Raw genomic sequence first — 57,671 nt, 5'->3', positions numbered from 1 at the left:
GTCTAACGTTAGCGCTGCACCTTTGAGTGCTTTAGCTACTTTTTCATCACCGATAATCGTTGATCCTTGAGACTCACTAGGCTCAATACCCCATCTTTCAGTGAATGCTTTGCGACACATACCATTAAAATTAATTGGTTTCTTCGTCTTCTTAAGATAGTCACTATAGCTGCTAATTTTCTCAAGAATAACTTCAAAATTTCTCTTGGATAAAGCATCTATATTGGAATTCGGTAAAATGTTTTTAACCAACATTTTGCGGTAATCGTAATCAAAGTTTGTGTCTAGAATTTTTGACCATTGGATTGCTTCTTCTTTATTGTTCGACTTTTTAACTACTTTCGTAATAACAATAAACTCAATTTTTTGTCTAGCACCACGAATAAATTCATAATCGATCGAATATGACATTACATCATTGTTATTAAAGCTTTTTATCGCGGGTTTAATTGAATCTCGCAGTAAGTATCTATCTTCAAGTTCTGAATCAGCAAATCCTAAATAGGCTTTAAATAGTGACCATTCAATCTTCACTTCTTCTTCAAAAGTATCTAGTAAACAATAGAATAAATTCTCAAGTCTATTTCCTCTTTTACCACCGGAATTAGATAATGAAGTTAGCTTTGTCCATGAAAATAGATGTGTAAGTTCTTCAATTGATAAACTTTCTAAAATGATACTTGTAAAGAACTTAGGTAACGTATATACAATACTTACATTTTCATAATTTCTTCTTATTCTTGAATCTTTTTCCAGATCAGCATCGGTATCAAGAACATCATTATTAGTCACAATTGAAAAGTCACTAATAAAATTAAAATGAGACGTTAATGATTTTAGACCTTGTTTATTAAACAAGTCGATTTGAATATCTACTGTTTTTAAAGTCTTTAGCTGTTCAATAATAAATTTTAGTCTGTTCTTAGAATTAACTTTATATATTAAAACATCAAGTGGAATTGAAAACACTAGATTAGTTTCATTTAAATTATTTGATTTTTTTAATTGTTTAATAATATCAATAGCATGACTCAATAAGCATAGCCAGATCTTATGTTCAAAAAGCGTAATTGAATTGGTGACATGAATCAGGGATACAGGCAAAGTAAATTCATTTGAAATTTTAAAATTCAATAAATCATGATGATCTGTCGCATTGATCGGATCACAAATGTCAATATTACTAGCAGATACATACTCTGTTAGGTTCTCTGCTAAACCTGAGTGATTCATCATTAACTCTTAATTTTGATGATTTATATTGTTTATATCATAAACTGTGAGAAAAAACATAATTTACTCACATAAAAAAAGGAGGAACATAAATTCCTCCCTAAATTGATTGAAATATAAACTATGACACTAACTTTTTTTGAAAATACATTTCAAAGTAAGGGGCGTAATTAAAACTATAGTAAATTGTTTCATCAACTTTAAAGCTCACATATTCTGACAATAAATTTGTTGAAAACAATCGATCTAGCCTGAAATGTTGATTTCCAGTTTTCGGATTGAGAATTACTTTATCTTGTTGTACAGACAATGAAACTCCTGCCAATCTTTTCATGTTCTTTTCAAATTGATCAATAGAAACATTCAATACCTCACATAATTCTGAAGCATTTACAGTATGATCTAAAAGCTCATCAAATGAAGGAAGATTGATTCGATTGCTGTGCAAACCTTGCAGATAATTTATGATTAAATCAAAAAACTCTTTATCTTGTTTCTTAGCATTAAAATCAATGGTAAATCGACAATGATTTTCTTCAAAAATAAGCTTTGAATTATCATTTTCATTCAACCAATTTAAGATTTTCAATTTGTGTGTTGATGGTTTAGTGACTACCTCATTAACTGGCTGAAATAAAGATAATTGCTCTTGAAAATTATCGTTATTATCTCCCCATGCTAAGGACGGAATAGCGTTAGCAATCATATTAGCCATATTATCACTCCTTTAGTATGGTAGCAGTTAATGTTAACCTAAATATTTAGACCTAATCTATTTTCAAATATACCATAATTCCTTATTACCAGACAAATATTAAGTATCTGATTGGTTAAGAAATTCATTAATTTTTTAGTAAAACTCCCTAAAAGTTTTAACCGCTTGAAATTAAACCTCACATTAAGAATTTAAGTACATGTAAATTCTAGAAATAATGAATATAATAATATGTTATTTCAAATTTCAGCCAATTTTTATGTATTGAAACTTTCTAATTTTTAGGCAAAATCCAGAAGATACCTGCCATTACTAGATATATAAATTAAAAATAAATATATAATTATAAATAAAATATTTTATAAATCTTAATAAATTTATTTTACCACAACCAGCTTATCCACAGGCTATGAATTTAAACCTCACAGTTAAGTCATAGACTTTGAAATTAAATATCACACTACGAACCTAACAAAATGATTTATATAAATATAATTAATTAGCATACCATTGAAATAAAACCTCACATATAAGTTATTTAATCTCACACATTTGAAATTCAACCTCACAGTGAATCTAACATACTGTTATTAAACACGAAATTCAACCTCACATAATGGAAATTCAACCTCACATAATGGAAATTCAACCTCACAGTTAAAATTATAATATTGAAATTAAATAAAAAAATAAATAAAAAGCTCTCTATTCTTTATTAATTTATTCTTTTAATATTAAATATATAAATATAAAGATCTCTTTTAACCAAAACAGTAGTGATCCTATATTAAAATAATAAACATTATATCCCAACAATATATGTTATTATCTTTTAATTTTTAGTAGTATCTTTTTTTTAAAAAATTGATTTATTTTTTTTTTAATATACAATCAACAAAATAAAGACTCTTTGTTTTATTAGCTTTCACCCATACAACAGGGGAATTTCAATGAGCAATTATTACTCCAACGACAACACTTTAAGTAGACTTAAGGGGTTAAGTAAAAATATATCCATACCTAAAGAGCAATCAAACAAAGTATTTCCTCAACGCAAATTTATATTTGTGGATGGAGTTGGAACATTGAATGACAACCAAGAATATATTTTTGGTACTGATATATTAAGTAATGAAAAAGTAAAAGTACGACTAAACTCAAAAGAAGAACGTATCCAAGATATGCTAATGACTGGTCGTGTAAAAAGCAAAGATCAAGCTGAACAAATTGTCAGTGGACAATATGAAAATTCTTCAAATCCTAGAAAATCACTTTCTGAAAGGCTAAAAAATAATTCAGTAGTTTTTAGTTTTGATCAAACATTTGAAACTCAAAGTACAGATAATTATCGAACTTATAGATCTCATTGGGCTGAAAGCGTCACAACAAATCCATCTGCTCAAATCGTTATCGCACCAGTACATTTAAAATTCGTTAATAATCAAAACCCTTTTGGATTGGTTGAAATTATTGAGGATAATTTTCAATTAGATATCAACAGTGGTTTAAATCAAGTACGAAATGTATTTAGACAAGCTTTAAGCCATAAAGATGAATATAATGCTGAACGTTCTGGAAGTCTAAATTATATTCTTCGCTCTAAAAAAGATGATCATGATATTTATAACGGTTTAATTAATACCCATTTAACCTCTATTCAAGCAGGAGGAAGAATAATAAGAGTACCTGCACACATAAATACAACATTAGATCAATTAATGGCAAAACCATTGATTACAGATCAATATAAACCACATGAAAATGAGATATTTAACCAAGATCTTAATCGTATAATTGTCAACAAATTACTAAATATTGATTTTAATCAAAAATTAGAAACAACTAATCCCGAATATCAAACATATCTTAAAGAAATATCAAAGCAACTCAAAAATGGAGAAATTTACTTAGACATTTATGCGAGCCGACATATTTTTTTAGGTAAAGAGTCTGTGAATACATATAGAGCAAAGGCTTCTAGATCTGTAAGTCCTATCAAAATTTACAACATTAACGAAAATGATGTGAATGGTTATCAGGTTACAACTAAGGGTTATTTAAACTCAGTTGTCTGTATTGATCGTCATCGAGATAGCCTCTCCCCTTTCATTAATTTCACATCTACAATAGATCCTTTAGCGCAAGCTCAAAAACTTGAAAATCTAGAGATTAAACAATCAAAAATAAGTGATACCTTATTATTAGATGAAAAATTTAAAAAAGATCCTTTACCTAAAAATATCAGTAACTCACAGGATAATTATAGAAACCAGATTAAGGAATCAAAGAAAAAACAGGAGTCTACTGGTTCTGATTACGGATTTTTCTAAAAAGGAATAATAATAAAATGGCACAGAATAATATAACTTGGGTAAATTTAGAAAGCTTGAATCTTCATACTAGACCTGCCAAAAGAAAACTAGATGGTAATGACATTATCGGGATAGAAATCTTTGATCTCAACAATTATCTATCTAAAGATATCTTTCAAAACGCAGGATACTCGCTTCATAAAGTGAATAAAACCAATGTGTTCAATATATATTTCACAGAAATGCCAATCAATCAATTTGTGAAAGCTATTGATCCTGATCATAGGTTTGTCTCCTTTTATCAAACAGATATACAAACATTAAATACAAGTTATCTTAATGAAATCAATCGTATTAGTAGAGATAGATTTCATTTAGCTATTCAAAACTCAACATTAATAGGAATGAATGCAGATAATCATTTTGTATTTGCTACTCCTTATTCACGTTTTTTTTCAGACAATCCAAATAAGGAAAACTTATCGGATCTTAATTTTGAAAGTAATTTATCAAATAGTGAGCTATGGAAAATACTAAAGGTTGGTGAGGAAAACTTTCATAAAAGAAAGAATATGGCTTTATGTGCTAAGGGATTAGCAAACTATATTTTACATTCAAAAAAACAATTTAATAATCAAGATATTGAGCATTTTATCAAAGTCATTTTGAATGATAATTCAGACCGAAAATATGATGCACTAATCAATGCTTTACAAAAACAATATTTTTATGAACAACTTGAAGTTAGTTTTAATAACTTAGCTAGAGTTTTTGACCATACAAATCATGGTGAGTACATGCGCATCTCAGAACTGCATCATTTACAGCCTTATGAGCCATTATTTAATGTGTCAGAGTTGCATTTACAACAGTTTTCAACACCAATCACAATTGCTGCAATTGCACAGAAATTATTAATTGATGATATTCATATAAATAAGTCCATATTAGAGCCGACTATTGGAAATGGGGCGTTAATTAATCAATTTGTAGATGTGCCTAACTTGCATGTGGTTGGTACAGAAATTGACGGTAATCGTGTTAAAAACATTAAAATTTTTTTCAATGTCAATACGCCTACTAGTAATATCAATGTTATTGAAGGTGATTTTTTTAAAATTTCAATCTTATCAATTATCGAGGAAGATCGTTTTGATTATGTAATTGCTAATCCTCCATTTGGATGTATTGATAAAACACAAGTAACATTAACCGACGCAGATGGAAAACAATATAATTTTTTTACGCAAAGATTAGATCACAAGATTTTGCTTGAAACTTTAAAGTTACGTTCTAATCATGGACGAAGTGTTTTTATTATTGGTTCAGATAGTTTTTATGAAAAAGGTGTTATTCAATCTGAAAGTAAAAAATTACTCACTTTCATACATGATAATTACAATGTGGAAGGTATGGCTGAACTTGATGGTTCTTTATATAAAAAGCAAGGTACTAAAGTTAATGTACGTTTGATCAGTATTGGTAATAAATTAGAACAGACTAGAGAGTTTGATTTACCAGAAACTTTACTTATAATTTCTAATGAACTTGATCTTTGGCGTTGGTCAGAAGGGATTATTAATCAGCGCAGCAATCAACAACAGCAAAATATTAATGACCTCGAAAGCCCAATTGATTTGCCAGAGATCAATAATAGTGATGATAATGTTGATTCTTTTTTCAATGATTTTGTGAAAGAAAATGAGCATGTACTTACAAGAAATAAGCCACAACAAGATCCACCTAGTACAGAAGGTGTTAAAGAATCAGAACAGAATCAAATAGCAAAATCTAGAGATGATTATTCACAACAAGAAAGCCAAGATAAGAATGACAATAAACTTGTAGAAGTCAGTGAAGTAGAGAATACAAAGGAAACTTTTGAATTAAAACTACTTCAAGTTCCATATATTCCTGTTTCTGAAGTATCCCCTTCTAATACAATGATCCCAAGTGATCAATCTGAATTGATTAAATTGGCTCAAGATAAGCAATTGGATCATATTCATCGTGAATCCATTTATAACGACCAACTTAAGGCTGCAATTGAACAATGTAATGGTAATCCTTTTGATGGGTATATCATGCATAAACTTAAATACGACTCTCAGCAAGCATTAGCTCAAGCATTTAGTTCAGAACAAATTGATGCTCTCACTGGTGCAATCCTTACATTCCAAACTGGACGATCTTATATACTTGGGGATCAAACAGGTATTGGTAAAGGTAGAACACTTGCAGGTATCCTTAGATATTCGTTATTAAATAATGAAAGACCAGTATTTTTTACTCGCAATGCTCAGTTATTTAGTGATCTTTGGCGAGATCTCGAAGCTACGGATACTGCTAAATTAATTAAAAATCCGTTCATTTTTAATGCTGATGGAGCAATTTCACATAATAATGAAATACTTTTTCAACCCATTAATAGCAATGATTTAAAATCTTTAGATAAGATTAGTAATGAATATGATGTAATTTTTACAACCTATTCTCAATTTTCTGGAAGAAGTAAGAATAAAGAACAATTATTACTAAGTAGTTGTGATTCAAATACTCGCTTATTGTTAGATGAATCACATGTTGCAGCAAGTGGTGAGTCAAACATAAGCTTTTTTATAAATGTGTTAAAACAAAATACTGGTGAAACGTATTACTCATCAGCAACCAGTCTTAAAAAGTCGAGCAACTTTAATTTTTATATTGATATTTTTCCGAAAAATTTCTATGGACAGTTGAAAAGCATTTTAGAAAATAAACCAACAAATGAAGTGCTTGAAGCCATTTCAATGAGTTTAGCTAAAGATGGTGTTTTTCTAAGACGAGAACATGATTTTTCAAAATTAGAGTTTAGAAATTATGAAGCTCCGTCAAATTACCAAGTTGCAGCACGTGAACTATCAGACCAATTAGCAAAAGTCTTATCTAAAATGGCTTATTTATCTGGTGATATAAGCAAGAAAGTTGCTCAGATGAATACAGAAATAAAAAATAACCTTGATAATGTAAACAATACTGGTTGGCAAGAGAATCGAATGAATGTCGAGTCAATGAATTTTGCCTCTGGAATGCATAATTTAAGCCGACAAATCATCTTAGCTGTAACTACACCAGTGGTCATCGACCAAGCTATAGAGTCGCTTAAAGAAAACCGTAAACCTGTAATTGGGTTAGAAAATACGGGTGAATCATTACTGAATATGTTGTTAGCGAAAGACGATAAAACAACTCAACTTATCGAACAGATTAATGATTTAAAATCATCAAGTGATTTCAATCGCCTAATGAATGAATTATCGGAAGGTTCAATAACGTACAGTGAGTATCAAAAAGAAAATATTGTTAAAGAAATTGAAAATCTAGAAAAAATATTAACTGAATCAAATAATTTTGACAAAATTCTAGATAAACAACCGAATGTTGGAGATCTCCTTGATTTAATGTTAGATCGTTTAGATACCATACAGATACGTGATAGGTATGGATCTGTTCGATTAGAAAAGATTGAAGATCCAATCTATTACGATTTAAAAGAAGAAATTAAAGAGGAAATTAAATTACTACCAGAAATTCCTTTATGCCCACTAGATATGATAACCAATGCATTAGAAGAAAAAGGGTATAAAGTAGGAGAGATTTCAGGTAGACAATTACAGCTTAAGCAAGTTGAGACAACAGATGGTATAGGCTATCAAGTTGTAAAAAGAAATGGAAATACACCAGTAGAAAAAACAAATGCGTGTAATGCGTTTCAAGCAGGTGATTTAGATGTAATGATTTTAACCAGATCTGGTTCAACAGGCTTATCACTTCATGCCATTCCAACCAATACAGGCAAGTCGGATCATTTAAGACAACGTGAATTTTTAACTGCTCAAGCTCCACAAGCAATAGATGAATTTTTACAATTAATTGGACGAGTAAACCGTAAAGGTCAAATCAGTTCGCCAATTATTTCGCAATTTGATATAGGATTACCAATTCAGCGTAAATTGTTGATGATGCATAATGCTAAGTTATCTGAGCTAAGTATCAATATTACAAGTAACCGTGAGAATGTGAGTAAACAAGTGACGGATGTGGACTTGTTAAATCAATATGGTGATGATGTAGCTTATAACTATTTGAAAATTAATAAGCAAATTCAAGATATGCTTGTTTTAGAGATTTCTGAGCGAAAAGATAAAGCAGATACTACAGGATTGATCAAAAAAGTATTTAATCGACTCAACTTTGTATCTATCAATACTCAAGAAAAAATCATTGAAGACCTAACGCTATTGTATAACGAAAAGATTCAAAAGATGAATGAATTGGATATTAATCCATATGTTGTGAAGGTGTGCGATTGGAAAGCAAAAACGATTGATCAATTAGAATTAAAAACAGGTTTAGGAATAAAAAATGACGGCCAAAGAAGTACATTTTTTGAACCTGCATATTTTAAAACAGTTGAATACGAAAGTGTGAATACCCCTTATACCTCTCAACAGGTCATTCATTTGATAGAAAAAGGTCAAGAACTTATGACTAATCAACTACGAAATGTATTAAGCAATTATTATGATAATAATAGGGTGAATTCAAAAGATAATTTACGAGAACAAAGCCTTCCAACATTGATAAAATTATACGGTCATGCACAGCAAAAGATTTTAGAGATAGAGTTAAAAGAATCTATAGAGCATTCATCTACACAAGCTTTTGTTAAAGCTAAACTGACTTTGGATGAATACACAGCTATTAAAGATTTAGTAAAAAAAGCTGAAAACTTAAATGACTTGAAGAAAATCGTTTCAGAAAGTCCTAATCTATTTAAACATGTTGAGCAACAGTTATTGAAATCTGAAATCGCTGTAGGATTTGTCAGAAATCTTGATATTTTGGCTTCAAAATATGAATCGATAAATATTAACTTTGCAGCTAATATTCATTCAAATTTATTAAACAAGATTGAACGTGAAATTTTTGAGAATGTGTTGATTCGTGTAAGGTTTCCTAAATTATCATTTGCGTGTTTAGTGACAGCAAATTTTGATGTGAAACATACTCAACCGAATATTGATTATGTAATGAGTACTAAGTTACGGCACATGGTAGAAGACTCCCTAACAACTATTCCTGCGCTTAGAAATGCAGGTACTACCCTCTTTACGCAAACCAATTCTGAAAAACTTTCTTTTATGAAAGATTTTGAAAAGATTGAGTTAATTAAACCAGGCTCAAAAATTCTTGCTAGTTTTGATGCTTATGAACCAACTTCAACTGCAAAATCAGCAAAATTACTCACAGGTAATTTAATAACAGCAATGAATGTTGCTGCTTTGTCTAGAGTTGAATCTCAATCTATAAATTATACAGATGAGAATGGTAAAAGGTTGAGGGCTTTATTGGTTCCTGAAAGCTTAAATCACAATTTACTTAATGAAAGGATTAAAGGCATTTCTAATTTAGATGAAGCACTCATGTATGTTGATGCATTGAAAAGTGTAAAGCGATCTAGAAGTAAATTTACTTTGCCTAGCTTTTTAATTGTGAAGTCAAATGCAAATGGTAGTCCAGTACTAGAAGTAAATGTAAAACCTTTAAATCAGATTACGGATAATTATTTTATTTCTGCAAAAGGAAATAGAAAACAATTAAAAGCATTTTCTGAGCTTAATATTTTCAACACTGGTAAGGATCCTAGTACATCAAATTTAAATTTAAGATTGAGTGGGGATCTAAACGATGGTTCCAACTCAGATATTAGAGCTAACTTTGAATTTTCTGACTTATATCCAGTTCTAAAAGAGCTTTCAAAAGAGTTTTCATCAGTCAAGATTACAGACTTAGATCCGAAATTTTTAGCCCAACTGAACCAAAAGAATGAATATGAAAATAAACCTAAATTTAATTATTCATGAGGACAATGACAATGACTCAAAATAAAGATGAAATAGAACAAGTAAAAAGCAAGCCTCAAAATAATAGTTTTGATCAAAACGATTATGCCGAATTTGAGCAATATTTAAATGATATAGCTCACCCTATGTCTGAAAAACAAAATAATCAAAAAGAATTAATGAAGAATTGGAATGATGAAAATACGGAAGCACCGATTACACCAGTTGAAAAAGATGTGGAAAATACTACAGTAGAAATTCAGGAAAAAAACACCGAATATAAAATCCAGAATCATGAACCGATAATGTTAGAAAACGAAACATTGAATTTTGAGAAGCAAGAAGAAAAAAATGAAAACTTAGATGTTGAAAATGTTTCAGATCATCTAAATGCAATGACTTATCTAATCAATGGTCATGAATTTAAAAAATTTAATTTGGATGAAGAACAAGCAAAGTTGGTAGAGGCTTTTCTAAAACTCAACAAAGATGAGTCTAGAAATATAATAGAAGAAAATAATACGCCAACAGGGTTTTTACCTCCAGTCCAAGAAAATGAAGTTAGTGATCTAGATCGTGGTATTGAAATCGAAGGTGATGGACAAAAAGCCCAAATTAAAAATTATTCATTACTCCCAAATATGAATAATTTCTTTAAAAAAGATCGACTTCAAGACTCTCTTAATAGCTTAACTAATAATTTAGGGAGTAATCGAGATAATAATGCGATTGTAGAGAATACCTTTGATCAAACTAAACATACTATTAGTAATGATCATAAAGCACTTCAGAGTGCTGTAGCAGCACAATTAGCTGTAGAAAAAATGAATGATCTTATTGATTCACATAGAAATACTAGTGAAAGTATTGAAAAAATTTGGAAACGAGGAGTATTTGATGATTTTAAAGGTAGTTTGGTTGAGGACGCTAAAAATCAGAATGTGGATTTGAATAAAATTATTCGAGATATTAATGAAGGTAAAAATGAACCTAGACGTAAAGAGTTTCAGAATTTAATCACTAATCTTGAATACAACGATCCACTTGGGAAAAGTGACTTAATCGGAATGGTCAATTCTCAAAATGAGTTCATGCGTAAATCCAAGTCAGCTATGGATATGTTAAAAAATGATAATTTAGATCCAGATATGAAAAAAGAAATGTCATATAAACTTAAAGCTATGATTGAAAATCAAGAAAATATTTCATCTAAACTTCCTGACTTTGTGAATAATGAAGGAGAAAAAATTAAATTATCTGAGCAACTCAAGAAATTTGCCGAACAGCTTAAGGCTTCTCTGCAAGTTATTATTAACAGTATTAACAATAAATTTGGTGTAGGTCAATCTAATGACTCCCCTGCCCCATAATTTAAAGGAAGCTTACTATGTTTATTCATAAAGATGTTGGTTTTAATGAAGCTAATACATTTTTAGGATCTGTGGAATTGGAATGGTTGAAAACTATTTTTGAAAAACAAATTCTTCAATATTTGACAGAAGACTATGACGAGTTTTCCGATAAAATTGATATAAAAGGTACTCATAAAGGCTATTACTGCAATGCTGAATTAGTTCAACATTTAAATTATTGGACAGCCATTTTGTATTTTGGACAAGAAAGTGTTAAAGATTTACAAGAGCAATTCAAAATATTTGTAGAAATTACACAATCGTCATCAGAGCCAACCTATGAATTAAAAAATGCGTTTTTACGTGATGAACATTATCCACTTAGGTTGATTCCAACCGCACTTAGTAAAGTATTTAATACGAGTAGTTTTAATTGAATTAATGAACAAATAATATTAAAATCTAAAGTAATAAACAAATACTCTTGATGAGATTTGAGATAACAATGACTGAAATTCTACCTTGTAGTGTACGATATGATATCGACACTCTTTTAAGGTTTATATGCACTTATTCCCTTTATGATACTTCTGTGTCAGAACCTAGTATTGTCCAAAGTTTAGATAACTTCCCTAAATCTGTTCAATCATTTATTTTCCTTTTAGAATATTCACCAGAACAAAAAAAACTTAGTGGAATTAATATTACGTCTCTGACACCACTTATACGTGAAAGATTATTAAAAACATTAAGTCAGCTTATTCATCAGTTTAGAACGACTTCATTGGGTGAAGCAGATTTCAACATTGCTTATGATTTTTTGATTATTAGTCCTTTTAGCTACATTGTGTACTTTTTTAGAAATGTTGTTTCTATCGATCCGACACTAACACAGTTTGCAATAAATCCTGAACTTAATAAGTTTTTTGAATGGTTACTTGATACTAAAGCTGATCAAGTATTTCTTACTCGTCTTTTATATTTTATTAGACATTGGCAAACAGTATCGTTCTTTGAAAATTTAGATCAAATCACAGAATTATTAAAATTTGCCAAACACAATAATGTAACCCCATTTTTTAGTTAGGTGATAATATGAAAAAAGTTAAAAAAATTGAATCAAAAAATACTCTAACTTCTAGTAATAGTAATCCTAGATTACAACTTAGAGGTGTACTTGTTGGTTTGACGATTGGATTAGTTGGGGCTACATCAGTTAGCTCAATTGCATCAATGGGGGCAGGTGGTAATCCTAATCCAGAACCAATTAATCCAACAGCATTAACTACAGCACAAAATAACCTCAACTTATCTAACTCTACATCAACTGCGGTTACGAATAGTTACTCCAATACAGTGACCTCAAACATTCCGACTATTACTGCAACTCCAGTTGTTGCAGATAGCTCGGCTACAGAAGCTCAAGCTGCTGTAGATGCTGCAACTGTAGGGTGTGGTGATGCTGCTACTGAGGGATCTATTGCATGGACTCAACAAGAAGTTATTAAAAATCGTCAAATACTAAATACTGCACCAGTTGATGTTGATGCACTATTTAATGGAAGTTCAGGATCAGGATCAGGTTCTAACTGTTTTGCTGACATTACTAAATTAATTGATTTGTCAGTAGCGATTCCTGATTTTAGTGGTATGAAAGCTGCTGCTATTGCTGCGTTAAGGCAGTATGCTCAACGTAAAGTTTGTACGATGGTAAAAGAGGCTACAGAAAAAGCTTTAGCTCCTTTAAATAATGCAATTGAGATTATTAATAAGAACGGCACAATTGATTTAAATGGGGCTGTTAGTGGGTCAATATCTGGTGGTTTAAGTAAACTTGATCCAGAACTTGCAAACTTATATGAAACACAAGCACCTAAAGGTGAAAGTGTTAATTTATTTCCAGCAGGTTCTACTGATTTCTCTAACGATATTAATAAAGTACAAGACACTGTAAATAATGCTATTGGTTCTATAGGTGGAGGATCATCTCCTACGACTACAACCAATACAAATACAGGATCTTCAGTAGGAAATTCAGATACTACTTGGAACAACAGTAATCATTTAGGTAATCAAACTAAAAATTTAACTGAGAATGTTCAAGCTCAGACAAATAGTAATGCTCAGCAAAATACTGAAACTAAAACAAAGTCTTCATTATTTGAATCTATCTTTAATTAAAGGGGGTTCTTATGAACAAGTTATTTAATTTAGTTTTGATAGGCTCTTTGAGTATTAGTGTTAATACTCATGCACTTCAATCTGAACAGCAGTATTTTAAGATGACCCAAGATCTTAAAGGGGCTTACAGTGTTTTAACTCAACAGAAGTCAGTGAGTGCACAACAACAAGCACAATCAGCAATGAGTTCTAATCAAGCTTTAGCAACTGCTATTGGTGGGATCTATATGGCTGATCGTGTACTAAAATTCATAGTTGATGATGCAGGTCGTTTGGGAAGTAGTCAAACCACGACTTGTGAAGTTTTTTCAAATCAACAAGCAGAAAAAATCCAAATTTTGAAAGCTTCAATGTTAGCACGTGACATGGTTTCAAATTTTATGAAAGTGAATGTGAGTGATAAAGCAGAAGCAGAATTGGGTATGGTTGAACGACACAAGAATTACTGCACAATAAGTGAAGCCAATATGGGTTTATGTGCTGTAGTCCCGAATGGAATTCAAACAGGGGATACAAATTATGCACTGATTTTTAATAATTCAAAATTTCAGAATGATACGTTTAATGCAGCGACAGATTACATTGCAAATTTAGTTGATAAAAGATTTTCAACACAAGATATTTGTTCAAAACCTGAGTGTATGGCAAAACAAATTAATTATATAAATACAAACTCATCGAATAGTTTGGCTGCCTATGTATTAAGCAACCAAGTCACGCAACGAACTCCTTTGACACTTCTAGGGGGAGAATGATTAAATGAATAAAATAAAACTATTAGCCATATTATGTTCATCATTGTTTATTGCAAACGTTAACGCTACATCAGATGTTCTTTATGCAACCGTAAGTCCATATTTCTTTGCTCAAGTTCAAGCATTTAATACTCAAATGTCAACTGATTTTGCTACCACACAAGCTAGTTTGATCAATTCAATTCAAACCAATACTAGGGATATAACTTCTGCGATTGGTGTAACAGTTACTCAATCTAGTGCGGGTGCAACTCAAGTAATAGAGGCAAGAAAAACAGCTGCTCAAGCGTTATCTACAGCTTTTCAAGCAATTCAACAGCAAGATAAAGTAATTGACACTGTTCTTGATTATGGGTCAACAGGTCAAGGCTACAATACGTGTAATGTAATGTTGGGAAATTCAACACTTAGTAAAGGGAGTGAAGAATCACAAAAGCTTGCTGCAAAATTGGTAAATAATACCAGTACAGGAACAGGACGTTTGGCAACAAATTCAGACCAAGTTCAAAAAGAAACAATTCAACGTCATCGTGAATTATTTTGCACATCGGAAGAATCGAAAATGGGTCTGTGTACTGAAAGTAAATTAGCAGGTGGTGATACCAATGGTGCTTTACTTTTTCAACCTGTAGCTCTAAATAGTCTTGAAGCTGAAGCAAGACGTAGTTTAAGAGGAAATATTTTAGGTGCGCCAGATGTAGCAGTATCATCATCTAAAGGTATGACTCCACGTGGACAACAATTTTTATTTCAGTTGAATAGAAAAACAGCTTTACAAGCATTTCCTGCTTACTCATTAGCATCTATAGATGCTGCCAATCTACAAACAATCAAAAATGATAAAGGTGAAATGCGCTCTCCTAATCAAATGATCAATGATGTAATTGGAAGATATTATGGAAGTGAGGAAGCAAAAAAATGGCAAGCAACAATGTTAAATCAAAGTACACGTGGATTATTGGTGGAAATGGCTCGTCAAAAGGGTGCAAATATTTGGTTGCTTAATGAAGATTATGAGCGTGGATTGAGGATGGAGGGTAATTTAGCCTCTCTTTTATTAATCAGCACAGAAGAAAGTAAATCAGGTTTGGGTGCAAATTATCGGTCGCTTGTTGGACGTTAGGTGATTAAAATGAATAGAAAGACATTATTGTTAATTACGCTACTGAGCAGTACAAGTGTTGTAGCTTATGTTTGTCCTCCTGCAAATAGTCCAACATTGATAGCGGATTTTGAAAAGGGTTTTACCCAACTTAAAACAGCTTTCACCACTGGATTAAATACGCTAGATTCGTCTGTAAGTACTGCACTACAAATAGAAAAAGAAACTATTTTGGGAGCTATTGCCGTTCAAACTCAACAAGAAGCTGCCAATGCTGCCAATATCGCTCACGGTGATATGGAAATAGCCAAAGTTACAGCCAATGCAATAGGAGCAGTAAAACAATCAGAAAGAATTAAGGATACGGCACTTAACTTTAGTAGTGCAGGTCAAGGCTATAATCCTTGCTTGGTTTTAAATGAACGTAGAACAATAACTGAAACGGATGAAATGGATAAAAAAATTCGTGCAAATATGGTTTTTAAAAACATAACAGCAGGTACAGGTAAATTTGAAAGTCCAGTAGACGCACAAGCGAATGCTTTGGAAATTCATCATCAAAGATTTTGTACTGCTGATCAAGCAGCAGCAGGCTTATGTTTGTCAGTTGGTGACATGCAAGGAGCTAACTTACAAGCCTCTACCTTATTTGAATATTCATCATCTAAAGATGATTTTGCCTTAGCAAAAAATAGTTTTATTAATAATATGGTTGGATTGCCAGATGCACCGTTATCTAAAGAAGCTGCGAATACGCCACGTGGACAAGAATATATTCGGAAAAAATTAGAAAAGGATGCACTTATTAGTCCTGCTTTGAACTCATTGATGGCTATTCAATCTGAATATACTTCAAATCCGGAAGGTATTGAATCTGGTGCAAAAGTTAAACCAATTCGAGAACAATATCGAGAACAGGTTTCTAGATATTTAGGTCATGGGAGTGAATATCAGAACTGGAATAAAACTTTAGTGGGACAAACAGAACGTGGTGTAGTAATAGAAGTTTTAAAAGAAGGTGCTTTAGAACTTGCGCTTATGGGAAAAAAGCATGAGCAAAATGAAAGAATTGAATCAATGCTAGCAGCATTGGTAGCGAATGAAAACAATAAGGTTAATGGATTAAATAAAAAACCATTAGCAGGAACATCTAAAGACTAATAACTTTCATATATGAAAGTTTATAAAATTTAATATCAAGAAATCTTTCATATATGAAAGATTTCATGGAGACTTTATGAAGTGGTTAAGTTTAAAAGAATTTGGGTTAAAACTTGGATATCGAAACGCTACATCATATCGTCCAAAATTGGCTATAATAAATATAGAAGACAATGGACTTCTTCAAAAAAATATATCGGTAAATGAACTAGAAAATCAACTAAAAAAAATTGGATATAACCGTGTTAATTCAGCCGATGGCACACCAAAGTACGTTAAGACTGATGAAAAAATTCAACCCAAAGACTTTGTAAATTTTTTACCTGTAACTAACAATCATATAATTGATATTGAACCTGATGAAGCATTAGCAAAATTTAGTATTGAAAAGGAAGAATGGATTGATTTCGCAAAAATACAAAGTTATGAAAAGGGTTATTGGAAAGTAGATTCTGAATATCAAAATAAACTTTTTAATATAAATAAAACGGATGATTTATTTTTACAATTACATGAATTTGATACTGTTAAAAATGAAAAATTCATAGATTTAGGTTTTGAAAACCCTTTACCTGTAACAGAGCTTATGAAATATGGGTACGACAGTTCAATTTTGGGGGTAATTACTGCGAATAAAGATCGATTGATAGATTTAGGCATTCCTTTAGATAAGATTCAACCTGTATCACTTGAATTATCTTTACCTGTAATGGCTTTGAAAAATGAATCGATGCTTATTATAGATAAGATTAAAGGAGTACCAGAATTACTAGAGTACTCGCCAATTGGATGGAATCTTGCTGTAAAAGTACAAAATGCCAATGTAGAATTAGAGCAAAATTTTAGTAAATTTATTTCATATAATGAAAATTTATCAGAGGAAAAAGTCAAAGAATTATTTTCCGATCTTAACTCTTTTATGTTGAAAAATCATATCATTCTAGGATTGACTCCAGAATTAGAAGATTTAAAAATACATATTTTAAATATTGAGAAAAGTGAATATATAAAACAGTATTATGATGATGTAATTGGAAATTTAACTTTTTACAACAATAGCAATAGACTTAATACCGAAGTCATCAAACCGTATCAAGTCGAAGATGAATCTTTAAATATAAATAATGATGTTAATCAAAACAAAAGTGAGTTAATTTCAGAGGATATTAGTGAGTATGTTGTTCAGAAAGAACCGGAAAAACAATCTATTAATAATGAACGTATCGAAGACTTTGGTGAAGTAGTATACGGAGCAAAAAAACACCTTTATGTCAAAAGTATTGAAGATATTCGTAGCGAAATAGAAAGTGGTCGAGATCAAAACTATGATTTATTGATTGATAAATTTAAAAAAACAAATATTTGGAACTTTAATAAAGAAACCAAACCAGAACTAATAGATAAGTCAAATGAATTATTTTTTTTGAGCCAATCAATTTATAACTTATTACCGAACAGATTAAGTTTAAAATATATTGAAAGTAAACATCAATCAGATGTTATTGATTATTTGAAAGATTACACTAGGTTTATTGGTCATATTAAGGAGATAGTTCATGAAGGTATTGATAATCATGAGAGATATCCTATCTCGCAAATTCCTAATAAATTAATTGATTACTATAATGTTGTTAAACTTGATGCTCAACATCCACTACAATTTCAATTTGATGAATTAAACTCTGATCTTAGCAATAGTGATACATCTAATAAGAATATCTCAAATATCATCTATGGAACAAAAACGAGAGGTTCACCATTTTATAAGCTATTAGAAGAACTACAGAATATACGGGCAACTATATATAAAGGGTTACTAAATAAATTTAACCCTGAAATTGGAGATTTATTTTTAAGCCAGTTCATTGAATATTCTAAGACAGGAGGTAGAATTTCGGAACAAAATAGATTAAGAAAATTTGATTTACCAGATTATAAAAATTTACATCACGTATTTGAACGATCGCAGGAAGTGACAGGTGCAGATGGATTCTTAAATATGCTATTGGGCGAAGTTCAACTATTGCAAGATCAAGCCCATAAAGCCGTTAAAAAACTCATTTCTCAGAATGAAATTTTACCTTATAGTGAACTTGATCGTGAAAAGATAAGCTTTTTATCATATAGATTACAATTATTTAGGTTACTCAACGACAGTAATTTTAAAATTGATAATGATTTGAAAGTTTCAAATGAAGATCGAGAAAATGAAAGTGAAAATCTCAATGCAAGTACCAAATTTGAAAGGGAATTAAGAATAATAATTAAAGCTGATCAAGTTGATCGGTTGGATTTACGATATCCAGAAATTTTGCAGGATTTAACGCATCAACATTCGCAGAATTTTAGAGGCGATAAAGATATATCAATAGAGCAGTATGGGGAAGATATTGGCTTTCGGGCAGTCCAATTTGGAAATTGGGTAACTCAAAATGAAAGGCAAGAGCTATTAAATATCTCTTACGATGGTTTAAATGAATTAACAAAAGCCTTAAATATTGAGTTAAAAGACATATCTCTCGGAGGTGAATTAGCCATTGCTTTTGGTGCTAGAGGAAAAGCAGGGAAGGGGGCAGCAGCACATTATGAATCTAACAGTAAAATATTCAACTTAACTAAAAAGCATGGAGCAGGGGCAGTAGCACATGAATGGTTTCATGGTCTAGATCATTTTATGGCTGAACAATGTAAAGATGATTTAAAGAAACTAATATATAAATCAGGAAATATAAACTTAGTAGAAAGAAACTACTTTTTAACAGAATTAATGACAGATGTAGATTATAAGCAAAGCCATGTTGTAATAGATAATAATCCAATTCTTAAGTCCTTTTATGATTTGCAATTAAAACTTAATGGAAAAATGCAATCAGATGAAATCTTTTCAAATGAAGGTGTAGAACTGATTAAATCTAAATTTGATGAGATTATTAGCGATACTCAAACCAGAATATTTAAGCTTAAAGATCAAATTGTTAATGCACTTAAAAACAGTGGACAAGATAGGATTGCCAATTTAATAAATGACTTGGTGACTAAGAAAGTAAATACAGTAGAAAAGGTAAAAGATTTAGATTTTAAGCATCATTTAAATACAACAATGTTTACAAGTTCATTAGGTTTAAATAGAACAAATGTAGCAGGAGTATATCGTAGAACCAATAATGACTTAAATAAAGAGAATATACCGTTTGGTAGTTATACCATTTCTAACCCAATAACAGAAGAATATAACCGTCTTCCTAGAAATAGTGTTTTATTTGAATCAGAAAAAAATATACTTTTGCATTTAAGAATGCATAAAGTGGTTAAACAGCTTGAGAAAGATATACATACTTTAGTATTTCAAAATATTCAAAAGAAAATTATTCCAGATGTTATTAATATCTTAAAAAACGATAAGTTTACTGTATATACTGAACCTAAATATATTACTTTGAAAGGCTTTATAGATTATACAGATCAATTTTATACAATGTCTAAAACAAAAAAAGTTTCACCTGATTTCAATATAGATCTAATTTTTAACAAAAATAATTTCTCTAATGAAGCTAGGCGAATGGATTTAAAAGAGAATTCATATTGGTCAAGACCATGTGAAAAGTTTGCTAGATGTGGAGAAGCCTTTATAACAGATCTATTTAAAGAGCGTAATGTAAAAATGGGTTATATTGTGCAATGTATGGAAGATCCCAAAGGAAATAGAAAGGGTATAGTACCATCTGGTGTGGAAAGGCATGAAATATTAAAAGGTTACGAGGTTGTTTTTGATAAAATTCGAGAATACCTCCATGAACAAAAACTTCAAAAGCATTTGAAGCAATCTCAAAATGAAAATCATGCTCCTTCTATGGGATGAATAAGATGAATAAACTGAGTAAAATTAATAATACAAATAGTCAGCTACAAATATTGATACAAAGTTATTGTGATAAATTCTGCGAGAATAATACTTTTGAGTACTACGCAAACACTTTTGGATCTAATGATGCTGCTGAATATTTATATCCCTTGATTTGTTATTTTAGTGAATCAGAATTCTACTATTACTATAATAGAGAAGAAAAACTACAAACAAATCCATTGTTTAGGTTTGATGTAAATAATCTTAATAAGATATCAAGACCAGTAAGTGTCAGAGCTACAGATGCCCTATCTAAAATTTCATTTAGTTCAATTGCACCCTTTTTCATCTATTGGCTAAAAGTCATTGTCCAAAAATATCATAAACAAATGCATCTTATCTATCGCCATTATCCCCCAAATATTATTTTTAAAAATTGACACTTTAAATTTTTTAAAATACGATAAGAGTATAAAATTTAATTGAGTATCTGGCTATGATTACTACAAGCACTAACTCAGCTATGTTTGTCGGATCTGACAATTTAGGTACAAAAATTCGGAATATACAATCAAGCACAGATTTAAAAGAAAGTATTTTAGAAATATTATCATGTGTTTCTAAAAATGCAGAAAATCAATTCCTTACCAAAGGGGATGTTAAGCGAGGATATGTAATTAGTTTAGAAAACAACAATGTAATATCAATTACTACATTTTTACATAAAAGCTTAAATGAATGGTTTGAAATTTCCTGTTTCGTTGATTTTGAAGAAAATGAAGTTTACAAGACTATATCTACGGAAAAAGATCAAGATCTTTTTAATTTAGGTGATGACTTTGAGTTTTTGAAAGATGAAAAGGTCAGTTTGGCAGAATTTTTAAATTCTAAAGATATTTATTCACCAAGTAATTTTGAGCTTTTAATTGGAATCATAGTACAAACCTACTTTCCTAATGAGATTTACAATAGATACAGTTTAAAAGAAATTATAAGTTTCGCTGTAATTATGGCAAAATCATTTTATGACAATGCCTCAGTACCGAATATTACAATGAAAAATCTTTATTTGAATGCATTTAAAGATACACATTTTCTCGAAAACTGGATTTGTAATGAAAATGAACAAAGCCTAATGTTATCAAACTCTATGGAATTATTTTGGTAATGAATGAAGTACATTCAAATTTATTTGTTAAGAATTTTATAGTTGGATTATCAGCCCTAGAGTATAAGCAATATATTATATCTCATTCAGATATAATAAAATTGAACTATATTGATTATGAGACATTCTTTAGTCAAAATAAATTTAGATTACTTAGGTGCAATAATTCCATAGAACCTAATTTATCAATACCAGAACCCATTTCCTTGTTTTTTAATGAATCACTCTTAAATATAAAATTTATTAATGATTTAAAGCAAGAGTTAATTAATTATAAATGTCAAGATTTATTAAATTACAAGGACTCTAAAATTAATGTTTTATTAAATAATTTAAATGATCATATTGTTAAAATTAAATTTACGCCTAGTCAATCATATTATGAATATACACTTATTCAGATCCTAAATATTTTATCATTAATTATTGAAAATAATTATCCTATTAGTGATTTGATGAAATTCAATTATTTAGATAATTATTGTGTTCATGTCAAGGAAAATTAACATGTTTGAAGTATTACATACTGTAGAAGATTTTAAACAATTAGTCAGAGCAGAAGATTTTGTATTAATTAGAGGAATTAATTCAAGTTTAATATTAGGACAAGTTTCAATCGACACTACTTGTATTTATTTATCACTGACTGACTTAGAATTGAGTAGAACTGTTCCACACCCTAAACTACTTGTTATGCGTATTGGATCATTGAATGAAACATTAAAGAGATTTCCAAATTATTTTAATTCTATCTCTACGTTTATTGAAAAAAGCTCGGATAGCAATTTTAATAAATATAAGTTAGATAGCTTATTTACATTTAAAGCACTTTTTCATCTAATTAAAATCACTAATGATGAGAATAATTTTGAAGAACATGAAGTAACTCCTAATAAAATTAAGCAAGCCATAGAGTTGGCAGTTGAAGAAGAAATATTAATTTCTGATATGAATTATATGTTATCACAGTATATCTTCAATCGCCCAAGACAGGAAATGGAAATATCTGAATGATCCCTTTATTTGAAATAGAAGATTTAATACAAGTAAATGATGAAAACTCATATATAGGTTATTTAAACCTTCTATGTTCTAATGAAAAAAAATCGAATTTTAATGATTCATATTTGATTGATAGTAATGGATTACTTCATAAAATTTATCTACTAATTAAAAATAAGAAATATTACATCTTCCTGAAATATAGAAATTTTAACGAAGATTTAAACTCTATATGGGGAATTCATAACCTTATATTGTGTATATATTTACATGAGAATCGTTATAAGTTTGGTTCATACAGATGGGACATTTGTTCTAACAAGCCTAATCTAATTGTTCCATTCTATTTTAAAGAGAACAACATATATGAACTTGAACGATTTGGTTTAACTGTCAATCAGATTGATGATGATCAGATAATTAAAACTGAGGTTTTTTATGCAAACGTAAATTGTTTTAATTCATTGCTTGAAATATGGAACCAAAATGAATTAATTTCAGATTTTAATCACCCTTTTTTTAAGAATTTATATTTATTAATTTCTTGTTCTTATTTAGGCTTAGAGAATCATCTTCAAGCGGAATTCATCAATACAAATTTTAATGATAAAATTATTCCTACTTTAAATATTAACTTTGGAAATTTCTTAAATTTTATAGATAGCCAAATTTATAATTATGAAAATATTCAAACTAGTAAATCCATAAACATTCATGTAGATGTTCTTGATCTAAATAAAGACGAAGCTCTTTCATTTCAGTATGAGTCAAATTCTCTTGAAATTAAAACTACAGAACAAGAAAATACAATAAAAGAATCTGAACAGCAAATTATTGAATATCAATCACCTATCAATAGATTTGATACAGCATTTATTGTTGAGCAATCTAAATTAATTTATTTTATTGAAAAAACACCAAAATATTTAAAAATAGCCTCTACTTATTTTATTAAAACAATGCTTAATATTGAAAAGGTGAATGTAACAGATGGCTTTTTTACTCAGCTTTTTGACTTCATTAATATTAATGTCGAGCCAGTTAAAATTAAATTACAAAATTTACCTCTTGTTTATACACAATATGAGTTTGTTTTTTATACTTCGCTTATTTTGTCTAAGACATTCTTTTATAAATATTTAGCAGATCAATATTATCAAATTTTTTTGAGTGAACATAAATCTAATATTGAAGACACTTTATTGTTAGCAATTCGTTCTAATTATAAAAATTTACTTATTTACTTTAAAAGTGAAATTGAAAAGATAATAAAGACTAGCCCGAAATATTTTAAAGATATAACAGCAAATCAAATATGTTATTACTATTTTAAATTTTTTAGTTCATTTTTTATGAAAATATATTTTTATAGGGAAACGTTAACTACAAAAAAAATTATAGAATTTTATAATGAAGAAAATGACCGAATTAGAAATCTTGATCCAAGTTTTATATACTATTTGACGGAGAATATTCCCCATCAAATATATACAATTAAATCTTAAAAGAAATTATTAAAATCTTGTCCATTTGTTTGCTCGTTTTGAGAAGGTTCCGATTGATAAGATTGTGTGGGGGCTGTAGAGTTAAGACTTTTTATTTCTTCAATGATTTTCTGTTGAATAGGGCTGATTTGCTGATTTATATTACTTTCATTTTCAATTTTTTGATTAAAATTATATGAAGGCATACTCATTGTATGAATAAGCTCTTGAGACTTGGAAGGATAACTACTTGAAAAGAAGTTATGGGCTATTTCGTTTAATATTTTAGAGTTTAATTTAGGTTCATTAATTACACTTTGTTTAACAACTTCAGGTAATCCTAATCTGTTAAAAATATTCCCTAATGCTTTACGATGATCTTGAATTTCAGGTAATTCTAGTTTTGATGATTTATGAAGACCATTAAGTAAAGGGCTTTCATTTAACATACCAGTTAAAGGTAATATACGGCTACAAGATATATTTTTGTTACTCATAATAAATTCCTCTTTAATGCCGATTAACGGTCATTACTATGGACTAAAAGTATTTTCTACAGTTGATTGTAATACGACTTTTCTATTATTTGTATCAGCTTTATCCAATTCACGTTGTTTGTTTACAATTTGAATTTCAACACCTAATTTTTTTTCTTCAGGTACAAATTGTAAGACGTTCTCTTTCATAGATCGTGAGAGTTCAATTTTCACAGATCTTTCACAGTTCAGATTTTTAATGCATTGCAATGTTTTAGTTAGAGATTGATCATTTAGTTGAGTTAAATCAGGATTGTTTTTAAAACTATTAATAGTTTCGAGAACTAAATTATTGACTTCATTTAATGCTGTTCTTTCTCTTTTTAAGTTTACTAATACTTTATCATTTATTATTTGATGTTTTACAGCCACAGAATCATTGTCAAAACCATCTAAACCATGTTGAATTCTATGTTCTAATATTAAGTTTAATTTACTATCTGGGTTAGATTTAATAGCGTAATTTAATATTTGATTTGCTTGCATTTTATCTAAACGATCGGTTTGCTGCATATCAACAATTGAAGCCAGTAAGTTTGTGTAAGATTTAGTGCTACAGTACATACTTACATCCTCCTTTACTGCCAGAAAAATAAAAAATAAAACTTAACATTAACTTTTACTATTAAACACTACATCTACATTTCTATCAATAAATTCTATTCAATTATTCATCAGTGTACTTAACTAAATATGTTAAATGTGTCTAAAAAACACACACACAAATAATTTTTAAAAATTGTGTATTACAAAAAAATAAATTAAAATTATAAAGGTCAAAGAATCAACAATAATTTGATAACTTAGATATGACATAACAAGATAGTTGAACTACTTGTTTGAACCTAGACAATTTTATTTGCTAGGAATAAAAGGATAACATGAATGAGTATATTTTGTCCCATTGCTTCCGATAGCACCTGCCAAAATGATAAAGCCGTTGAATTGCTAGGTGATATTTTTGGTAAAACTTTCATTAACGCCTTTGTAAATGGAAATTCTGCTGCTGCAACACCACCTCCAGCAGGCGATTTAGTGCCTGTTCTTTTCGGTGCTTTAGGTCACATGGCTTTAGTTTTCGCCGCTTTCTTATTTCTGGTTTTGATATTTAATTCTGTTCTACATACTGCTCAAGATGGTGAGGTATTTGGTCAGGGTTCAAAAAAGGGAACAGTAATCATACGCTTCGTTACGGCAGTTATTTTTCTCATGCCAACTGCCTCAATGTATAGTGTAGTCAATGTACTACTAATAATGATTGTTTTAGCATCTAATGGTATTACAAATAAAGCAAATCATGAAATTTTAAAAACCCAACTTCAAAATCCGTCAATGTCATATCAGTCTATTCAAAACAATGATACTTATGGCTATAGAGCGTATTCTATTCAAAAATTAAGACAGTACCATTGTGTCAATGTACTAAATTCTAATTATGCAGCAGAAGGGGTCAAGGTTGGAGATAAAATATATGCCGATGGTAGTATTTCATACAAACAGGAAATAGGAGGAGAACTTATATATCGTGGTGAGTTTGTTGATAATGCAAAAATTATTGATATTGGTATGTTTGGTGCTATATGTGGAACGTCTGATTATATTGTGACTAGTAATTCTGGTTTAGGACTAAATATTAAGTATTTAACGCAGCCACAAGATTCTATTGAATATAAAAATTTTAAAAACCAGTTAATGCTTCAAGTACAATTTTTAAAATTACAAGGTGTCAGTCGCTTAAATACTCAACTTCAACAATTTTCTTTAACTCTGCCGTATATTGGAACGGATCCAACCGCTTTTGGATCAAAATTTAAAGCAGCATTTGACAATAAAGCATTAGATAAAATTATCCAAGATGAAATTAATCGTACTGATAATGAAATCGCAAATTATTTGTTATCTCAAAAAAATTCGTTTGTGAGTAAAACAGTAGATCATTTTGCACAACGTGGTTGGACACAAGTTGCTTATTCAAAACAAACGATGGCACAAATACAAAAAGATATTAATGAAGCCAAAACAAAAGTGAGTTATAGAGGTACAAATCCCGATTTAATTTCATTGAAAGTAGATGGTAGTAGTGGTGAAAAAGAAAAGGTTATGTATAACCTAATTGTCACTCAAATGGATAGTGCAATTAATAACTATATGCGTGAGCCTTATGTAGCAAATAAGTTAACTGAGAATGACCTTAAAAATGTTGTACCAGAAGATTTATCTAATGAAGATGTTTCTTTTAAAAGAATTGCAGCCGATGTTGAAGATGCAAATACCAACATGGTAATGAATGCAATGAAATTATTTATTAATGGCTTTACTGGAACAGATGAAAATAGTGCAAATAAAGCCATTAAAGTTGATGCTTTAACTCGTATGCAAACCACTGGAAATATGTTGTATGCAAGTTTAACAGTAATGGAATCGGCTATAACTGGCTTACGTGTTGTTTTATCTGTGGGAGGAGCAGGAGCAGCAATTATTTCTGATAATGCAGGTTCAGCAGCTTCAATTGCGATTGGTTTAGTCGATTATTTAGCAGGTAAATTTGCTAAGCTTTTTGTTTTAGGTAAACTCGTTGCCATTTATTTAGCTGTAATAATTCCAACATTACCTTATGTATTTTTCTTAATGGCAGTTATTGGTTGGTTACTTCATATACTACAAGCAATGGTCGGATTGATTTTATGGTCAGTCATGCACATGATCCCAGAACGTAGTTTTGTTGGGAGCCAGATGCAAGGGTATTTAACTGTCATAGCCTTGTTCTTTAGACCGATGCTGATTTTAATGGGATTCTATCTCGCTTATGTATTATCGGATCCAGTTTTAACATTTACGACTAGTATGTTCTTTAGCATTATGGGAGCAGTCCAATTTACATCGATGGGATTTGTTGCTGCGGTAATGCAGTTCTTCTTACTTATGGCTTGGGTGTTCTTGTACTGTTCAATTTTAGTTCCGATTATATTTTTAATATTTGGTTTACCTTCCTCGTTAGCTGATACTGTAATCGCATGGCTTGGTACGAATTTATCTAGATCATTAGGTGAAACTAATCTCGCTCAGGGGGTAGGAAGTGCAGGTGGTAAGGCTGCTGATTATTATGGATCTACACCTAAAGACAATGGAGGCGGTGAGGGTGGCTCTGGTGGCGGTGGGAAAGGAGGTTTTGGAAGTGGCGATGGTACTGTTTTAACTAAACGCTCAAATAGTACTTCTAAGGCTTCGGGATCTCAAGTAGGACTACCAGATGCTATGTCTAAATCTGGTGCTTCAGCTAGTGGCGGTCAGGCTGCACAAGCTTCACTTGCTGCGAAAAAAGGCGCAGCAGCAGGTGGCTTGATAGGTGCAGGTGTTGCGTATGGTGCAACGAAAGGTATTCAAGCAGTACAAAATTTGAATAGTTCTCTTAGCAATAAGATGGGATCGTTTGGGCGTGGTGCAAATATGTTTAAGCCTAAGCCAACAAATTTAAGTAAGATGAATTTTACCAAAACCGATGGGAACAGCCATGTCAAAGCTCCAATGATGCCAAACTTGGGGAATGCTGCAAAACCTAAATCTAATCAAAATAATGATTCAGAAAACCCTAAAAAACCACAAAATTGATGTATAAAAAAAAGCCATCTTTATGATGGCTTTTTTTTAACAACTATTTATAAATTTGAAAATTTAGATTTATAGTCTGTGACCATAGCATCAAGACGTTCAACATTAGCATTAGAAATCTGCAAGCTATCATATACTTTGTGGTATTTCTGTTTATAAAAATTTAACTCTGCTTTCAAAGCACTAATTTCTTCTTCCATTTCATCAATATAAGATTGTGAGTACAAAACTTCATGTTTTTGGGTATTTTGAGTTTGTTGAGGAAACCATGATTGACGGAACTTTTTATAAGTTAGGGCATTGTTACGATGAACATAATCAAAATAAGATCTTTCATTTTCTTTAAGCACAGAAGGTCGAAACATCCCTTGATCTAGACCGCCTTCACTATAAGGAATACCACTCATATTGATCTCCTTTTATACTTTTAATTTATCTTAAAATCATTATAAGTTGAATGAGTTAATATTCAATAGCAAAAGTGTAGTAGTTTTTTAAAAAATAGATATATGCAAAAAATTAAAGAAATAACAATTTAACTTGCATATTTATAAGGTTTAGATGAAAATTGAGCAAATAACTAATTTCAGATGGTTTACCACTGAATATAATGTATTAGGGTCTAGAATGAATATATTAAATTCTAAAAGATTATTTTTAGCTATATCCATATTAGTTGCCTTGACTAATTATACTGCATCAGCAAAAGATCTAGCATTTGAATACAATCAACCAAGTGGTAATTCTGGTAAACCAAGTAATTTAAAAATCGGTGAAATGCCATTAGCAGGTAATTTACTTGCAACTACTCGATATGGTTCATATCGCACGAATGATAAAGGTCAAGGTCGTCCACATGCAGGTATTGATATAGTACCCTCCAATGGCGGTACAAAACTGCTTGCAATAGCAGATGGTGTAGTAGTCAGTAATGGATGGATGAGTGGAGGTGGTAACTATATTCGGGTCAAAAGATCAGACAATAACGATGTTTATCAATATCTACATTTAGCGAATAAATCTCCTATAAAAGTAGGAACCCCTGTTAAAACTGGTGATGTTCTTGGAACAATGGGTAATACTGGGATTTCGTATGGAGCGCATTTACACTTAGATTATGGTATTCCTCTAAAAGAGGGTACACGTGCGAGAAATGCGTTTTTAGGTAATGGTAACGCAGGTGCAAATGCCAATCCCTTTAAAGGTATACAGACAGTTAATAAAGGTTTAAATGCTTTAACTGGTTATTACCCTACAGATCCAACACCTTATTTAAAAGACGATATTGTTGTAAGAGATCCTAGATATAGAAATTTTTTAGGTTCTACGATTCGTCAACAATTTAATATTTTGTATGGGGCAAATTTACCAGTTGGTAGAGGTGCAACACAACCTAAAATCACTGGACTTAAATTTCAATTACCTCAAGGTTACGGTGCATCAGATGAGCAGTTAGCTAAAGTTAATGAATCTGTGATAAATGCGAGAGAAGAAGCTTTAGCTAACGGTGAAATTACTGAGGATCAAGCTTATAGTCCAGAAGTATCTTATAGAGAACTTGAAGACATATTTAAAGATACTGGTCAGATCGGTGAACCTGAGCCAATCAAGCTAGATGTTGGGGATGACAAATCTGTTAAAGGTTATTTGAATGATTTAGCTTTCAAGCGGTTTGCATCATCGGGTTGGGCGCAGGATATAGTTAAAGCCTCTAATCGATCATTATGGGTTGAGTTTTTAAATATGGAAGTTGCAAAAAACCATATTAAAACTGAACTAATGGCACAAAATGAACGTATTGAATCCTTACTTGCTTCGTATGCTGTAGCAAAAGCTAGATTTATGCAAGGTAAGATTGAGGCATTGAGACAAGCCATAGATGCAGGAAAAGGCATGGCAATGATCTCACGCTTAGAGCTTGCTGACTTACCGCCTACGGCATCAGATCATGAGGTTATTAATGCTGTCTCTACGAAACGAACAGGTAGATTCTCACTAAATGATGAACAAAAGCGTGAAATAATACGTGTTTCTAAAGCAATTGGTGTAAACCCAAATGATTTAGCTGCTGCTATTAGTTATGAGACTATTTCCACTTTTAGTCCGAAAATTCGTAATCCAGATAGTTCTGGTACTGGTTTAATTCAGTTTATGCAATATACAGATGGTACTGGAAAAACTAAAAATCAGCCTGAACATACTTGGGATTATTGGGGGATGACTCGAACACAGTTTGGAAATTTAAGCTTTACTCAACAAATGGTATATGTTGAAAAATATTTCAAAGATCGTGGTTTTAAAGAATCTAAGCAATCTAGTTTAGCTCAAATTTACGCTGCGATTATGGGAGTACCAAAGAATGGTTGGGTATATTCAGATACGACAAAAGAAATATTTGAGAAAAATCCTTCATGGAATCCTGATAAGAATAATATTATTACTATCGGTGAAGTAGTCGCATCGCCAAAATTTAAAGCACATCAACGTATTTATTTTCCAGAATTCCATAAGGAGTAATCATGAAAAAATTGTTTATGTTAATACTTTTAATACCACTTAATACTTATGCTGATGATCTAGATAAGACTTACGAATTGATAGATCAATTTCATGCAAATCCATTATCCTTAAACATTCCAGAAAACGATCAAAATAGAATTAAACTATACCGTTCTATTAGTCAAAATATGACTGAAATAAATTTAAGAAAAAACAATGTTGTGTCTAAGGCATTTATTGTAAATATTGAAAATAGTTGTAATTTGCTTAAAGTTGCGAATGCTGAAACAGTTAGCTCATCTTATTGTAAGGCAGCATTAAACATAAATCTGAATGGTAGACTTTAGGATGACTAATATGAAAACATTATTAATCACTTTAGGATTAAGCATATTATCTTTAAATGTATATGCAAATACTAATTATGAAAGTAATTTTAAACGAATTATTAATTCATCATGTGGTGAAGAAAACTATGGTGAAAGTTTAAATTGTTATGCCAAACAACAAAAACAATTTAATGATTTAGCAAATGATATTCGTGGAAAAAATCCACCAAGTTCTAAAATACCTGAGTGGAATAGAGCAGTTAAAAATATTAATAATCTTTATCTGCTTTGTGAAAAGATTTCTAAAATTGAGAACCCAATGGCAGGGGCATTCAGTACAACTAATTCAGAAGGGTGTAAGAGTGATGTATTAGCTATTACCCCCTACAAAAGTTATCAAATATTCAAAAAATGAATATAAAAAAACCGCTAATAAATTAGCGGTTTTTTGAATCATTTATATTGTTTTTGAATGATTTTCAAATCACGAATTAATTCATCAAGTTCACTCATAACTTCTTCACGTTCTGCTTGATCGATAATTTCACCCTTTGAAAGTTTAGATATACGATCCAGACTACTTTTGCCACGATCAGCAATTTCAAAAATTACAGTCTCGGTAAACTGTGCAGGGGAATTCTTTTCACCTTCGGTTTTTTCCTCATCGGTTGTGAGTTTTACTTTTAATTTATTAACATCCTTCATGCCTAAAGATTTTCCAGTGCCTACATGCTTATCAAGCCATTTGGTCACTTCCTCATTGAACTCTTTAGACAAAGATGTAATTTCATACAGTGCAGAAAAGTCTTTCGCTAGTCCACGATTGTACAGTTCTTCAAGATTTTCGATAATGTGTTTAGAAACATCCTTAGTTAGTGCAACGTATTTAGAAGTTTTGGCTTCTGCATATCCTAATGCCGTTCCAATTTCTTTTTGTTTATGTAATTTATTCGCAATGAGACGATTTATACTGCGACTAATATCAAAAACAGTCATATCATCACGTATGATGTTAGCTGTGAGTTGATCAAGCTCACTAAATTCATTCTTGATCACAGCAGGAATTGTTTTTAAACCTGCCAATAATGCATTCTTTCTACGTCTGTTGCCGTCTTTTACAATATAGTGACCAGATCTATTAGGATCTCTTACAATAGTAATAGGCTGCAAAATACCACGTGCTTTGATGCTTTCAATCATAGCCTCATCTTCCTTAGAAGAATGAAACTTTCGTGGATTATCTACATCCTCATGAATGATACTTAAATCTACTTCTATTGCATCCATATTTTGTGCAACATTTACATCTTTCGATACTGATTGCATTAATAATGACATTTTTATTCTCCATTATTTTTATTTGCTAATTTAAGTTGTTTGCTAATTTGCTCAAAAAGTGTGTTAAATGTTTTACGCACAGGTCGAGTCGATGTTTTTAGAATATGCCATGTTGCTACGCCTAATACGGCAGCTTCTTCGATGACATTTTTATTAGGTATATGTAGGATTTCACCGTTTTCATAATAGATAAGCCCCATTTGTTTACCTTCCATTTCAATACCTTTTAGTAGCTCAGTTTGAACTTGCGATTTTTTATCAACTAGATTAGGAATTAAACCTCCAATGATAAGACTTGGATTCCAATCTTTTTTGATTTTGTTTGCAAATTCTAAATATGAAGCAATACCATCAATTGCATAAGTCTTTAATAGTGTCGGTATCAGCACTACATGAGAGACTGACAAGGGAACAAGCAAAAGATCACCTAAAGTTGGTGGAGTGTCAAAAATAATTATCGTTTTGTTTTTTAAAAGATTTTTCAAATTATCTTTAAGCGTATTAATATTTTCAATGGTCATGTTTGATCCCAAATTTGCCAGATCGATATCAGGACTAAAAATTGAGATTGTACCATTTATGTTGGATAGTTGAGACTCATTTAAAGGTTTATTAAAAAGATCTACAGCTTTGCCTTTAAGCACTGTACTGACTTCTGGTTTTTTTACATAGTCAGGAAGATTAATGGATTTATTAAATTTAAGAAGGTGATCGGAACTGTTACCTTGATTATCTAAATCAATAACGATGACTTTATAACCCTTTTCAGCATAATGAAATGCTGTATAAACTGTAAAAGTGCTTTTACCAACACCGCCTTTACCATTTCCGATTGCAAGAATACCTGCATCTTTTGCTGTGATAGAGTGAACCATTCTCTTTTATCCTTATTTAAATTAGGATGAACTCATGCTTAAGCTCGTTCACCACTTGCAAATTAGAATACAGTAGAATTTAGATTTATGAAAGTATTTTTCTAAATAAATTTCATATATGAAAGTTTATGCCAACCTTTTTAAATTTTTGTGAAAACATCATTGATACTTATATCTACATCAGGTACATCAAAATTATAGAGATCATCTAAGGTTTTAATTGCATCAGGATAAAAATCGATTGGGTTAGATAATTGATCTTCTATCGATGAAAGGGCAATGTTAGGCATAGCTCGGCTAGTAAGACCATCAATAAGAAATACATTAACCCAAGCAGGAAAAACAAATTGTGCTGGAGTGATTTCAAAAATATTGAGCAGTAAACCTTTAATATTTAAATGTGAATTTTTTCCAAAAACTTGAGGTGAATTTAAAGTACCAATACACTGATTAAAAATTTCAGTTAAACTATTTTCAGGGATATAGTTAAATACATAAACTATTGTTTTTTCTTTGTTTTTTGTTATAAAAGTTTGCGATCTTAAACTATATTTATCCATTTTTATGTATTCATTTGGAGTATTTTCATTAGTATCTAAAAGCTCATGGAAAACCATATTGGCTTTATTCAACATTTCGCTGGCTGCAAATACATCTTTGATATGTAATGGATTATTTGAATGAACTAAACGATCAATAAGAAAACTTTTATCCGTTAAATTTTTTTTAAATACTTCAATGAGTTCTGAATAATTCATCTGTCATCCTAAAAAATTACGACTATTTGATCGATAGTGCTCTTTCGTATTTACATTTGTGGTGGCTTTAATAGGAATTTTATCCTGTGAGTATTCATTGATCACTATTTTTTTAAACCCTTTATAAGACTTGCTGACTGAGCCTAAAATAACGAATTTAAAATGAGGTATATATGCTTTAAGTTGTTCCATGTAGATTGCACTTAAAGGGATGCTAATCGTTAAACTCTTAACTGATATTTTATCTTCGCTGATTACATTTTTATTTTCATAATCAAAGGAAGGTATCTTGATTATCAAATAGTTATCAATGAACGACATGTATTCAATACAAATTTCATCTAGCCACCAAAAATCAGCTTCTTGAGCAAAGAATAAAAAATTCTCTGGATTGTTATCATCTAATCCAAATGCAAATAAACTAGCTTGCTGTTGGTTGAGTTCAATACTGGAATGAGGATTTTTCTTTTCATATTGATAATTAAATGAACTCAAGAAACGCATAAGGTACAACCAAGCTCTAACACGTAAAGCATTGGATGAGGCAAGAACGATTTCTTTATCTTTTAGTTCTTCTAACGCTTTAACAACTAACGGTGATAATTCGAGCATGGTTCTTACCTTTACTGACTTGGAGTTAATTCAGTAGTGATTTTCTTATGTTCACTAATGATTAATTTTAAAGCACTGTGTTCACTGATCCCTTTTACATTTGAGATATTATTTACCCATTCATAGCATTTAGAATCCAATATTTGTTCAATATCTGATTTGAGTTTTCTACTTCGTGCTGAACGGTTATCATCGATCAAAAGTTTTTCGATATTGGCATACTGTCGTAGGCGTTTAATATCACATTTGCGAATGCCTAGTAATTTTCCAATTGAGTTGTCATTAGAACCTTGCTCGATATAAATAACATATTGATTAAGATTAGAATACAAATGCAATGTGTTTAGTATGTGATCATGTCCAGTTACAATCAGACGTTCTACATAGGCAGCAGTTTCAGCATCATCAATACTGCGGTTGCATTGATCAATTATTTCATTAAAAGTTTTTCGATCTTGAATATCACATACTAAACGAGACTTTTGACGAGTGACCTCAATCAAATGTGAAGTACCATCAATATGATACTGACTTTGAATTTTGGAAAACTCCAAATTATTTAAGAGTGCCAAAGCGATTATAAATTCAGAAGACAGGTCTCGATGTAATTCAAAATTCTGGGTTATCGCTCTGGTATATGACTGTATTGGTAATCTACGCTCAACAATCCATATTGCTGTATCAAAAAACGTGATGATGTCTGAAATTAAGCGATCACTGAAAAGAGGGTAGATCCGCTTAGAATTCTTAATCGGATTTTGAAAATGTGATTTTTCTCCATTTAATAAATAAAGACTCAAATCCTTATCTTCTGTAAAAAATCCATTCTCAAGACGTTTATAATCAAATGCGTGGTCATTACCAGCTATTAGATTACTAAGATCCTTATAATAAATACCTAAAGATGATTTTCTTCGCTCTTTCTGTCTCATATTTAACCTTAATTAACTTCTGCCAAACAACCTAAATCATTATCTGCAAGTTTAGGTACACCCATTTTGCCTTGAACTCTCGTGACTACATCTTCTGCTATTTGCACTTGTTTATCAATTGACGCATTTGAATATGGGTTTTGAAGTGCTGCTGAATTACCATTATTTGAGATGTATCTTCCATATAATGATATTGCGATATAAATTAATAATACAATTATTAAAAGGGATATAATTAATTGTGAAAGGCTGAGATTTTGTCCCATGAAATTGTAGGTACGTGGCGCAGTAGCTATAGATTGATTATAGGAAGGTTGGAAGGCGTAATTTCCTATTGAATTTAAAGAACCATGTTGATTGTAAGTTTGAGAAATTGAATTAAAAGCATTGTTCCATTGACCATTTACATAGTCTTGTAATTCTTGCTTAGTGTACCATTCATAAAAATTAGATTTTTTGTCATAAGATTTGGGGTAAACAGTTAATTTAATATCTGCCAAATCATGAGTTTTAAAGCTTTTAATATCCGCAGTCGCATCAGATATTTTTATTTTAGGTTTAAAAGTGATGCTTTTAGTTGGAAGTTCACTATTATCTATGTTGTCTGCATATTCACCAAACTCAATATCATAATCAATTGAAGGAACAGCAGGTAAAGGGATAGAAATTAATCTTGGTGTATTGTTATGTGCTGTACTGTCATTATCGAAATCAACCTTGATTGATAGGATATTTGCTATGTCATAGTCCCGTCCTTGATAACTGTGAATACCAGTTTCAACGATAGGTTGGTGTGAGGTGTCAGGGAACTTGGGTGTTTTATTAAATATTTTCATTATATTTTCCCGAAAATCATTTCTAAAATACTGTTATCAGATACACCAGTTGTCATTTTAGGTTGACCTGTCTTTTTATTCAGATAGAAAGCTGATGGCACAGCAATGGTATTTCCACCTACTGATTGTTTAAAAGCTTCAACTAAAAATGCTTGGTTTTCATCAATTGCTTTCTTATCTTCTGCACTGGCTTCTGGTAATCCAGTCGTATCTTTGGAGAATGCTTTACCAAGTAGAGTAGGATCTTTTAATGTAGCTGCACCTAATTTGTATCCATCTTCGGATTGCTTTAACAGTACGGTAGGAATCCATTTTATTGAAAATCCTTTCTCTACATATTTACGTGTAGCTCGGTAAGCATCGTGACAATTTGGACAGCGAGGGTCGTAAAGTATATAAAGCGTATCAGCATCAGATCCTTTACCTTCTTTTGCACCTTTTAATTTACTTAGCATTGCAATAGCAGGAGGGTTTTCACCCTTCCATTCCCCTACGATTTCAGCAAAATCTACTGAGCCTTGTGGAGTGACTTGACCTTGAGAAGCTAAGGCTTGTCCACCTGCAAATTTTTGTTGTGCAGCTTGTAAAAGAGGAAGGCTAATACTATCCATACTATTAGAATCAAAAGCATTACCTGTAATGACTACACTTTCATCCTTAGTTGTAAAAATAATTTGAGGTTCACCATTCACTATTACAGTCCATGCTAGCAGATCACCATTAATTTTATTAACTTCCTTAATTTCACCCACTTTCGCTATATTGTTATGTAGAGTTGGGCTGTAATCATTACTTTTGGCAGTAACAGATTGAGCAGCATTTGGATCTGCTTTGGTTTCAACATTGTCCTTATTTTTAACAAATATTAAGAAATAGCATAGAGCAAATATAAGGGCAGCCAAAATTAAACCAATTATTAAGCTTTTCAGCGAAATTTGTGTTTGTATGTTTTGCTGTCCAAGTGTTTTATTAGACATTTTAAACCCTTTGATATTTATTGGGGGATAAACAAATAATACAATATTTTAAAAAAAACATATATGCAAAAAATAAATATTTTAGTCTGTATTTTTGTTTATTTCTTTTATGTATATATCTGGATTAGTGTACTTATACCGCTTAAGTGATTCATTTAATCCTAGCCAAGCATAACTAAAATCAGGGGATACCTTTTTACGACTGTAATAGCATTCGGAAGTATAATGTGAGAAGGCTGCTATCTGCTCAGCAAAAATTGAAGGTCTTCCAACATTTTGAACCAAAGCCCATAAGGTACGATCGTACATTCTTAACCAACGCATTTCGCATGGAGCAAGTACGCCCAATGTACGTGCTTTATAGATGATTGCGATTAATGCACTAGAGGCGTATGCATGTTGACTAAAAATCTTTTGAGAGACTGGATGGTTCCAGTATTTATTTACATAGCTTTCAATTTTTTTTCGATTAAACCCTTTATATTCTCTTGGAGTTAAAAGTTTTTCATTGATAAAACCTTTATCATTTTTCAGTTGATTCAGTGCGACTTTCCAAAAGTAATCGAGTAATTGATCTTTCTGTTTTAAGATATTTTTAAATTCTTGATCAGACATATTCTCATCTGTAGCGCATGCAACTGGTAAAAAGATTGCAAATAAATTGATTTCTCCATCGGTTAAGTTGCTTGGTTGATAAATTAATTGACCAAGTTGTTGCATCATAATCTTTTTAAATTGTACTTCTTTTAAAACAGGGTAAAAGTTGTCTTTTTGAGAATTGGTCAATTGATCAGTTTGATTAAAGTCTGCGATAGTTTCGATTTCATATTTTCTAAATCCTGAAGCCAGTTCATTTTCAGCTATAAACTCTCTAGGCGATAGCATAAAGCGGTAGAAACCTTTATCTGTAGACGTTTTGGATTGAACAAAGTGCGTAATATATTTGAGATGAGGATAAATTCCTCCTAATTCTTTAATTAGTGATTCTAAGTCATGTTGTTTTGCATAACGTACATCAGGAATATCTTTTAAGTTTAAAGTATGTTTATACCAAACATAACCAACCATTGCAGCACCAATTAAAATGGAAGGAAATAAATTATTAAGGTAATAAAATTCAAATGTAATTGTTTTGGTATTCACAGTACAATGTAACAATGGATTGTACAAATGGTTATGATCTGGATAACAGAGTTTTCCGATAGTATTTGTTGTAAAATTTAAAAATTCAGCTTTGCTATTAGTTAGCTTTTGAATTGCTATTTGTATGTACCAAAACGGTAATTCAATAATGCCAAAAATAATTCGTGTACTCTTAATAATGAATTCATGACCAATTTTCCAAGTACCCCAGAAAAATGCACAAACAAAGCCAACTAACATCACAATAACTACAAGTGTGTCTGCACTTGAGTCACCACGATTGATATTATTTTGTTCCACTTCCAACTCCTTTTTAAGCAATAATGATATGCGACTAGTTCATATTGTTTTCTGGTTCAGGTTCATTGGGGGATCAATGAATTTTTCAGTTTTATTTGTTGTAGTCAAATTAGCTATATCAAAATGTTTTGTATATGCATCAATCAAGGTGGATGTTGCTACTGCATCACTGTCATAACTTGCACTCATAACTTGAGCATTTAAGAGAAAATTAGAATTTGCATTTAATATTTTAATGCACTCAGCTAAATAGGATCCAAAACTCAAATTAAAAAATGTATTTTCAAGTTGAGCTACTTTGACACTATTTTTTTCGACACAACGATACTGGTAGTACATATATAAATGATAAGTGAGAAAACTAGACCTCTCATAGAGTGCGGTTAGACAGTAGATTTCTCTATCACCCAACTTGTAACCTGGTAAAAAGTTAAAAAATATTTTCATTATGAAACCTTAATACAGTTTTATTTTTTAATTCACCCAAGAGTCCTACAATATTTTTCATAGCATCCTTCTGTTGATTTAAGAAGAAATAAGTTACCAAATGTACATAAAACTTTTCAGGAACCAAATCTGGAATCTCTGAAAGCGCATTTAAAAACACATGCTGTCTGGTGGGTAATTTATCTAAGCTGATCGAGACTTTTAAGCGAAATAATTGAGGCATCATTCACCTCAAGTTTTTGCCATGAAAGCAGCACATTTATACAAACCTCTTGCATTAGCCAATTCTGGATCTTTAACTAAATGAATGCTGTTATATTCAAGACTATTGATTAACCGTTCGCCAAGTGTAGTAGAGCCACCACCCACCAATAAAACGGCTCCTAAATCTTTTCTATCTTGCACATGGACTTTTACCTTATTGACGATTTGATCTATGACTTTTGTTTTTGGGTCGTTTACTAAATGACTAATATCAAAAGACTCTTTGGCAAGTGAAAATTCACTAGGGGAAATTTCTTTTGCCATTTTCTTTAATCCTATTAAAATTTGAATAACTTATTTCTTACGTGGAGATTTGATTTTTCCGAAAATCAAACAACGGATATATTGAAAAATATAGGCGTAAGGCATCTTTAAGACATTTTCAATGATGAAGCAAATAGGTAAGGCAATTAAGGATGTAAAAAAGATATATGGCATAGAGCGATACAGCATTAACCCGATGATGATGCCAAATAATGCAACGAGGTTTAGTTTATAAAGTTGAGGAACATTTGTACTTTTGCCCCAATCAATAAAATTATTATTGTCCATAAATACCTGCCTATATGTTAAGCCAGAAGTGCTTCATAACCTTCATTTGAAATCTTTCCAGACTCAAATAGGTCTTTTGCTTGAACTTCAAAATTTGGTGTCGAAATATCAGTACCTTCAACATTGTTATTCATAATTTTGCGGATTTCTTGAACCACACCTGCGTATCCTGATTTACTTATTGCTAAGTCAAGTAGTTTAGTTTTGAATGAGCGTGTAAAGAATAGAGTTTCTCGAACAGCCATTTGCTTTGCGTCTGCTGTTTGAATAAGACGTTGAGCAATGAAGACATGTGCAGTAGTAATAATTTCTGTCAGCTTATTTGAGCGTTGATCTTCAGGAACAAGCTCTAATAGACGAGGTAAAATTGAGGATACATCGTTACTGTGCACAGTTGATAAAACAGGATGACCAGTTTGAGATAATTCTATAGCAGCAGAAAATGAAGTTGGATCACGTAATTCGCCCACCAAAATTAAAGCAGGTTTTCTTCGCATTGCTGCTCTTACACCTAAAGCGAATGATTGGTAATGTTCTGGTACTTGGCTTTGAATGATGATTGAATGTTGACTTTGAATTCCGTTGTATCGAAATTCAATAGGTTCTTCTAGTGTTAATATATTGCCTTGAATATGTGTTTCCTCTTCAAGAATATATCGTAAGTATGAAGATAAAGTTGTTGATTTTCCTGAACCTGTTTCACCTGCCATATAAAGTATACCGATTCGAGGAATACATCTTTTTACATAGCTTTCGTCTATCCCAATATCAGAATACTTTGGAGGATTTGAAGGGATTAAGCGCATGGTGATCTGGAAGGAATCATTACCGACCATATCAATACAAGCACTAACGTTACATCGAAATAAAACTTTATCTTTATCAATTGCTGTAACAGTGGTATCACCTTCATAGGAATGTTCTTTTGTAAATCCTCTACCTGAGTTTGCAGCATCAGGATCATACAAAGAACAATTATAACGAAAGTCTAGACCTATCCCTTTTCGAATTGAAGAAAGAGATTCAGAGCCATTAATGAAAGACAAGTAGCTATTAAGATCTGTTGGCATAATCAAGTTTTTAGTAATTGCAAACATTTTTCCATATTGTCTAATCATGACTGGTCGCTCTGCTTGAATAAAAACATCGCTAGCTGAAAAATCATTAGCTACAGTCAAAATTTTTCTAATATCTTCTTCTGATTTGATCGTAACAACAGAAAGGTCAATTTTGTCATGAATCAACATTCGATAATTATGTTTTAAAAGTGGATCTACATTATTTAGATATACCTCTTCTTCATTCACAGATTTATTTCCTTCATCTACATATAAAGATGAAGGAATAACGATTTCAGGGGCAGAAGCCATTTGGTCTTCAAGATCCATTTGATCGTCTAATTGTGAAGTCATAATATTATTCATCCTGCACTTTCTCTAATTCGCCTCAATAGCGACCGGAGTAACGAACTCAAGATCAGCAACACCATATTGATTAGGCACATTGCTCACTGGAATTACGTATTGAACAGGTTCTTTATTTGCTTTGACTTTTGAGCGTTCCAATATTGAAATTGTATTAGTATTCCATTTGCGAGTGTCATCAACAAAACGAGCCAATTGAGTAATCTGGAAGTTTGATTGATTGAGCATCATGGTATTACCAGTGCCAACTTGAGAAACATTAGAACGTGCAATAGCTGGCATCGTAATTTTTCCACTCAATACAAATTGATGGAATTTCAACATACCTATATAAGATTGATTTAAACGGTTAAGTTGATGAGAAAAAATAGCATCAGCCTCTCGAACACCTTCTTCAATACCTTTGTCCATTGCCTTTTTAAATGCTTTTTCTTCTGCAGAGTTTTTAGGTTTTAATTCGTTTGGCAGTGCATCAATACCTACATCCTGAGATTCAATATTAAAATTTAAGAAATCTCTCCAATCAGGAGGTAAGTGTGAGAAACGTGCATTTTCTTTAATTTCGTAACGAGTGCCCAACACTGAAAATGTTTGTGGTGTTGATACATCTGAGATTTGATGTGCTTCGATAATCACTGGAGGAACAACGACTGTATTAATCATTAATCCACGATAGTTATAAATGGTATCTAATTTTCTAGAATTGTTTTCAATGATACCTGTGATTTCACTAAGTCTAGCTCTCAAGCCATTACGTCTAGCCGCATCGGTAACAATTGTATTGATTGCTTCAATACGTGCATTTGCTTCTGCTTGTTTTGCAGAATCAGATTGAGAAACTATGATTGGTGTTTGTTGTAGGTAATATGCATAATTTGGTAAATCAGCCATTGCGATAATCCTCTTAATAGTAATTATTTATGGATTAAAGTAATTGTTTTACTTTGCTCATCGATTTCTACATCGGCAGATTTGCCCAACTGGTGTGCTGTATCACGTACTAAATCAAATCCAGTCATTTTACGTTTATGAAAATTGACTATTGGTAGTTGATGAATATTACCTGCTTCGACAAATCGATATCCGAAGCGATAAGCTACACTTTGCAATAAAGTTTGAGGATCACCGATAAAATCAACAGTTAGAACATCTTTACGAATATTTGAATTGTTGATTGCTAAATTATCGAGATACTCTCTTTGTGCTAAAGCGTACGTTTGTTGTTCCGCAACAGCATCTTGAGCAGATTTGCTTAAGATAGCCAGAGGAGATTCAACATCGAATTTAGGGGAAGGAACATAATAATAACTTTGACAGCCTACCAGACCTGTTATTGCTAAACCTAAAGAGACTACTGAAAGATTTTTCAGTAATAATGAAGATGAACGTACTTTATTCATGTGTACACCATATTTTTGTTCGCTTAATTGTTAATCAAGTGCCTAAGCATCTTGTGGTCTAAGTATAAATTCTAAATTTTAAAAAATATATAGTATTAAAAAATAAAAATATTGAAATTTGGGATCTTGATTTAAATTTCGAAAATTAACCTAAGGCTGTGTACTAACTTATGAAACAGAGCATTGTTGAAAGTTAAGGGCTTTATAGACACTAGGCTAAACAAAAATAATGAAAAAGCTCAAGGACTGAACAAAATTAATTGCAAATTAATCAGAATTACATCAAAAATTATCTAAATGAAAATTTAGTACGTCTATTAGCCAAAGTTAAGTAAAAATATTTATTTTAGGGATCAATTTAGACAAACAATCCACTTTAGTTTTGACTAGCTTTAAATATAATTTATGGTAAGAATTACTTAATTAAAAAATAATATATTATTTATTCTGAATGATATCAAATAATTAAAATTTAGTCCTAAAATATTTCAATAAAGATATTTGTTTTTTATCAAAGCTTTAAAAGTTATCGTTTAAATTTTATATACAAATAAGTATTTAATAAATAATAATTTTAATAATAAAATTTAGATAGGATTAGTCTTTGATTAATTTGAAGGATTCATCCATAAAGAATTAAGGTATTGATGATATTCCTAAGAGATGTATTCGTGTATAAAATTACGGGTAACGGACAAGCTGTATTGCAAACGCTTAATTAGCCAACAAAACAAAAACGTAGTTTTTGATGTTATCTGGTGCAATTAGCATCTTATAATACAACCTATAAGATCACATGATGACTTATGAAATGAGAAATCCATGAATAAAAGTATTGATGTTGAATTCAATATTCAACAATATCCAAAAAATGTGAAAGGTTTGATAGACCGTGTAGATTCTTATTCACCAAGTACAGCGATTAGATATACTAACGTCTGGAATAAATTAATTAAAAAATATGGTGAACAGAATAAGATTTTGACTAGTCCAGATGAGGTATTAGAAAATATAGTTGATAATATTATTTCTGAATATTCAAATAATGAGTTTAGAACATCTACATTCCGACAATATCGAGCAGCAATCATTCATCGATTAAGTATAATCCTTAAAGATCAACAAAACTCCAAAACCAAAATAATTAGTTTGGCAAAAATATCACGTATCTTTGACAGTCTTAAGAATGTAGATCTCATAAACCAAGATGCTAAGCAGCCAAAAAGATCAAGTAGTGCGAAGTTAAAGTACTTTCCTAAAGATCTTTATGAACATGTTCAGAACACAAAAAATCAAGTTTTTGGTTCAAAACTTGGTGTAATGTTGAAATTTTTTTTAGAGGCAAACATTAATTTGGGTCTTAGACCGATTGAATGGTTAAGTCTTCGCTTGGCATGTGATATAGAAAAGCAGTGTCTATGTCTTGTAGTTGATAATGCTAAGAACTCGCAGGGTCGGGCTAATGGTGATTATCGAATTCTCGATATAGCTGAAACTGATAGAGAAAAACTTAGAAAACAGCTTAAAATTATTTTAGGCTTTAAAAGATTGCTAGATATCGAGCTGGAAAAACGAGCAAAAGCATTTTTACTGAAGAGATCCAGAGAGACAGGTGAAACTTACAAACTGTATTTGGCAAGTAAAGAACCTGATCAAATGGTTTATGAATACATCAGTGCGGCTACTATTCACGAAGGACTGACCGCTAACGGAATAAATATAGCTAACGATAAATTCGCTACATACAACACTAAGAACTCGCATGGATCTATTGCCAACGGACTAAATTCAGAGGAGGGGAGTAAAGATGATCATCAAATTAAGTTAATAAATCCAATCAATCAAAATTTAGATAATTTAATTAATTCTAATCACAAAAATGAAAATCCGCATCTAAGCGCTGTGCTATTAGATGCTGTAAATGCTTCAGTCATTGAAAGTTATGTTGATCAATGGGGAAATCCTCAGTATGCGTTATGTCAAGCGTATATGGACACATTGCAAAAAAAGTTATATCGCATTAGTAATGAATATTTCAAAACTAAAAAATTAGGACTCAAAGAAGATATTGAAATGAATCGGTTGAATGCCTCGATTTACAGTACTCGACACCAAGCGGTAGCGAACCGAAAAAAAGCGAAGTGGAATCTAGATGAAATTGCTGCTTGGTTTGGTCACGCTAGTATTCAAACTGCTTCACGGCATTATAGTCGTGCAGGTAGAGGTTGGGGGGAGTTGGTAAGTTATCAACCGTCCAAGCAAAGTATCGAGTTGGTTAGGATTCGTGAGGCAATTATTGAAACACAACATGCATCTATGACTCATCATGAATATATAGATCAGGCAATATCGGATTCTTATTTAGATGATTTGTTTTAAGATTAATGCCATAGATAATAGAAAAAATCCTTCAGTTTTTAACTGAAGGATTAATATTTAAAATGTCTGCGAATTTATTTAGGAAGATTTAATTTAGTACCATATTGATCTAGTGCCGTAACCCATCTAAGCCAACTCTTAATTATAATGATAATATCGATATGACTTCCGTCTTTATATAATGGTGCATGTGCCTATACGGGCTCTATTCAATTACTTTTGAATTCTATCTATTTTTACAATTGCTTAATCATATTCATGTGAATAAATAGTCTCATCGGGTTATCTGAAAACTCAGTGAAGATTCCTACTTTGTTGGGCTTTGTTGCATAAAGATTTAAAAGATAATACTTCTCCAATTAACTCAAATTTAAGGCATAACTTGGGTATGTGGTCGACCTAATTCCGTAAATCTGTTGAGGACTGCTACACGTGCATGAATCTCATTGACTTGGCTTTGAAAGTTTCTCGAACTGAGTTTATCCCCTAATAATTTTATGCAATGCATCTTGGTTTCGACCAAACTTCGGCGATGATAGCCTGACCATTTTTTCCATAGTGTCCTACCTAAACGTTTAACTGTCCGAAGTAATTCATTTCGCTCTAGCGAGCTGGTCTTTGTATCTTTCCAAGGTTTCGCATTTATTCTTGGTGGAATCACTGCATGCGCTTGTCGGTCTGCGATGATCTGACGGCATTGCTTGGTGTCATAAGCCCCATCAGTATAGACGGAGTCAATCTGTTCTTCTTGTGGAATCTGATCCAGTAAATCACCAAGCACCTGTGAATCACTCACATTGTTGGTTGTGAGCTGAATAGCGCGTATTTGAAGGGTTTCAGCATTGATACCAATATGTAATTTACGCCATTGGCGACGATATTCAGGCTGATGTTTTTTACGTTTCCATTCCCCTTCACCTAAAAACTTTAAGCCAGTAGAATCAACGAGTAGATGGAGACCATTACTGCTTTTTTGATAGTTAATTGCAATATCAATATGCTTTTGTCTTCTACAAATAGTGGAATAATCTGGGGCTGTCCAATCTAATCTACAAAGATGAATAAGACTTTGAACAAAGCCTGTGACCATACGTAAAGACAGACGGAATAGAGATTTAATCATCAGACAGCATTGGATATTAACATCAGAATAGGTTTGATTTCGACCATGTTTGCCTTTTGGTTGAGCGTCCCATTGAGTTTTGGGATCAAACCAAATAGAGATATTTCCTCGATTTATTAATGCTCTGTTATAAGAAGACCAATTGGTTGTACGATAGATTTTAGGTGTGGGCTTATTCATTTGAGAATTATAATTTTGAATAACCTTTTAACGGTAGGTTTATGCAACAAAGCCAATGGCTTATACAAAACGGAGGTGATTGAATATTTAAAAGCAGATTGGCAAGGTTTAGCAGATGTACAACTTGCGACATTAAATTGGGTAGATTGGTTCAATAAGAAGCGTATACACAGTGCACTGGATTATGTATCGCCTTTTGATTTTGAAGCAATGTACTATGATAAGATTAACCTGTTAGGTCAGGTGGCCTAACTTAAATAAAAAGTCTCCGACAAACCCGGTACGGTTCAAAGTAAGCAACCTGATTTGGTGTATCAAGAATTGTGGGGTGTATTTATAGCTTATAATATTTTGAGACGGCAGATGAAATTTATCGCTCAACATGCAAATGTCAGTCCTTTAAGGATCAGTTTCCATATTGCATCCATAGGCATTATCAATATCTTAAGACATACGCCTTTAGAGTCAGCAGTAAACTTACCTAAACATTTAGCACAATTATTTGAACAATCAAAAATATTTGTATTACCTGAAAAAAGGCAGAGGCAATGTCCGAGAGTCGTGAAAATTAAAGCACAAAAATATCCAAGAAAATGTCAGTCAATTTCTTAACTGACTGGCATTACGACAGGATGTCGGGGTTTTTTATTGCCTAGATATTTATTTTGATGTAATCAATCACAATTTGGTGATATGATATATATCAATGATACCTATTTTTTAGGAGGTAAATATGGAAATTGCTAAAGTATTTCAAACAGGGCGTAGCCAAGCCGTTCGCTTACCTAAAGCATTCCGTTTTAATGGGACTGAGGTAGCGATTAAGAGTTTTGGTCGAGGTGTTTTGTTAATGCCGATCGATAATCCTTGGGATGTGATGCTGGAAGCAGTCAATGAATTTGAGACTGGATTTCAGTTAGAACGAGCTGATCAAGGTGAACAAATCCGTGAGGAGTTCCTATGATTTACCTCTTAGACACAAATATTTGTATCTATGTGATCAATCATAAGCCTCAGCAAGTTTTTGAACGATTTAAGCAATACCAGCTTGGTCAGCTTGCTATTTCAAGTATTACGGCATCTGAGCTGGCATTTGGTATAGAAAAGTCTGGATCTGAACGTAACAAGCAAGCATTAAATAAGTTTTTGTCACCTTTAGACATTCTACCTTACGATGAACATGCAATTTGGCATTACGCTAAATTACGCCAAGACCTTCAATCAACAGGAAAAACCATTGGTAGTTTAGATATGTTAATTGCTGCTCATGCCTTGGCGTTGGATGTTGTGTTAGTAACAAATAACACAAAAGAATTTGAACGTATCGATGGTCTAAAACTAGAGAATTGGGTTTAATTGTTATATCTAGCCCTATATAAGGCTAGATTTCGCATAAGCGCCATTATGTTAATTTTAAAATAATTTACAGGCTCGGCTCAGTAAACCTCAAAAACAACCCAAGTTCTATATATAGAACTTGGTTGTTTTTTTGAAGTATTAATTAAATAAATTATATCTTATTGGTACTTATCTAAATTTGTTTCTGGACCATCTTTGACAACTGCTTGTGCCTTCGCATAGCTTTCCATTAAGCATTTATATTCTGGGCATATATGTTCAGAAATAATTTCAGCAAAGCGTGAACCTTCAGCACGATTCCAAGTTCGCATTAACTCAGCGACAATGGCAAATGTATCTGTTGGAATTGCTCCAGCTTGTGTTACTCGCGCAATCGTTGTATCCGTGGCCATCTTGTTCCAGTTTCCTGATGCATCCACAACACAATAAACATTATAGCCTTCCTGACGTGCACTTACAGCAGGAAATGCCATACAAACACTGGTAAGTGTTCCAGCAATAATCAGGGTTTTTCTGCCTGTTTTTTTAATTTCATCTACAAATAGCGGATTATCCCAAGTATTAATTTGTCCAGTACGTGGTACATAGACTGCATGGGGAGCATATTGATGTATTTCTGGGATTAATGGGCCATTAGGACCATCTGGTACAGATGCAGTTGTAATGACTGGTATGTTTAAAAGGGTCGCTGCTTTTGCAATTGCAGTAACATAGTTTCGTAAGTCTGGTACAGGTACATCGCGTACTGTATTAAATAATCCGCTTTGATGATCGATCAGTAAAATAACCGCATCATCTGCATCTAGCATTCCATTAGTAGCTGCCATGAGTAACACCTCTAAATATTTAGAATTTTGTATCTAATTGATTATATAAAATACTTTAAGACGAGATAGCCATAAGACTCTAATAGCATAAGTATTTAAACTTTCCCTAAAGAAATAGTCATACCTGTCTTTTTATAAGGTAATGAAAATCATCCATTATAAAAAGCTTAGGTATGTTCTGAATTGTAAAATATAGAGTATGTTTTTAGCTTAATTTCCTTCAATTTAACACAATGGGCATTATGCGAAATAAGCCTTTTAAATATCATATTTTTCAATTGCTTATTAAATTCATCTCCCCTATGAAAAAGTAGAAACTCTACTTTTGTAATATCTTGGCTGCTTTTTAAACAAGTTTGTCACTTTTTGCCTATAAAATCGATTAAAAAGTAATCAATATCGACATTTCTCACCATTCTACCGATGTTACAGCCCTGAAATTATCCGCAATTTCTGCGGATAATTCTAGGGATAAATTCGAGTCGATGTAAGCTAAAACCTACAACACTTTAAGGTATTGGCGAATAGGAAGATCCACCGCAATTTCATATCATGAACCCATAGCGAGCAGGATGCTCCAGATAACAATAAGACGGAACAACAAGGAATGTTAAAGGTACGACAGGAGTCAAACCTCAAGCATTAAATAGCAAAAACTCCGACAGGATGTCGGGGTTTTTTATTGTCATTTGCAAAGTCATTCAATCATCTTTAAAATATAGGCTATAATCTATATTGTGGTTGTAATATGTGGACAGTCATTACAACGGATCTGTTTAATGAATGGCTTGAACAGCAAGATGAAGCAACACAAGAGAAAGTCTTAGCTGCATTGGTTGTTCTGCAACAGCAAGGGCCAAGTTTAGGTCGTCCTTTAGTCGATACCGTCTACGACTCTAAATTTACCAATATGAAGGAACTACGTGTCCAACATCGAGGTAAACCACTTAGGGCATTTTTTGCATTCGATCCATTACGACAGGCTATTGTGCTGTGTATTGCTGATAAGAGTGGTAAAAAGCGTTTTTATACAGAGATGCTCGCTATTGCAGATCAGCAATACGAACTTCATCTCTCAACTTTAGGAGAAGAATCTGATGGCTAAGACCTTGCAAGAATTATTAGCTAGTCGCTCTCCAGAGAGCCAAGCTCGTATTAAACAAATAGCCGATGAATTATTACTGGAAAATCAGCTTTACCTCATTCGTGAAGAATTAGAAATTTCTCAAAAAGAATTGGCTGAAACCCTTGGTATTAAACAGCCATCACTTTCAGCAATCGAAAATCGTGGAAATGATTTGAAAATTTCAACCATGAAGAAGTATGTTGAAGCAATGGGCGGAAAACTCCGCATTGATGTAGAGCTTCCAACAGGAAAGCATATCGGATTCAATGTCTAATAATTAAAATGGGAGCTGTAAGGCTCCTATTTTTAACTTCACATAAAATATTTGTTAAATAAAAAAGAATCTAGATATGATTTTTATTTAAGGGGATAAAATTAATTATTAATCTAATAAAATCAATTTATTAATTTAAAACTACTATGCTAAGATGAAACTGCCTTGCATCACTGCCTTAGCATCAAAACAATGTGATCTCAATAAGGCAGCCATGATTCAAGGTATTTTAGAAAAAACGTTATGGATAACGACAAAATAAATACAGGGAGAAATAATGGACACTTTAGCAATCCTCATCTCATTGGCATTACTGATGTTTTTTGCTTATCGAGGTATTTCAGTACTGATTTTGGCACCAATTATGGCGGCTATTGCCATCTTGCTTTCTGGTGACATGCTATACATGATGCCGCAGTACACTGAGACCTTTATGTCGGCTTTGGGCGGTTATATTTTAAAGTTCTTTCCTATTTTTTTACTGGGTGCCTTATTTGGACAACTAATGGTTGATTCAGGTGCTGCATCCAGCATTTCAAACTGGATCATGAATAAATTAGGGTATAACCGAGCTATTTTGACCGTGGTATTAGCATGTGGTGTATTGACTTACGGTGGGGTATCACTGTTTGTGGTCGCTTTTGCTATTTACCCCATTGCCAAATCTATGTTTCAAGCAGCAAACATTCCAAAACGATTAATTCCAGGTGCCATCGCTTTGGGCTCATTTACCTTCACCATGACCGCTCTACCTGGTTCACCTTCCATTCAAAATGCGATTCCTATTCCTTTTTTTGGGACTAATGTATTTGCTGCCCCTGGCATTGGTGTCATTTCCGGTTTAATTATGTTTGGTTTGGGCTGTATGTGGTTACAAAGCCGTGCCAGTAAAGCCTCTAAAAATGGCGAAGGATACGGTATTGATACCCAAGAAGCAGAGAAGTTAGAAGATTGCGTAACCTCTAAAGGTGAAATGCCAGTATTCTTGGCATTTTTACCCTTGCTGTTGGTTATTGGGGTAAATGCTTTGTTCACTTACATTCTTTTTCCAAGCATGGACTTCAGTTCTTTCAAAGAACTCTATCCAAAATTAGATCCTATCAAACAAACAGGTTTGTGGGCATTGGTTATTGCTTTGATAGTAGCATGTTTAAGTTTGATTTTATTACGTTTAGGCAAGTGGAATAACTTAAAAGAAACCGTGAATAAAGGTGTGTTGGGTTCAATGTTACCAATTTTCAACACAGCTTCTGAAGTGGGTTATGGTGCCGTCATTGCATCATTGGCTGGCTTCGTGATTATCCGTGACATGGTGTTAAATGTATCAAGTAATCCATTAATTTCTGAAGCCATCGCCATGAACATTTTGGCAGGCATCACTGGTTCTTCTTCTGGCGGTATGTCGATTGCCTTATCGACTTTGGGTGCCGATTACCTAGCCATGGCGACTACTGCTGGTATCAATCCTGAATTATTACATCGTATTGCGGCATTGGCGGCAGGCTGTCTAGATACCTTGCCTCACTCAGGTGCGGTTATCACCTTACTGGCTATTTGTGGCATGACACATAAGCAATCTTATGGCAATGTGGCAATGTGTACGATTGCCATCCCAATGGTATCGGTTGTTATAGCGATTACTTTGGGTACGTTTTTCGGTTCATTCTAATTTTCTCTATTTACAGGATGCTATAAAGCATCCTGTATTTATTTTTAAGAATTAAATATGCAATTTAAATGGTTTCTAACAATCTAATTTCGCATAAGAGATTTTATGTTAAATGCTGACTTATTTTTAAACTTTTCTTGGCAATATTCGGAAGGTTACTCAGTGTAACTTAACTGCTTTACTATAGAACAGTTCTACTTTTCAAGTGATTCAATACAATGATTATTAAAACCCTAATTCTTAAATCTAAAACATTAAGTGATCTAAATAATTGCCATATATGGATAAAAATGGAATTAATGCGGCCATCCGGTTCTTTAGGACGCCTTTTTAATTTTGCAACTAAAGAAATGCTAGCTGAAGTGATCAAAGGAATCCTCGAGCGGACTGGACTGCTATTGATCCTCATACTATAGAAGATGTGTACCTATCCGGAAGGAGCTCAAGGGAATAACGTTGCACGCATTGCAGCTTTGTTAGCTGGTTTATCTGGCTCATCGCTACAGCTCAAATTGAGGCAGGACTTGGGGAAGTCATTTCGGTCGATTTCTCAGAACCATTAGACTTTGTCCAATTTAAATGTTGAATCTTATCAATGACTAAATTAGCAAAGGAAGATTAATTAAATCAAAATAGCCTAAGTAAATCTAAATCCCCTATACGACTGTTTAGCTCTGATTTCCTGAATACTATTTAATTTAGTGTTCCTTCCGTTGTCGGAATATTCTTTGCGGTAGCATCTGAATTGTGAGTTCTTTTATACCGTTGACTGATTTTTCCGATTTATGGATAAGGGTAGGGTACTTGGCTAAGATTGTGTTTTGAGCGTGTTATTTTTCCATTTACAGAATATATGTCAGTGAATGGAATTAAATACCGTTGGTGGAATAACCATACCAATAATGAGAAAAAACAATAAATTGGATCTGTAATAATTAGAAAACTTGTAGAACACGTAGTTGAATATTTCCAGGAATGGAATTATACCGTAAATGGGATAATACAGGGGACGGTCTTAGCTTTATATAAGGTTAGTATTTAGGTGATGTATCTTTCAGTGAATGGTATAAATCCGAGTATGGAGTAAAATCAGTAAATGGAATTTAAGTCCGACAATGGAAGTTTGAGCAGAAAATTAGTAATGAGAAATGCGGATCGAGTTTTGGAATAGTGAGTTTGTTTTACTTAGGCTATTAATGATGCTTTTAACAGCGTCTGTGACTATGTGTAAAGTAAGTCGAAACATTGAGTTCTAGGATTAAATAAAATAGATATTTCCTTGATTAACGCTCGATAATTCGCAACCAATTTACTTACGTTAAGTTTTCAATGCAGAACTTTTCATTCGGAAATGATATTGCTGAAGATGTCATGAATAATAGATATACAACAACGTTCCAGTTCATTTTGAAACAGGTCTTGGCGTTCTTAATGATATAGAAGCCCTTACATCGATAGCACAAAAAAATGGCCTTAGGTTGATTATCGATGCAATATACAGATGTTGGATCAACAGTAGCAAACTATTTAATAGAATCCTGCCACGTTACAGTTGTGCCAGGAAAAACATATGGAGTCAATGATGCAAACCATATTCGTTTAACAACTTCAATCTCAGAAAATAATTATTCTGAAGCATTACAACGTTTGAGTGAAATAATTAAATAATTGAGGCGAAATTATTTTATAGGTGTATTAATTATGACTACAACAGTATTTGTGGTAGTTTTATTTGCAGCTGCATTACATGCAACTTGGAACGCTATTATCAAAGCTGGTGAAAATACCTTCTTAAACACTGTTCTTGTAACAACATTCGCTGCAATTTGGGCAATAATATTTTACCCTTTTTACCTAAGTTACCATTAAAAATTAAACATGTATTTAACCCCAAATTGGCTGGAAACATTGTAGACCCAATCCTTTATTTGATCTGCTGACATGACTTTAAAATCACGCCAATGATATTTCATTTGCTTCCATACCATCTCGATTCTATTTAATTCAGGACTATAGGCAGGGATAAAATATAAACGTGTTGAATATTCACTTTCAAGCAACTCTCGCAAAGCTTTCATCTTTTTACTACGATGAATTGAAGCATTATCTAATATTAAAATTAATGGAATATCATAAGCTTGTTTTACTCGTTGCGCTATACCCAATAAATAAGCATAAAACCACGTACTACAGACTGATTCTTCTAAACAACTGGTGATGAATTGATTCGTAGAGAGTAAGCATCCCATCACATTAACTCTTTTGGAGCGAAGTGCTGTAACAGCGTGAACGTCCCTACGTTGCGTCCAAGCATAGCGATTATTAGGTGTAGATGAAAAACCCGATTCATCCACATATCCAAGTATGATTTCACCTCGTGCTGCTTGTAGACGCAAGGAATCAATATCTTCCTGAGCTTTATTAAATGTAATCGGATTTCTTTTTTTTCAAACTGTGTCGGGTTCGTTTAAAGACCATCCCTGAAAGTTTCAAGAATCTTCGAATATTTTGAACATCGATATCTAAGCCAAATTGTTGATGTAATCTTGTACGGACTTGTTCAGCATTTAGAGGTTCTACTTTAACCCAATTCAAAATGATGGTCTGATATTCATTAGATATTGTACTAGGTCGACCGGATCGATAACCTATCTTTAATAGATTCAAATTTATCTTTTTTCCATTTGCGTCGCTGCAATCGTATCGTTTCAGGTATTCGTTGTTGTCGTTCAGCAACTTTTTCTACAGTTTCACCATGAGCCAACCACAATATGGTTTGGGCACGTTGTCTTTCACGCCAATGCTTCGCATGCTTGGTTAAGTCTTCAAGTTGCTTTTTTTCATCAAGAGTGAGTAGGGTTTTAACAGTACGAGCCATAAAAAAGCAACTTGAAATAAAATCTAATATACAGGATTAGTTGTTATATTTAATTTAGTAAAATCAAATTATTAAACAGATTTTCCACTCGCATAGCTATTTATAACCATTTAACTCTTTATCTAAATCTTGTTGTATTACATCTAAGTCAATGTTAATGGTATTTGGAGGTGCATTTAAATCATTTGTTTTAACTGGAATACCAGTATTATCTATAGGTTTATCAAATTTAACTTCATTAGCAGTATATAATGTTACCCGATACATGTTCTTAGGCTTGCCGTCCTTTTCAATTATATAAAGGTTCTCCGCATAACTTAAATTAATAGAAAAAATAAAGGTAAATATCAATAAGCCAAATTTCAACATAGTTAAATCCTCTAATAATTTATTCTTAACTTCTAATTGATCTGATCAGTAGGTCAATCAATCCATCAGCATTATGATTTATTTTAAACTCATTCATAAGAATTTTATACTTTTGAATTTTAGATGAGTTAAATGAAAAAGGTGGAATATTATTATTAATTAATATTCCACTTGATATTAGGTATGCTAGTAAATACATTGATTTACTATTTATATTTAAATTAACAATCATTAAATATACTAAAATTGATTTCAAAAATTCATTATCAATTTTTTCTAAGTAACACAAGCATTTAGATATATATTTTTGAATATCTTCATGCTGATACAAGTGAATAAATTCGTGATCTGTTGAATAAATTATGAAAACAAGTTCATTCAAAGTATCAATAGATAGATCGAAATTACCTGTCATAAGATTTTCATTGACGGCATTGAAGGATCTTATATAGTCTAATGCCTGTTGTTGCTCTTTAAGGGTACAGTATCCTACTGTTATTTCATTTTTAAGTAATTCGATTTGATCTAGAGTATGAATTTTATTTTCTATCAACATTAATGAAAATTGGATTGTTTCATTCATATCTTCACTAAAATTGTAAAGAATATCTGTATTGTTGGGTTGAATTAAATGTTCAAATTTTGGAATTAAATAAGCATTCCATTGAAATTTAAAAGGGTGTACTGAATCCATTGATATATCCATAAAGATAAGGTAAGAGGATTAATCCCCTGGTTTAAATTGATCTTGTAATTTCAAAATCTTGATTTCTTTCATTCTTAACAGCATTCTGACGAATATTGGTTATTTCAGGGTAACAATTCACCATAAACTCCATAATTGAAGAAGCATCATTGGTCTTATAGAAATTAAGCATTTTATCCTGGAAGGCAAAGGTGTTCTCTTTAGGCAGACTCATTGCTTGTAAACCTGAATTCATTAATTCGCCATTCATCATAAGAAGTGCAGTTCGCTTTTCACCTTCAAAAGTAAATTGATTCTTGGCGCAAAATAGATAAGTCGCAATACCTCGTTCCATTGGATTTTCGATGGACTTAAGAGCCTCAATACCATCTTCCCATATTTTATTTAGCTTGGGTGCATCTTCTTCAGTCGCAATTGGTTTATGGCTAATATGGTGTCGGATACCTACATATGGGGTAAATGCTGTCTCTTGACCTTCACCACGAAATACACCAGGTTCGAATGAATCATGTGCAGCAACTTTTTTATTAAGTTCTAGGTATGTCTCTTTGTTAAATTTAAATCCATCATTTTCAAACATCTTAATCAAATGTTTAGAGCCGGCAAGTAAATCTTGGATCTGATGGAGATCTGATAGCTTTTGATTAGGAATAGAATATCCAGACATAATTTCTTTAATGCCTTCAATTCCAATAGGATTATTGGATAATACTGCTGCATTTTCAATATGATTTGGAAGATTGGATTGATACTGATGAACTACATGACCCTTAGGGTAGGTCGGTATATCTTGAAGATCAGGAAAAATACTAGAGTCATAATTAAAACCGAGTTTCTCTTTAATATCATTCGCTTTGGTTGCACTCTGAATCTCTGTCAAAGATGATTCATAAGAAAGAGTAGTTTCAGCCAATTGCTTGGCGTAGCACTCAACCACCCATCTAGGTAAAGCCCTGTAGATCTCAGATATTTTACCGTACTCAAGCTTCATTACTGCACTGTGAGGCTGATTCATGACACTATTATCAAACACTATTGTTTCATCGGCATATTGAGATGCTTCAGCAATGAGGGGGATGACACGTTGATAACGTTGCCGTACTTTTTCTTCGGACACTCCATGACCACCTAATTCGACACGTTGCTCTATACGAGACAGCGCGATTTCGGGTGTATCTAAATGAATATGATTGAGTGCAACAAAGAAGCCTTTATCTTTGGCTTCTTTAATAAGCTCAATCTTAGAAGGATGAGAAAATACAGTTTCAGCAATGAAAGATATACCTTGATCTAAATTCCTTTGTCTTTCTTCTTCTGCCCATTGTGCAGCCTGTAAAGCATGTGATGGATCATTAGTAAACTCACCAAAATGTTCTTTTTGCCAAATATCAGCATTGATAAAATTGATATTTAAATTAAATGATTCAAATCTTGGGATAATTTGTTCAGAAATTAATTTTGTTTTCCCAGATCCATTGCCACCTGCAACGATAATAGCTATTTTGCTATCATCTTCATTATCATCATTTGTCATTTTATTTTACTTTTTAAAGTTTTATCTCATCAAGAGTATAAAGTTTTTATGAAATTGGTTTTATTTGATTGAACGAATCCTTTTAAGCTCTAATTGTTCCGCCTCTAAGCTCTCAATTAGTTTTTTATTTACAGGATGATCGGGATTTTTAGAAGCCTCACCTTGTTCACGTGCAAGGGTACGATAAGCTTCCAATATAGATACTTTTTTGAGATTTGAACC

The 57,671-nt window shown here is 32.0% G+C and carries 54 protein-coding genes and 2 pseudogenes (2 of these 56 cut by a window edge); 28 read left to right on the top strand and 28 right to left on the bottom strand.

All coding sequences use genetic code 11. The features are described from left to right. Positions 1-1,236: the 5' portion of a hypothetical protein gene (locus tag HUS24_RS16210; RefSeq protein WP_173912992.1), read on the bottom strand. It extends 495 nt beyond the left edge of the window; the window shows 1,236 of its 1,731 coding nt (coding positions 1-1,236); its start codon is at positions 1,234-1,236; its stop codon lies beyond the left edge, outside the window. A gap of 118 nt (positions 1,237-1,354) precedes the next feature. Further along, a complete protein-coding gene (locus tag HUS24_RS16205; RefSeq protein ID WP_173912991.1) occupies positions 1,355-1,948 on the bottom strand; it encodes a hypothetical protein in 594 nt (197 codons plus the stop codon). Between the two features lie 950 nt (positions 1,949-2,898). Here HUS24_RS16205 and HUS24_RS16200 point away from each other — a divergent pair. The 14 genes from HUS24_RS16200 to HUS24_RS16135 all read left to right on the top strand — a co-directional run bounded on the left by HUS24_RS16200 (position 2,899) and on the right by HUS24_RS16135 (position 24,215). After that, positions 2,899-4,278 carry a hypothetical protein gene (locus HUS24_RS16200; protein ID WP_173912990.1) on the top strand — a complete coding sequence of 460 codons (1,380 nt, stop codon included), beginning with the start codon at positions 2,899-2,901 and terminating at the stop codon, positions 4,276-4,278. A gap of 17 nt (positions 4,279-4,295) precedes the next feature. Further along, a complete protein-coding gene (locus HUS24_RS16195) occupies positions 4,296-10,166 on the top strand; it encodes a strawberry notch C-terminal domain-containing protein (protein ID WP_173912989.1) in 5,871 nt (1,956 codons plus the stop codon). Between the two features lie 11 nt (positions 10,167-10,177). Beyond that, the gene (locus tag HUS24_RS16190) at positions 10,178-11,515 is read left to right on the top strand and encodes a hypothetical protein (protein WP_173912988.1); all 1,338 of its coding nucleotides are present in this window, start codon (positions 10,178-10,180) and stop codon (positions 11,513-11,515) included. Positions 11,516-11,532: 17 nt separating this feature from the next. Beyond that, entirely contained in the window at positions 11,533-11,934 is a 402-nt protein-coding gene (locus HUS24_RS16185) for a hypothetical protein (RefSeq protein ID WP_173912987.1), read from the top strand. 155 nt (positions 11,935-12,089) lie between these two features. Beyond that, a complete protein-coding gene (locus HUS24_RS16180; protein WP_173912986.1) occupies positions 12,090-12,584 on the top strand; it encodes a hypothetical protein in 495 nt (164 codons plus the stop codon). A gap of 8 nt (positions 12,585-12,592) precedes the next feature. After that, positions 12,593-13,678 (top strand): hypothetical protein, encoded by a 1,086-nt coding sequence (locus HUS24_RS16175; protein WP_173912985.1) that lies wholly within the window; start codon positions 12,593-12,595, stop codon positions 13,676-13,678. 11 nt (positions 13,679-13,689) lie between these two features. Then, the gene (locus HUS24_RS16170; protein WP_173912984.1) at positions 13,690-14,433 is read left to right on the top strand and encodes a hypothetical protein; all 744 of its coding nucleotides are present in this window, start codon (positions 13,690-13,692) and stop codon (positions 14,431-14,433) included. A gap of 4 nt (positions 14,434-14,437) precedes the next feature. Then, entirely contained in the window at positions 14,438-15,556 is a 1,119-nt protein-coding gene (locus HUS24_RS16165) for a hypothetical protein (protein ID WP_173912983.1), read from the top strand. Positions 15,557-15,565: 9 nt separating this feature from the next. Continuing rightward, entirely contained in the window at positions 15,566-16,696 is a 1,131-nt protein-coding gene (locus tag HUS24_RS16160) for a hypothetical protein (protein WP_173912982.1), read from the top strand. A 76-nt stretch (positions 16,697-16,772) separates the two neighbouring features. Continuing rightward, entirely contained in the window at positions 16,773-20,555 is a 3,783-nt protein-coding gene (locus HUS24_RS16155) for an LPD1 domain-containing protein (protein ID WP_173912981.1), read from the top strand. A 481-nt stretch (positions 20,556-21,036) separates the two neighbouring features. Then, a complete protein-coding gene (locus HUS24_RS16150) occupies positions 21,037-21,708 on the top strand; it encodes a hypothetical protein (protein WP_173912980.1) in 672 nt (223 codons plus the stop codon). Beyond that, positions 21,708-22,214 (top strand): hypothetical protein, encoded by a 507-nt coding sequence (locus tag HUS24_RS16145; RefSeq protein WP_173912979.1) that lies wholly within the window; start codon positions 21,708-21,710, stop codon positions 22,212-22,214. The genes HUS24_RS16150 and HUS24_RS16145 overlap by 1 nt, the downstream gene beginning before the upstream one ends. A 1-nt stretch (position 22,215) precedes the next feature. Then, a complete protein-coding gene (locus tag HUS24_RS16140) occupies positions 22,216-22,722 on the top strand; it encodes a hypothetical protein (protein WP_173912978.1) in 507 nt (168 codons plus the stop codon). Beyond that, positions 22,719-24,215, top strand: a complete 1,497-nt coding sequence (locus tag HUS24_RS16135; protein ID WP_173912977.1) for a hypothetical protein — start codon at positions 22,719-22,721, stop codon at positions 24,213-24,215. The genes HUS24_RS16140 and HUS24_RS16135 overlap by 4 nt, the downstream gene beginning before the upstream one ends. Here the strand turns inward: HUS24_RS16135 and HUS24_RS16130 are convergent. Both HUS24_RS16130 and HUS24_RS16125 read right to left on the bottom strand, forming a co-directional pair. Continuing rightward, on the bottom strand, positions 24,212-24,691 hold the full coding sequence (locus HUS24_RS16130) for a hypothetical protein (RefSeq protein ID WP_254433888.1): 480 nt from the start codon (positions 24,689-24,691) through the stop codon (positions 24,212-24,214). The genes HUS24_RS16135 and HUS24_RS16130 overlap by 4 nt on opposite strands. Before the next feature lie 36 nt (positions 24,692-24,727). After that, positions 24,728-25,294 (bottom strand): hypothetical protein, encoded by a 567-nt coding sequence (locus HUS24_RS16125; protein ID WP_173912976.1) that lies wholly within the window; start codon positions 25,292-25,294, stop codon positions 24,728-24,730. A 321-nt stretch (positions 25,295-25,615) separates the two neighbouring features. Here HUS24_RS16125 and HUS24_RS16120 point away from each other — a divergent pair, with 321 nt between their 5' ends. Continuing rightward, complete coding sequence (locus HUS24_RS16120) at positions 25,616-28,339, top strand: DotA/TraY family protein (protein WP_173912975.1); 2,724 nt, start codon at positions 25,616-25,618, stop codon at positions 28,337-28,339. A 47-nt stretch (positions 28,340-28,386) separates the two neighbouring features. On the opposite strand, the gene HUS24_RS16115 is transcribed toward HUS24_RS16120, so the two are convergent. Next, positions 28,387-28,746, bottom strand: coding sequence for a hypothetical protein (locus HUS24_RS16115; protein WP_173912974.1), 360 nt, complete (start codon positions 28,744-28,746; stop codon positions 28,387-28,389). A 220-nt stretch (positions 28,747-28,966) separates the two neighbouring features. Between HUS24_RS16115 and HUS24_RS16110 the strand changes: the two genes are divergently transcribed. From HUS24_RS16110 to HUS24_RS16100, 3 genes are read left to right on the top strand one after another with little or no spacing between them, the layout of a single operon-like run. Further along, positions 28,967-30,856, top strand: a complete 1,890-nt coding sequence (locus HUS24_RS16110; protein ID WP_173912973.1) for a M23 family metallopeptidase — start codon at positions 28,967-28,969, stop codon at positions 30,854-30,856. Between the two features lie 2 nt (positions 30,857-30,858). Beyond that, entirely contained in the window at positions 30,859-31,185 is a 327-nt protein-coding gene (locus tag HUS24_RS16105; protein ID WP_173912972.1) for a hypothetical protein, read from the top strand. Between the two features lie 10 nt (positions 31,186-31,195). Continuing rightward, positions 31,196-31,582, top strand: a complete 387-nt coding sequence (locus HUS24_RS16100; RefSeq protein WP_173912971.1) for a hypothetical protein — start codon at positions 31,196-31,198, stop codon at positions 31,580-31,582. 38 nt (positions 31,583-31,620) lie between these two features. On the opposite strand, the gene HUS24_RS16095 is transcribed toward HUS24_RS16100, so the two are convergent. From HUS24_RS16095 to HUS24_RS16025, 15 genes are all read right to left on the bottom strand, one after another. Then, complete coding sequence (locus tag HUS24_RS16095) at positions 31,621-32,505, bottom strand: ParB/RepB/Spo0J family partition protein (RefSeq protein ID WP_173912970.1); 885 nt, start codon at positions 32,503-32,505, stop codon at positions 31,621-31,623. Positions 32,506-32,507: 2 nt separating this feature from the next. Further along, on the bottom strand, positions 32,508-33,380 hold the full coding sequence (locus HUS24_RS16090; RefSeq protein ID WP_173912969.1) for a ParA family protein: 873 nt from the start codon (positions 33,378-33,380) through the stop codon (positions 32,508-32,510). A 140-nt stretch (positions 33,381-33,520) separates the two neighbouring features. After that, positions 33,521-34,138: a hypothetical protein gene (locus HUS24_RS16085; protein ID WP_173912968.1), complete on the bottom strand. Its 618-nt coding sequence runs from the start codon at positions 34,136-34,138 to the stop codon at positions 33,521-33,523. Between the two features lie 3 nt (positions 34,139-34,141). Continuing rightward, positions 34,142-34,750: a hypothetical protein gene (locus tag HUS24_RS16080; RefSeq protein WP_173912967.1), complete on the bottom strand. Its 609-nt coding sequence runs from the start codon at positions 34,748-34,750 to the stop codon at positions 34,142-34,144. 11 nt (positions 34,751-34,761) lie between these two features. Then, entirely contained in the window at positions 34,762-35,682 is a 921-nt protein-coding gene (locus HUS24_RS16075; RefSeq protein WP_173912966.1) for a hypothetical protein, read from the bottom strand. 8 nt (positions 35,683-35,690) lie between these two features. Beyond that, positions 35,691-36,518, bottom strand: coding sequence for a hypothetical protein (locus HUS24_RS16070; protein ID WP_173912965.1), 828 nt, complete (start codon positions 36,516-36,518; stop codon positions 35,691-35,693). Further along, complete coding sequence (locus HUS24_RS16065; protein ID WP_173912964.1) at positions 36,518-37,495, bottom strand: hypothetical protein; 978 nt, start codon at positions 37,493-37,495, stop codon at positions 36,518-36,520. The genes HUS24_RS16070 and HUS24_RS16065 overlap by 1 nt, the downstream gene beginning before the upstream one ends. A gap of 81 nt (positions 37,496-37,576) precedes the next feature. Further along, a complete protein-coding gene (locus tag HUS24_RS16060; protein ID WP_254433887.1) occupies positions 37,577-38,938 on the bottom strand; it encodes a hypothetical protein in 1,362 nt (453 codons plus the stop codon). 39 nt (positions 38,939-38,977) lie between these two features. Continuing rightward, complete coding sequence (locus HUS24_RS16055; RefSeq protein WP_173912963.1) at positions 38,978-39,385, bottom strand: hypothetical protein; 408 nt, start codon at positions 39,383-39,385, stop codon at positions 38,978-38,980. Further along, entirely contained in the window at positions 39,369-39,608 is a 240-nt protein-coding gene (locus HUS24_RS16050; RefSeq protein WP_173912962.1) for a hypothetical protein, read from the bottom strand. The genes HUS24_RS16055 and HUS24_RS16050 overlap by 17 nt, the downstream gene beginning before the upstream one ends. An 8-nt stretch (positions 39,609-39,616) precedes the next feature. Further along, positions 39,617-39,913 carry a hypothetical protein gene (locus tag HUS24_RS16045; RefSeq protein WP_173912961.1) on the bottom strand — a complete coding sequence of 99 codons (297 nt, stop codon included), beginning with the start codon at positions 39,911-39,913 and terminating at the stop codon, positions 39,617-39,619. Between the two features lie 30 nt (positions 39,914-39,943). Then, positions 39,944-40,201 (bottom strand): hypothetical protein, encoded by a 258-nt coding sequence (locus HUS24_RS16040; protein ID WP_173912960.1) that lies wholly within the window; start codon positions 40,199-40,201, stop codon positions 39,944-39,946. A gap of 17 nt (positions 40,202-40,218) precedes the next feature. Then, positions 40,219-41,613 (bottom strand): ATPase, T2SS/T4P/T4SS family, encoded by a 1,395-nt coding sequence (locus HUS24_RS16035; RefSeq protein WP_254433886.1) that lies wholly within the window; start codon positions 41,611-41,613, stop codon positions 40,219-40,221. 24 nt (positions 41,614-41,637) lie between these two features. Then, entirely contained in the window at positions 41,638-42,516 is an 879-nt protein-coding gene (locus HUS24_RS16030; protein WP_173912959.1) for a type IV secretory system conjugative DNA transfer family protein, read from the bottom strand. A 23-nt stretch (positions 42,517-42,539) separates the two neighbouring features. Then, positions 42,540-43,025 (bottom strand): DotD/TraH family lipoprotein, encoded by a 486-nt coding sequence (locus tag HUS24_RS16025; protein ID WP_173912958.1) that lies wholly within the window; start codon positions 43,023-43,025, stop codon positions 42,540-42,542. Positions 43,026-43,847: 822 nt separating this feature from the next. Between HUS24_RS16025 and HUS24_RS16020 the strand changes: the two genes are divergently transcribed. Continuing rightward, positions 43,848-45,404, top strand: a complete 1,557-nt coding sequence (locus HUS24_RS16020) for a hypothetical protein (RefSeq protein ID WP_173912957.1) — start codon at positions 43,848-43,850, stop codon at positions 45,402-45,404. Between the two features lie 370 nt (positions 45,405-45,774). On the opposite strand, the gene HUS24_RS16015 is transcribed toward HUS24_RS16020, so the two are convergent. Beyond that, entirely contained in the window at positions 45,775-46,707 is a 933-nt protein-coding gene (locus HUS24_RS16015) for an IS5 family transposase (protein WP_173912956.1), read from the bottom strand. Between HUS24_RS16015 and HUS24_RS16010 the strand changes: the two genes are divergently transcribed. The 4 genes and pseudogenes from HUS24_RS16010 (at position 46,657) to HUS24_RS15995 (ending at position 48,063) form a co-directional block, all read left to right on the top strand. Beyond that, positions 46,657-46,959, top strand: coding sequence for an integrase core domain-containing protein (locus tag HUS24_RS16010; protein ID WP_368033939.1), 303 nt, complete (start codon positions 46,657-46,659; stop codon positions 46,957-46,959). The two genes, HUS24_RS16015 and HUS24_RS16010, sit on opposite strands and share 51 nt — an antisense overlap. A 33-nt stretch (positions 46,960-46,992) precedes the next feature. Beyond that, positions 46,993-47,319: pseudogene (locus HUS24_RS16005) on the top strand (DDE transposase); the annotation flags it as partial. A gap of 121 nt (positions 47,320-47,440) precedes the next feature. After that, positions 47,441-47,671 carry an antitoxin gene (locus HUS24_RS16000; protein WP_173912955.1) on the top strand — a complete coding sequence of 77 codons (231 nt, stop codon included), beginning with the start codon at positions 47,441-47,443 and terminating at the stop codon, positions 47,669-47,671. Further along, on the top strand, positions 47,668-48,063 hold the full coding sequence (locus HUS24_RS15995) for a type II toxin-antitoxin system VapC family toxin (protein WP_173912954.1): 396 nt from the start codon (positions 47,668-47,670) through the stop codon (positions 48,061-48,063). The genes HUS24_RS16000 and HUS24_RS15995 overlap by 4 nt, the downstream gene beginning before the upstream one ends. 161 nt (positions 48,064-48,224) lie before the next feature. Here the strand turns inward: HUS24_RS15995 and HUS24_RS15990 are convergent, their stop codons facing one another. After that, the gene (locus tag HUS24_RS15990) at positions 48,225-48,893 is read right to left on the bottom strand and encodes an isochorismatase family protein (RefSeq protein WP_173912953.1); all 669 of its coding nucleotides are present in this window, start codon (positions 48,891-48,893) and stop codon (positions 48,225-48,227) included. 748 nt (positions 48,894-49,641) lie between these two features. Here HUS24_RS15990 and HUS24_RS15985 point away from each other — a divergent pair. From HUS24_RS15985 to HUS24_RS15965, 5 genes are all read left to right on the top strand, one after another. Further along, the gene (locus HUS24_RS15985; RefSeq protein WP_173912952.1) at positions 49,642-49,998 is read left to right on the top strand and encodes a type II toxin-antitoxin system RelE/ParE family toxin; all 357 of its coding nucleotides are present in this window, start codon (positions 49,642-49,644) and stop codon (positions 49,996-49,998) included. Further along, entirely contained in the window at positions 49,991-50,293 is a 303-nt protein-coding gene (locus HUS24_RS15980) for a helix-turn-helix domain-containing protein (protein ID WP_173912951.1), read from the top strand. The genes HUS24_RS15985 and HUS24_RS15980 overlap by 8 nt, the downstream gene beginning before the upstream one ends. 274 nt (positions 50,294-50,567) lie before the next feature. Continuing rightward, positions 50,568-51,962, top strand: coding sequence for a GntP family permease (locus tag HUS24_RS15975; protein WP_254433889.1), 1,395 nt, complete (start codon positions 50,568-50,570; stop codon positions 51,960-51,962). 1,488 nt (positions 51,963-53,450) lie between these two features. Continuing rightward, a complete protein-coding gene (locus HUS24_RS15970; RefSeq protein ID WP_173912949.1) occupies positions 53,451-53,630 on the top strand; it encodes a hypothetical protein in 180 nt (59 codons plus the stop codon). A 33-nt stretch (positions 53,631-53,663) separates the two neighbouring features. After that, entirely contained in the window at positions 53,664-53,831 is a 168-nt protein-coding gene (locus HUS24_RS15965) for a hypothetical protein (protein WP_173912948.1), read from the top strand. Here HUS24_RS15965 and HUS24_RS15960 read toward each other — a convergent pair. From HUS24_RS15960 to HUS24_RS15935, 6 genes and pseudogenes are all read right to left on the bottom strand, one after another. Continuing rightward, positions 53,828-54,358 (bottom strand): IS630 family transposase, encoded by a 531-nt coding sequence (locus HUS24_RS15960; RefSeq protein WP_254433885.1) that lies wholly within the window; start codon positions 54,356-54,358, stop codon positions 53,828-53,830. The genes HUS24_RS15965 and HUS24_RS15960 overlap by 4 nt on opposite strands. A gap of 25 nt (positions 54,359-54,383) precedes the next feature. Then, positions 54,384-54,840, bottom strand: a pseudogene (locus HUS24_RS17180) (transposase). A 96-nt stretch (positions 54,841-54,936) separates the two neighbouring features. Continuing rightward, entirely contained in the window at positions 54,937-55,209 is a 273-nt protein-coding gene (locus HUS24_RS15950; RefSeq protein ID WP_173912947.1) for a hypothetical protein, read from the bottom strand. Between the two features lie 25 nt (positions 55,210-55,234). Then, a complete protein-coding gene (locus HUS24_RS15945; RefSeq protein ID WP_173912946.1) occupies positions 55,235-55,903 on the bottom strand; it encodes a hypothetical protein in 669 nt (222 codons plus the stop codon). Between the two features lie 43 nt (positions 55,904-55,946). Continuing rightward, entirely contained in the window at positions 55,947-57,449 is a 1,503-nt protein-coding gene (locus tag HUS24_RS15940; RefSeq protein WP_173912945.1) for a zeta toxin family protein, read from the bottom strand. Between the two features lie 60 nt (positions 57,450-57,509). After that, positions 57,510-57,671: the 3' portion of a hypothetical protein gene (locus HUS24_RS15935; protein WP_173912944.1), read on the bottom strand. Its footprint extends 18 nt past the window's final position; 162 of the gene's 180 nt are visible here — the last part of the coding sequence; its start codon lies beyond the right edge, outside the window; the stop codon is at positions 57,510-57,512.

This window comes from Acinetobacter sp. Marseille-Q1618 (assembly GCF_902809855.1).
Lineage (GTDB): Bacteria > Pseudomonadota > Gammaproteobacteria > Pseudomonadales > Moraxellaceae > Acinetobacter.
This window is presented reverse-complemented; position numbering and strand designations above follow the sequence as displayed.

What these genes read in the sequence shown, in the direction of transcription:
- HUS24_RS16000 (WP_173912955.1), top strand. Translation starts at nt 47,441, where the DNA reads ATGGAAATTGCTAAAGTATTTCAAACAGGGCGTAGCCAAGCCGTTCGC.
- HUS24_RS16075 (WP_173912966.1), bottom strand. Translation starts at nt 35,682, where the DNA reads ATGAGACAGAAAGAGCGAAGAAAATCATCTTTAGGTATTTATTATAAG.
- HUS24_RS16140 (WP_173912978.1), top strand. Translation starts at nt 22,216, where the DNA reads ATGTTTGAAGTATTACATACTGTAGAAGATTTTAAACAATTAGTCAGA.
- HUS24_RS16020 (WP_173912957.1), top strand. Translation starts at nt 43,848, where the DNA reads ATGAATAAAAGTATTGATGTTGAATTCAATATTCAACAATATCCAAAA.
- HUS24_RS16115 (WP_173912974.1), bottom strand. Translation starts at nt 28,746, where the DNA reads ATGAGTGGTATTCCTTATAGTGAAGGCGGTCTAGATCAAGGGATGTTT.
- HUS24_RS16040 (WP_173912960.1), bottom strand. Translation starts at nt 40,201, where the DNA reads ATGGACAATAATAATTTTATTGATTGGGGCAAAAGTACAAATGTTCCT.
- HUS24_RS15990 (WP_173912953.1), bottom strand. Translation starts at nt 48,893, where the DNA reads ATGGCAGCTACTAATGGAATGCTAGATGCAGATGATGCGGTTATTTTA.
- HUS24_RS16170 (WP_173912984.1), top strand. Translation starts at nt 13,690, where the DNA reads ATGAACAAGTTATTTAATTTAGTTTTGATAGGCTCTTTGAGTATTAGT.
- HUS24_RS16105 (WP_173912972.1), top strand. Translation starts at nt 30,859, where the DNA reads ATGAAAAAATTGTTTATGTTAATACTTTTAATACCACTTAATACTTAT.
- HUS24_RS16045 (WP_173912961.1), bottom strand. Translation starts at nt 39,913, where the DNA reads ATGGCAAAAGAAATTTCCCCTAGTGAATTTTCACTTGCCAAAGAGTCT.
- HUS24_RS16200 (WP_173912990.1), top strand. Translation starts at nt 2,899, where the DNA reads ATGAGCAATTATTACTCCAACGACAACACTTTAAGTAGACTTAAGGGG.
- HUS24_RS15970 (WP_173912949.1), top strand. Translation starts at nt 53,451, where the DNA reads ATGCAATATACAGATGTTGGATCAACAGTAGCAAACTATTTAATAGAA.
- HUS24_RS16015 (WP_173912956.1), bottom strand. Translation starts at nt 46,707, where the DNA reads ATGAATAAGCCCACACCTAAAATCTATCGTACAACCAATTGGTCTTCT.
- HUS24_RS16125 (WP_173912976.1), bottom strand. Translation starts at nt 25,294, where the DNA reads ATGTACTGTAGCACTAAATCTTACACAAACTTACTGGCTTCAATTGTT.
- HUS24_RS16160 (WP_173912982.1), top strand. Translation starts at nt 15,566, where the DNA reads ATGAATAGAAAGACATTATTGTTAATTACGCTACTGAGCAGTACAAGT.
- HUS24_RS16055 (WP_173912963.1), bottom strand. Translation starts at nt 39,385, where the DNA reads ATGAAAATATTTTTTAACTTTTTACCAGGTTACAAGTTGGGTGATAGA.
- HUS24_RS16205 (WP_173912991.1), bottom strand. Translation starts at nt 1,948, where the DNA reads ATGGCTAATATGATTGCTAACGCTATTCCGTCCTTAGCATGGGGAGAT.
- HUS24_RS16145 (WP_173912979.1), top strand. Translation starts at nt 21,708, where the DNA reads ATGAATGAAGTACATTCAAATTTATTTGTTAAGAATTTTATAGTTGGA.
- HUS24_RS15945 (WP_173912946.1), bottom strand. Translation starts at nt 55,903, where the DNA reads ATGGATTCAGTACACCCTTTTAAATTTCAATGGAATGCTTATTTAATT.
- HUS24_RS16150 (WP_173912980.1), top strand. Translation starts at nt 21,037, where the DNA reads ATGATTACTACAAGCACTAACTCAGCTATGTTTGTCGGATCTGACAAT.
- HUS24_RS16090 (WP_173912969.1), bottom strand. Translation starts at nt 33,380, where the DNA reads ATGGTTCACTCTATCACAGCAAAAGATGCAGGTATTCTTGCAATCGGA.
- HUS24_RS16175 (WP_173912985.1), top strand. Translation starts at nt 12,593, where the DNA reads ATGAAAAAAGTTAAAAAAATTGAATCAAAAAATACTCTAACTTCTAGT.
- HUS24_RS15995 (WP_173912954.1), top strand. Translation starts at nt 47,668, where the DNA reads ATGATTTACCTCTTAGACACAAATATTTGTATCTATGTGATCAATCAT.
- HUS24_RS15940 (WP_173912945.1), bottom strand. Translation starts at nt 57,449, where the DNA reads ATGACAAATGATGATAATGAAGATGATAGCAAAATAGCTATTATCGTT.
- HUS24_RS16190 (WP_173912988.1), top strand. Translation starts at nt 10,178, where the DNA reads ATGACTCAAAATAAAGATGAAATAGAACAAGTAAAAAGCAAGCCTCAA.
- HUS24_RS15985 (WP_173912952.1), top strand. Translation starts at nt 49,642, where the DNA reads ATGTGGACAGTCATTACAACGGATCTGTTTAATGAATGGCTTGAACAG.
- HUS24_RS16035 (WP_254433886.1), bottom strand. Translation starts at nt 41,613, where the DNA reads ATGACTTCACAATTAGACGATCAAATGGATCTTGAAGACCAAATGGCT.
- HUS24_RS16120 (WP_173912975.1), top strand. Translation starts at nt 25,616, where the DNA reads ATGAGTATATTTTGTCCCATTGCTTCCGATAGCACCTGCCAAAATGAT.
- HUS24_RS16085 (WP_173912968.1), bottom strand. Translation starts at nt 34,138, where the DNA reads ATGAATTATTCAGAACTCATTGAAGTATTTAAAAAAAATTTAACGGAT.
- HUS24_RS16050 (WP_173912962.1), bottom strand. Translation starts at nt 39,608, where the DNA reads ATGCCTCAATTATTTCGCTTAAAAGTCTCGATCAGCTTAGATAAATTA.
- HUS24_RS16095 (WP_173912970.1), bottom strand. Translation starts at nt 32,505, where the DNA reads ATGTCATTATTAATGCAATCAGTATCGAAAGATGTAAATGTTGCACAA.
- HUS24_RS16130 (WP_254433888.1), bottom strand. Translation starts at nt 24,691, where the DNA reads ATGAGTAACAAAAATATATCTTGTAGCCGTATATTACCTTTAACTGGT.
- HUS24_RS16100 (WP_173912971.1), top strand. Translation starts at nt 31,196, where the DNA reads ATGAAAACATTATTAATCACTTTAGGATTAAGCATATTATCTTTAAAT.
- HUS24_RS16165 (WP_173912983.1), top strand. Translation starts at nt 14,438, where the DNA reads ATGAATAAAATAAAACTATTAGCCATATTATGTTCATCATTGTTTATT.
- HUS24_RS15980 (WP_173912951.1), top strand. Translation starts at nt 49,991, where the DNA reads ATGGCTAAGACCTTGCAAGAATTATTAGCTAGTCGCTCTCCAGAGAGC.
- HUS24_RS16135 (WP_173912977.1), top strand. Translation starts at nt 22,719, where the DNA reads ATGATCCCTTTATTTGAAATAGAAGATTTAATACAAGTAAATGATGAA.
- HUS24_RS16065 (WP_173912964.1), bottom strand. Translation starts at nt 37,495, where the DNA reads ATGTCTAATAAAACACTTGGACAGCAAAACATACAAACACAAATTTCG.
- HUS24_RS16070 (WP_173912965.1), bottom strand. Translation starts at nt 36,518, where the DNA reads ATGAAAATATTTAATAAAACACCCAAGTTCCCTGACACCTCACACCAA.
- HUS24_RS16195 (WP_173912989.1), top strand. Translation starts at nt 4,296, where the DNA reads ATGGCACAGAATAATATAACTTGGGTAAATTTAGAAAGCTTGAATCTT.
- HUS24_RS16155 (WP_173912981.1), top strand. Translation starts at nt 16,773, where the DNA reads ATGAAGTGGTTAAGTTTAAAAGAATTTGGGTTAAAACTTGGATATCGA.
- HUS24_RS16185 (WP_173912987.1), top strand. Translation starts at nt 11,533, where the DNA reads ATGTTTATTCATAAAGATGTTGGTTTTAATGAAGCTAATACATTTTTA.
- HUS24_RS15965 (WP_173912948.1), top strand. Translation starts at nt 53,664, where the DNA reads ATGACTACAACAGTATTTGTGGTAGTTTTATTTGCAGCTGCATTACAT.
- HUS24_RS16030 (WP_173912959.1), bottom strand. Translation starts at nt 42,516, where the DNA reads ATGGCTGATTTACCAAATTATGCATATTACCTACAACAAACACCAATC.
- HUS24_RS16080 (WP_173912967.1), bottom strand. Translation starts at nt 34,750, where the DNA reads ATGCTCGAATTATCACCGTTAGTTGTTAAAGCGTTAGAAGAACTAAAA.
- HUS24_RS16110 (WP_173912973.1), top strand. Translation starts at nt 28,967, where the DNA reads ATGAATATATTAAATTCTAAAAGATTATTTTTAGCTATATCCATATTA.
- HUS24_RS16025 (WP_173912958.1), bottom strand. Translation starts at nt 43,025, where the DNA reads ATGAATAAAGTACGTTCATCTTCATTATTACTGAAAAATCTTTCAGTA.
- HUS24_RS15950 (WP_173912947.1), bottom strand. Translation starts at nt 55,209, where the DNA reads ATGTTGAAATTTGGCTTATTGATATTTACCTTTATTTTTTCTATTAAT.